This window comes from Ruegeria sp. CDSA020 (genome assembly GCF_059612345.1).
Genome location: NZ_JBXWQK010000003.1, coordinates 169,278 through 223,532, shown reverse-complemented (window position 1 = coordinate 223,532; position 54,255 = coordinate 169,278). Strand labels below are relative to the sequence as shown.

General features: G+C 56.7%; 64 protein-coding genes (2 of these 64 running past the window's edge). 22 read left to right on the top strand and 42 right to left on the bottom strand.

Translation table 11 applies throughout. The features are described 5' to 3' along the window. From AC2FJW_RS06570 to AC2FJW_RS06500, 15 genes are all read right to left on the bottom strand, one after another. A protein-coding gene (locus AC2FJW_RS06570) for a baseplate multidomain protein megatron (RefSeq protein WP_496749550.1) crosses the window boundary here: on the bottom strand, positions 1–1,934 show its 5' end (the start). The gene continues 2,029 nt to the left of window position 1, outside the view; 1,934 of the gene's 3,963 nt are visible here — the first part of the coding sequence; it begins with the start codon at positions 1,932–1,934; its stop codon lies beyond the left edge, outside the window. Next, positions 1,935–2,381: a C40 family peptidase gene (locus tag AC2FJW_RS06565; RefSeq protein WP_496700530.1), complete on the bottom strand. Its 447-nt coding sequence runs from the start codon at positions 2,379–2,381 to the stop codon at positions 1,935–1,937. Next, positions 2,378–3,265, bottom strand: a complete 888-nt coding sequence (locus AC2FJW_RS06560; RefSeq protein ID WP_496749549.1) for a phage/gene transfer agent baseplate hub protein — start codon at positions 3,263–3,265, stop codon at positions 2,378–2,380. Before AC2FJW_RS06560 ends, AC2FJW_RS06565 begins: the two co-directional genes overlap by 4 nt. After that, positions 3,265–3,897, bottom strand: coding sequence for a phage distal tail protein, Rcc01695 family (locus AC2FJW_RS06555; RefSeq protein ID WP_496749548.1), 633 nt, complete (start codon positions 3,895–3,897; stop codon positions 3,265–3,267). The genes AC2FJW_RS06560 and AC2FJW_RS06555 overlap by 1 nt, the downstream gene beginning before the upstream one ends. A 15-nt stretch (positions 3,898–3,912) precedes the next feature. Next, the gene (locus AC2FJW_RS06550) at positions 3,913–4,575 is read right to left on the bottom strand and encodes an RcGTA-type gene transfer agent tail tape measure protein (protein ID WP_496749547.1); all 663 of its coding nucleotides are present in this window, start codon (positions 4,573–4,575) and stop codon (positions 3,913–3,915) included. Next, on the bottom strand, positions 4,562–4,771 hold the full coding sequence (locus AC2FJW_RS06545) for a rcc01693 family protein (protein ID WP_496695809.1): 210 nt from the start codon (positions 4,769–4,771) through the stop codon (positions 4,562–4,564). Before AC2FJW_RS06545 ends, AC2FJW_RS06550 begins: the two co-directional genes overlap by 14 nt. Next, a complete protein-coding gene (locus AC2FJW_RS06540; RefSeq protein WP_496749545.1) occupies positions 4,768–5,088 on the bottom strand; it encodes a gene transfer agent family protein in 321 nt (106 codons plus the stop codon). Before AC2FJW_RS06540 ends, AC2FJW_RS06545 begins: the two co-directional genes overlap by 4 nt. 2 nt (positions 5,089–5,090) lie before the next feature. After that, positions 5,091–5,504, bottom strand: a complete 414-nt coding sequence (locus tag AC2FJW_RS06535) for a phage major tail protein, TP901-1 family (RefSeq protein ID WP_496749544.1) — start codon at positions 5,502–5,504, stop codon at positions 5,091–5,093. Between the two features lie 20 nt (positions 5,505–5,524). After that, entirely contained in the window at positions 5,525–5,938 is a 414-nt protein-coding gene (locus AC2FJW_RS06530; protein ID WP_142633186.1) for a DUF3168 domain-containing protein, read from the bottom strand. Beyond that, a complete protein-coding gene (locus tag AC2FJW_RS06525; RefSeq protein ID WP_142633184.1) occupies positions 5,935–6,273 on the bottom strand; it encodes a phage head closure protein in 339 nt (112 codons plus the stop codon). Before AC2FJW_RS06525 ends, AC2FJW_RS06530 begins: the two co-directional genes overlap by 4 nt. Beyond that, positions 6,270–6,869, bottom strand: coding sequence for a head-tail connector protein (locus AC2FJW_RS06520; RefSeq protein ID WP_496691059.1), 600 nt, complete (start codon positions 6,867–6,869; stop codon positions 6,270–6,272). The genes AC2FJW_RS06525 and AC2FJW_RS06520 overlap by 4 nt, the downstream gene beginning before the upstream one ends. A gap of 171 nt (positions 6,870–7,040) precedes the next feature. Next, positions 7,041–8,219 carry a phage major capsid protein gene (locus AC2FJW_RS06515; protein ID WP_496749542.1) on the bottom strand — a complete coding sequence of 393 codons (1,179 nt, stop codon included), beginning with the start codon at positions 8,217–8,219 and terminating at the stop codon, positions 7,041–7,043. A 35-nt stretch (positions 8,220–8,254) separates the two neighbouring features. Continuing rightward, a complete protein-coding gene (locus AC2FJW_RS06510; protein WP_496749694.1) occupies positions 8,255–8,800 on the bottom strand; it encodes an HK97 family phage prohead protease in 546 nt (181 codons plus the stop codon). A gap of 26 nt (positions 8,801–8,826) precedes the next feature. Further along, on the bottom strand, positions 8,827–9,045 hold the full coding sequence (locus tag AC2FJW_RS06505) for a GTA head formation protein, RCAP_rcc01685 family (protein ID WP_496749541.1): 219 nt from the start codon (positions 9,043–9,045) through the stop codon (positions 8,827–8,829). Further along, positions 9,038–10,201, bottom strand: coding sequence for a phage portal protein (locus tag AC2FJW_RS06500; RefSeq protein WP_496749539.1), 1,164 nt, complete (start codon positions 10,199–10,201; stop codon positions 9,038–9,040). The genes AC2FJW_RS06505 and AC2FJW_RS06500 overlap by 8 nt, the downstream gene beginning before the upstream one ends. A gap of 404 nt (positions 10,202–10,605) precedes the next feature. Here AC2FJW_RS06500 and AC2FJW_RS06495 point away from each other — a divergent pair, with 404 nt between their 5' ends. Then, on the top strand, positions 10,606–10,971 hold the full coding sequence (locus tag AC2FJW_RS06495; protein WP_496749538.1) for a hypothetical protein: 366 nt from the start codon (positions 10,606–10,608) through the stop codon (positions 10,969–10,971). A 143-nt stretch (positions 10,972–11,114) separates the two neighbouring features. On the opposite strand, the gene AC2FJW_RS06490 is transcribed toward AC2FJW_RS06495, so the two are convergent. From AC2FJW_RS06490 to AC2FJW_RS06480, 3 genes are all read right to left on the bottom strand, one after another. Beyond that, complete coding sequence (locus tag AC2FJW_RS06490) at positions 11,115–12,485, bottom strand: DNA-packaging protein (protein WP_496749537.1); 1,371 nt, start codon at positions 12,483–12,485, stop codon at positions 11,115–11,117. After that, positions 12,394–12,738, bottom strand: coding sequence for a hypothetical protein (locus AC2FJW_RS06485; protein WP_496749535.1), 345 nt, complete (start codon positions 12,736–12,738; stop codon positions 12,394–12,396). The genes AC2FJW_RS06490 and AC2FJW_RS06485 overlap by 92 nt, the downstream gene beginning before the upstream one ends. A 206-nt stretch (positions 12,739–12,944) precedes the next feature. Continuing rightward, entirely contained in the window at positions 12,945–13,322 is a 378-nt protein-coding gene (locus AC2FJW_RS06480) for a VOC family protein (RefSeq protein WP_496749534.1), read from the bottom strand. A gap of 40 nt (positions 13,323–13,362) precedes the next feature. On the opposite strand from AC2FJW_RS06480, the gene AC2FJW_RS06475 reads away from it, so the two are divergent. Together AC2FJW_RS06475 and AC2FJW_RS06470 are read left to right on the top strand one after the other, a co-directional pair. Next, a complete protein-coding gene (locus AC2FJW_RS06475) occupies positions 13,363–13,899 on the top strand; it encodes a winged helix-turn-helix transcriptional regulator (RefSeq protein ID WP_496749533.1) in 537 nt (178 codons plus the stop codon). 317 nt (positions 13,900–14,216) lie between these two features. Continuing rightward, positions 14,217–15,479 (top strand): DEAD/DEAH box helicase, encoded by a 1,263-nt coding sequence (locus tag AC2FJW_RS06470; protein WP_496749532.1) that lies wholly within the window; start codon positions 14,217–14,219, stop codon positions 15,477–15,479. Between the two features lie 34 nt (positions 15,480–15,513). Here the strand turns inward: AC2FJW_RS06470 and mltG are convergent, their stop codons facing one another. The 7 genes from mltG to fabD all read right to left on the bottom strand — a co-directional run bounded on the left by mltG (position 15,514) and on the right by fabD (position 21,833). After that, positions 15,514–16,674, bottom strand: a complete 1,161-nt coding sequence (mltG, locus tag AC2FJW_RS06465) for an endolytic transglycosylase MltG (RefSeq protein ID WP_496749530.1) — start codon at positions 16,672–16,674, stop codon at positions 15,514–15,516. Further along, positions 16,675–17,940, bottom strand: coding sequence for a beta-ketoacyl-ACP synthase II (gene fabF, locus AC2FJW_RS06460; protein ID WP_496749529.1), 1,266 nt, complete (start codon positions 17,938–17,940; stop codon positions 16,675–16,677). Positions 17,941–18,144: 204 nt separating this feature from the next. Continuing rightward, positions 18,145–18,888 (bottom strand): 1-(5-phosphoribosyl)-5-[(5-phosphoribosylamino)methylideneamino]imidazole-4-carboxamide isomerase, encoded by a 744-nt coding sequence (locus tag AC2FJW_RS06455; RefSeq protein ID WP_496691050.1) that lies wholly within the window; start codon positions 18,886–18,888, stop codon positions 18,145–18,147. A gap of 120 nt (positions 18,889–19,008) precedes the next feature. Further along, positions 19,009–19,509, bottom strand: a complete 501-nt coding sequence (locus tag AC2FJW_RS06450; protein WP_496691339.1) for a GNAT family N-acetyltransferase — start codon at positions 19,507–19,509, stop codon at positions 19,009–19,011. 177 nt (positions 19,510–19,686) lie between these two features. Next, positions 19,687–19,920, bottom strand: a complete 234-nt coding sequence (locus AC2FJW_RS06445) for an acyl carrier protein (protein WP_005982462.1) — start codon at positions 19,918–19,920, stop codon at positions 19,687–19,689. Positions 19,921–20,129: 209 nt separating this feature from the next. Further along, the gene (fabG, locus tag AC2FJW_RS06440) at positions 20,130–20,867 is read right to left on the bottom strand and encodes a 3-oxoacyl-[acyl-carrier-protein] reductase (protein ID WP_496749528.1); all 738 of its coding nucleotides are present in this window, start codon (positions 20,865–20,867) and stop codon (positions 20,130–20,132) included. A 27-nt stretch (positions 20,868–20,894) separates the two neighbouring features. Beyond that, positions 20,895–21,833, bottom strand: a complete 939-nt coding sequence (gene fabD, locus AC2FJW_RS06435) for an ACP S-malonyltransferase (RefSeq protein ID WP_496705917.1) — start codon at positions 21,831–21,833, stop codon at positions 20,895–20,897. 171 nt (positions 21,834–22,004) lie between these two features. Between fabD and AC2FJW_RS06430 the strand changes: the two genes are divergently transcribed. Continuing rightward, complete coding sequence (locus AC2FJW_RS06430; RefSeq protein WP_496749527.1) at positions 22,005–23,231, top strand: cytochrome b/b6 domain-containing protein; 1,227 nt, start codon at positions 22,005–22,007, stop codon at positions 23,229–23,231. A 58-nt stretch (positions 23,232–23,289) separates the two neighbouring features. Here AC2FJW_RS06430 and AC2FJW_RS06425 read toward each other — a convergent pair whose 3' ends face one another. Both AC2FJW_RS06425 and AC2FJW_RS06420 read right to left on the bottom strand, forming a co-directional pair. Next, positions 23,290–23,862, bottom strand: a complete 573-nt coding sequence (locus AC2FJW_RS06425; protein ID WP_281971916.1) for a YceI family protein — start codon at positions 23,860–23,862, stop codon at positions 23,290–23,292. A 126-nt stretch (positions 23,863–23,988) separates the two neighbouring features. Further along, positions 23,989–24,507 (bottom strand): hypothetical protein, encoded by a 519-nt coding sequence (locus AC2FJW_RS06420; RefSeq protein ID WP_496695836.1) that lies wholly within the window; start codon positions 24,505–24,507, stop codon positions 23,989–23,991. Positions 24,508–24,792: 285 nt separating this feature from the next. On the opposite strand from AC2FJW_RS06420, the gene rpsF reads away from it, so the two are divergent. From rpsF to AC2FJW_RS06390, 6 genes are all read left to right on the top strand, one after another. Then, positions 24,793–25,146, top strand: coding sequence for a 30S ribosomal protein S6 (gene rpsF / locus AC2FJW_RS06415; protein WP_142633142.1), 354 nt, complete (start codon positions 24,793–24,795; stop codon positions 25,144–25,146). 28 nt (positions 25,147–25,174) lie between these two features. After that, a complete protein-coding gene (gene rpsR, locus AC2FJW_RS06410; protein ID WP_005608650.1) occupies positions 25,175–25,402 on the top strand; it encodes a 30S ribosomal protein S18 in 228 nt (75 codons plus the stop codon). Positions 25,403–25,414: 12 nt separating this feature from the next. Next, positions 25,415–26,035 carry a 50S ribosomal protein L9 gene (gene rplI, locus AC2FJW_RS06405; RefSeq protein ID WP_142633139.1) on the top strand — a complete coding sequence of 207 codons (621 nt, stop codon included), beginning with the start codon at positions 25,415–25,417 and terminating at the stop codon, positions 26,033–26,035. A 152-nt stretch (positions 26,036–26,187) separates the two neighbouring features. After that, positions 26,188–26,664, top strand: coding sequence for a transglycosylase SLT domain-containing protein (locus AC2FJW_RS06400; RefSeq protein ID WP_281994455.1), 477 nt, complete (start codon positions 26,188–26,190; stop codon positions 26,662–26,664). Between the two features lie 191 nt (positions 26,665–26,855). After that, positions 26,856–27,557 carry a helix-turn-helix transcriptional regulator gene (locus AC2FJW_RS06395; protein ID WP_185956601.1) on the top strand — a complete coding sequence of 234 codons (702 nt, stop codon included), beginning with the start codon at positions 26,856–26,858 and terminating at the stop codon, positions 27,555–27,557. A 97-nt stretch (positions 27,558–27,654) separates the two neighbouring features. After that, positions 27,655–28,512, top strand: a complete 858-nt coding sequence (locus AC2FJW_RS06390) for an acyl-homoserine-lactone synthase (RefSeq protein ID WP_496692344.1) — start codon at positions 27,655–27,657, stop codon at positions 28,510–28,512. Between the two features lie 97 nt (positions 28,513–28,609). Here the strand turns inward: AC2FJW_RS06390 and tig are convergent, their stop codons facing one another. The 3 genes from tig to AC2FJW_RS06375 form a co-directional block, all read right to left on the bottom strand. Then, positions 28,610–29,941: a trigger factor gene (tig, locus tag AC2FJW_RS06385; protein ID WP_271948081.1), complete on the bottom strand. Its 1,332-nt coding sequence runs from the start codon at positions 29,939–29,941 to the stop codon at positions 28,610–28,612. A 183-nt stretch (positions 29,942–30,124) separates the two neighbouring features. Next, positions 30,125–31,249, bottom strand: a complete 1,125-nt coding sequence (locus AC2FJW_RS06380) for a porin (RefSeq protein ID WP_496749526.1) — start codon at positions 31,247–31,249, stop codon at positions 30,125–30,127. A 271-nt stretch (positions 31,250–31,520) separates the two neighbouring features. Next, positions 31,521–33,308, bottom strand: a complete 1,788-nt coding sequence (locus tag AC2FJW_RS06375; protein WP_496695844.1) for an NAD(P)H-hydrate dehydratase — start codon at positions 33,306–33,308, stop codon at positions 31,521–31,523. Between the two features lie 169 nt (positions 33,309–33,477). On the opposite strand from AC2FJW_RS06375, the gene AC2FJW_RS06370 reads away from it, so the two are divergent. The 5 genes from AC2FJW_RS06370 (at position 33,478) to AC2FJW_RS06350 (ending at position 37,974) form a co-directional block, all read left to right on the top strand. Next, entirely contained in the window at positions 33,478–33,816 is a 339-nt protein-coding gene (locus AC2FJW_RS06370; protein WP_142633129.1) for a P-II family nitrogen regulator, read from the top strand. A gap of 35 nt (positions 33,817–33,851) precedes the next feature. Then, entirely contained in the window at positions 33,852–35,258 is a 1,407-nt protein-coding gene (gene glnA, locus AC2FJW_RS06365) for a type I glutamate--ammonia ligase (protein ID WP_142633127.1), read from the top strand. Positions 35,259–35,363: 105 nt separating this feature from the next. Continuing rightward, positions 35,364–36,008, top strand: coding sequence for an MSMEG_1061 family FMN-dependent PPOX-type flavoprotein (locus AC2FJW_RS06360; protein ID WP_496749525.1), 645 nt, complete (start codon positions 35,364–35,366; stop codon positions 36,006–36,008). A 65-nt stretch (positions 36,009–36,073) separates the two neighbouring features. Beyond that, the gene (locus tag AC2FJW_RS06355) at positions 36,074–36,862 is read left to right on the top strand and encodes a lytic murein transglycosylase (RefSeq protein ID WP_496749524.1); all 789 of its coding nucleotides are present in this window, start codon (positions 36,074–36,076) and stop codon (positions 36,860–36,862) included. A 197-nt stretch (positions 36,863–37,059) separates the two neighbouring features. After that, the gene (locus tag AC2FJW_RS06350) at positions 37,060–37,974 is read left to right on the top strand and encodes a hypothetical protein (protein ID WP_496695849.1); all 915 of its coding nucleotides are present in this window, start codon (positions 37,060–37,062) and stop codon (positions 37,972–37,974) included. Positions 37,975–38,011: 37 nt separating this feature from the next. Here AC2FJW_RS06350 and AC2FJW_RS06345 read toward each other — a convergent pair whose 3' ends face one another. Next, positions 38,012–38,755 (bottom strand): heme-dependent oxidative N-demethylase family protein, encoded by a 744-nt coding sequence (locus tag AC2FJW_RS06345; RefSeq protein ID WP_496749523.1) that lies wholly within the window; start codon positions 38,753–38,755, stop codon positions 38,012–38,014. 122 nt (positions 38,756–38,877) lie between these two features. On the opposite strand from AC2FJW_RS06345, the gene dddP reads away from it, so the two are divergent. Then, positions 38,878–40,221: a dimethylsulfonioproprionate lyase DddP gene (gene dddP, locus AC2FJW_RS06340; protein WP_496749522.1), complete on the top strand. Its 1,344-nt coding sequence runs from the start codon at positions 38,878–38,880 to the stop codon at positions 40,219–40,221. Positions 40,222–40,225: 4 nt separating this feature from the next. Here the strand turns inward: dddP and AC2FJW_RS06335 are convergent, their stop codons facing one another. Continuing rightward, complete coding sequence (locus AC2FJW_RS06335) at positions 40,226–40,408, bottom strand: hypothetical protein (protein WP_142633116.1); 183 nt, start codon at positions 40,406–40,408, stop codon at positions 40,226–40,228. Between the two features lie 232 nt (positions 40,409–40,640). Between AC2FJW_RS06335 and AC2FJW_RS06330 the strand changes: the two genes are divergently transcribed. Beyond that, a complete protein-coding gene (locus tag AC2FJW_RS06330) occupies positions 40,641–41,855 on the top strand; it encodes a bifunctional alpha/beta hydrolase/OsmC family protein (protein ID WP_496688463.1) in 1,215 nt (404 codons plus the stop codon). A gap of 6 nt (positions 41,856–41,861) precedes the next feature. Here AC2FJW_RS06330 and AC2FJW_RS06325 read toward each other — a convergent pair whose 3' ends face one another. The 5 genes from AC2FJW_RS06325 to AC2FJW_RS06305 form a co-directional block, all read right to left on the bottom strand. Further along, the gene (locus AC2FJW_RS06325) at positions 41,862–42,200 is read right to left on the bottom strand and encodes a hypothetical protein (RefSeq protein ID WP_496688465.1); all 339 of its coding nucleotides are present in this window, start codon (positions 42,198–42,200) and stop codon (positions 41,862–41,864) included. A 10-nt stretch (positions 42,201–42,210) separates the two neighbouring features. Continuing rightward, positions 42,211–42,768, bottom strand: a complete 558-nt coding sequence (locus AC2FJW_RS06320) for a hypothetical protein (protein WP_496688467.1) — start codon at positions 42,766–42,768, stop codon at positions 42,211–42,213. Between the two features lie 136 nt (positions 42,769–42,904). Further along, positions 42,905–43,492, bottom strand: coding sequence for a biotin transporter BioY (locus AC2FJW_RS06315; protein WP_142633110.1), 588 nt, complete (start codon positions 43,490–43,492; stop codon positions 42,905–42,907). A 75-nt stretch (positions 43,493–43,567) separates the two neighbouring features. Then, on the bottom strand, positions 43,568–43,990 hold the full coding sequence (locus AC2FJW_RS06310) for a DUF6314 family protein (RefSeq protein WP_496749521.1): 423 nt from the start codon (positions 43,988–43,990) through the stop codon (positions 43,568–43,570). Then, positions 43,987–44,319: a hypothetical protein gene (locus tag AC2FJW_RS06305; RefSeq protein WP_281994446.1), complete on the bottom strand. Its 333-nt coding sequence runs from the start codon at positions 44,317–44,319 to the stop codon at positions 43,987–43,989. The genes AC2FJW_RS06310 and AC2FJW_RS06305 overlap by 4 nt, the downstream gene beginning before the upstream one ends. An 89-nt stretch (positions 44,320–44,408) precedes the next feature. Between AC2FJW_RS06305 and purB the strand changes: the two genes are divergently transcribed. The 4 genes from purB (at position 44,409) to AC2FJW_RS06285 (ending at position 48,632) form a co-directional block, all read left to right on the top strand. Then, positions 44,409–45,713, top strand: coding sequence for an adenylosuccinate lyase (gene purB, locus AC2FJW_RS06300; RefSeq protein WP_496749520.1), 1,305 nt, complete (start codon positions 44,409–44,411; stop codon positions 45,711–45,713). Positions 45,714–45,895: 182 nt separating this feature from the next. After that, positions 45,896–46,441: a tetratricopeptide repeat protein gene (locus AC2FJW_RS06295; RefSeq protein ID WP_496749519.1), complete on the top strand. Its 546-nt coding sequence runs from the start codon at positions 45,896–45,898 to the stop codon at positions 46,439–46,441. 69 nt (positions 46,442–46,510) lie between these two features. Next, positions 46,511–47,602, top strand: coding sequence for a flagellar motor switch protein FliG (locus AC2FJW_RS06290; protein WP_496749518.1), 1,092 nt, complete (start codon positions 46,511–46,513; stop codon positions 47,600–47,602). Positions 47,603–47,708: 106 nt separating this feature from the next. Next, on the top strand, positions 47,709–48,632 hold the full coding sequence (locus tag AC2FJW_RS06285; RefSeq protein WP_496701348.1) for a lysophospholipid acyltransferase family protein: 924 nt from the start codon (positions 47,709–47,711) through the stop codon (positions 48,630–48,632). Here the strand turns inward: AC2FJW_RS06285 and AC2FJW_RS06280 are convergent, their stop codons facing one another. Next, a complete protein-coding gene (locus AC2FJW_RS06280) occupies positions 48,633–49,334 on the bottom strand; it encodes a DUF1223 domain-containing protein (RefSeq protein WP_281971901.1) in 702 nt (233 codons plus the stop codon). A gap of 227 nt (positions 49,335–49,561) precedes the next feature. Between AC2FJW_RS06280 and acnA the strand changes: the two genes are divergently transcribed. Next, on the top strand, positions 49,562–52,252 hold the full coding sequence (gene acnA, locus AC2FJW_RS06275) for an aconitate hydratase AcnA (RefSeq protein ID WP_281971900.1): 2,691 nt from the start codon (positions 49,562–49,564) through the stop codon (positions 52,250–52,252). Positions 52,253–52,451: 199 nt separating this feature from the next. Here acnA and AC2FJW_RS06270 read toward each other — a convergent pair whose 3' ends face one another. The 4 genes from AC2FJW_RS06270 to ccmB all read right to left on the bottom strand — a co-directional run. Next, positions 52,452–52,991: a DsbE family thiol:disulfide interchange protein gene (locus AC2FJW_RS06270; protein WP_142633094.1), complete on the bottom strand. Its 540-nt coding sequence runs from the start codon at positions 52,989–52,991 to the stop codon at positions 52,452–52,454. Then, on the bottom strand, positions 52,984–53,142 hold the full coding sequence (gene ccmD, locus AC2FJW_RS06265; RefSeq protein WP_185956600.1) for a heme exporter protein CcmD: 159 nt from the start codon (positions 53,140–53,142) through the stop codon (positions 52,984–52,986). Before ccmD ends, AC2FJW_RS06270 begins: the two co-directional genes overlap by 8 nt. After that, the gene (locus AC2FJW_RS06260; RefSeq protein ID WP_142633092.1) at positions 53,139–53,912 is read right to left on the bottom strand and encodes a heme ABC transporter permease; all 774 of its coding nucleotides are present in this window, start codon (positions 53,910–53,912) and stop codon (positions 53,139–53,141) included. The genes ccmD and AC2FJW_RS06260 overlap by 4 nt, the downstream gene beginning before the upstream one ends. Before the next feature lie 61 nt (positions 53,913–53,973). Continuing rightward, positions 53,974–54,255: the 3' portion of a heme exporter protein CcmB gene (ccmB, locus tag AC2FJW_RS06255; RefSeq protein ID WP_282021834.1), read on the bottom strand. 375 nt of this gene lie beyond the right edge of the window; only the last 282 of its 657 coding nucleotides appear in the window; the start codon falls outside the window, past its right edge; its stop codon occupies positions 53,974–53,976.

The following is a 54,255-nucleotide window of genomic DNA, read 5'->3' as shown; positions in this document are numbered from 1 at the left end:
TCGTGATGCGGTTGTGACCACCAGTTGCGAACGTCCTTATAACGCCAGATCCACGGCTCGTTATGTGAACCATCTCCGATCGGCGTACGGATTTGTGCCGCCTCTTCTTCGGGCGAGGCATAATACCAGTCATAGCCTTCGCCACCTTCGATGTTCCCACGCAGATAGGAAAGATCGTAGATGGATTTTGCGCCGGCATCCGCATCCACGTGATCTTCACCGTCCCGCCAGTCGGACAGAGGCATGTAGTTGTCGATACCGACGAAATCTATGTTGTCATCCGCCCAAAGCGGATCGAGGTGGAAGTAGCGATCCCCACTGCCATCATTTGGCTGGTAGCCGAAATACTCGCTCCAGTCCGCCGCATAACCGATCTTTGTGTCTGGCCCCAGAATACTACGCACTTGCCCTGCCAAAACGCGCAGCTGCTCAACGGCCGGAAATCCGTTTAGGCCACGAATCTGGGTAAGACCACGCATTTCCGAACTGATACAGAAGGAGTCCACCCCACCTGCCGCCTTACACAAGGCAGCGTAGTGAAGAATAAATCGACACAACCCCCATTCCTGCGGGCCAGAGTAGGAAACCGTGCCGTTTCCGATAACAAAATCATCCGCTCGCGCCTGACCAAAGAAATCGGACACCTGAACATCGGCCTCTGCCATCTGGTCCGGAGACCCGTCCCGCCCAGGCGCAACGCTCAGGGTGATGCGACCGCGCCAGGGAAGGTGCGGCTGATCGCTGGCGTCTGACCAAGGGTCGGGCAATCCGTTTCCACCGATCTGATCCATCAGGATAAACGGGTAGAACATGATCCGCTTCCCCTCTTGCTTAAGGTGTTGGATCGCTTGAATGACCGACGCGTCCGCTGGTGTCGCGCCATAGACGGGCTCGTTATTTTCCTGACGAACGATCTGGGCGGTTGCCCTTGTCAGCCCCGCGACACCCCAGGGCATATTTTTGCCTTCGATACCATTTTGCAGAACCTTTGGTTGTATCTTGCATTGACCGCATCGCAGATCACTTCCGAACCAGGACACAACCAAAGAGGCGGCTTCACAGCCCGGAAGTTCACTTTTCAAGGCTTGTGTGGACGTCACGAGATCAGGCAAACCAGAGGTTGAATTCACATTGGCCGCCCAACTGCGGCCGCGGCCTTTTGTGTAATTCACCTGCTGGGACGCCAGTGCATATTCACCGGTCCCAGGCATTAGCGCCACGCCTCGTACAATACTTGACAGGGAATTTTCGGTATCAGGCAAACCAGGCTGCTCTTGCCGCACGACCTCGAACGAGAACTGCGGGACACGGTTTCCAAAAGCGCCCAGCTTCAAATTCTCGATCACAATATAGGCGGTGCCACGATAGGCCGGGACATTTCCAGTACCTTCGATTGCTTCGATCAACGGATCGGGCAGCTGATCGTCGGTGCCAGGATAGACGCGCATATTCAAACTGCTGCGCTCAATCTCTTCGCCATCCGCCCAGACACGCGGCACGTCAGATATTTGCCCCGCGCCCAACGCGACCGCTAATGAAACTGAATAGCTGTAGCTGTTGGTGGTCGTTGTAACCTCGGGCTGCTTGGGGGATCCCTTGCCACCCCCAACCGATTGCGTGGTAGAGCTGGTGCTGCGGGTTTCCAGAAAATCCGAAGCCCAGATAACCTGCCCCCCGACACGCATCCGACCAAAGATGTTGGCGACAGCGGCGCCCTCGCCCGTCTGAGTAAGGCGAAAACGGTCCAATCGGCCCGTTTCTACAACTTCGCTGCCGCTGCCCATGACCGACTGGCTCATCAAACGCTGGTCGATGACACGCCCAAGAGTGGCACCAATGGCACGGCCGATAACTGCCGTGGACAGCCCCGCAACCGTCCCGCCAATGGCCCCGCCAACAGCGGCACCCGCCGCAGACAGTAATATCGTCGCCATCTAGATATCCTCCGTGGGGAACTCAAAACAAGAAACAACCCGCCGTCGCCACGGGTCGCTTAGGGCGCTTTCAACAACGCCATGTCCGGAATAAGCGTGAATGAACCGAGGGATGTCTCGACAGGTGCTGACAATTCCCAAATGCTTGGCAACGCCACTTTCCCGCATACGAAACAGCAACACGTCTCCGACCGAAAACCATGCCGGATCTTTCTCGATGAGATGGCGGCGTGCTGCGGCCCACATACGCTCTTCGCCCTGTGGTTCAGACCAATCCATGCTATAGATTGGGACGGCCTCAGGTTCGTGCCCGAGCACAGCGCGCCATACGCCACGCAGTAGTCCCAGACAGTCCGTTCCGGTGCCTCTTACAGACGCCTGATGGACATAGGGGGTGCCTAGCCAGCTTCTGGCCTCATCAACAATGCTTTGCTTTGTCGGGATCATCGTCTGCTGCCCCCCCTGTTTGCCCCGTTTTTCTTGGGAACCGCCATCACCCAATCTTCGGAAGGCGGGTCAGGAAAGCCCTGAAAATTCGTGATATTATTGAACTTCAAGCGGCAAGTCGTCATGCGCTTGTCGCAACCTGCGGTCAGCCTCACCCTGTCGCCCTCGGCCAATCCTCCGCTGATTGCAGACCACAGAACGACCGATCGACCTGTGTCGGTCTTTTGGTCCTTCTTGACCGCCCCCCACAGCCCAGCCGCACGGCCTGTCAGCACATCAAGCCGACCACGTTCGAACCATGTCTCAAGGTGAGTTTCCGCCCCTCGCAGCTGCAAAATACTGCCACCCGTCAAACCGACGATTTCGGCTTCGTCAGAATATCCCGGGGTATCGGTGTTGAACCCGCACGCCTTGTCGCCCAGCACGGCTGTGCAGGGCTTTTGGTAAATCCGGCCCAAAGGTCGGTTCAACTTATCTGTCAGACCCCGCAGTTCGGCGTGAAAAGCCCCACCTACCCGTCGCAATTCACCAATTGATCCGCGGAACTGCAACATTCGCTGCGATGGATCGGCCCAGTTCACAAGCCATGCCCGCACCTCGGCCCCGTCGAAACGACCGGATTCGATATCTTCTTCGGTTACCGCGACATCCGATAACGCCCCCATTGCTTCCGAGTTATCAATGGACAGCCCCGTTGCCTGCTCGATCGCGGCCGCCGTCAGACCCGAACTTGCATTGAAGTCCAGGCCTTCAAAGCTCAGCTTCAGGTCATGGTCGGTAAAGCCAAACTGAACACCGTCTGTGCGCGTAATCACCCAACACCGACAGGTCGTTGTCAGACCACTCTGCAGATGGGCCTGCAGTGCCTGTTTGTCACCCGCCATCAGACACGCACCTCGACCACTGGCACGTTCGGAACGTCCCCTGCCTGAAAACTCGCGACACTTGTCTGGATCTTGTCGGTGTCAAACCTCACTGGCACATCGAATTCAAAGCCGGCGGTGATATCAACCCGTTCAGGCGGAGGCGAATAGAACGTGACCAACCCCGAGTTCAGATCCACCTCGAAGTCGACACCTTCACGCATCTCATCCTGCTCGACGCCCACGCGGACGGTTCCCAATACGGGTTTGACGACCGGCCTTACATAACAGAATCCACCCGAGGAATAGGTCTTTACCAGCTGGAATTCTGTCGCTACGCCATCACCTTGCGCAATGATCTGGTCGCCTTGGGCAACTTCGCCCGTAGCCGCACCAGATTTGAAATCGGACCAGTCTTTCCAGCGAAATCCAAACATCTGCCCCTGCCTCGCCTCGAAGAACGAGATCAACGTTTCGATGTCATCCAAGGATCGCATACCCAGACCGGCATCATAGCGACGCCGCGAATGCGCCCAGGGGGTATTGCGCTCTTCGAACCCGTTCGCCAGCGTCACAATATCCGTGCGCCTCTCGGGCCCACCGACCGAACCAAAACTCAGGCTGGCCGGAAATCTCACCTCGTGGAAATTCATGGTCTGCTCCCTGATCTACCTATTGCGATTGCCACGGCCCAGCGCGCGGCTCATCTGGGCCGCGATCTGGCTTTGGCTTCGACGGAAACCCTGCACGTCCGGGGTCGTGATGTTCATCACCACGTTCACCGCAGAGCCTCCGCCAGACATGCGCACGCCCAACTTCCCATCGGTACCGCGGGCCAGCGGCATGATGGCCTCGGGGCCAGCCTCGCCCATCAGCCCGGTGCCGCCACGCATTGGAAACGTGGTTGGACTGCTGATCACTCCGCCGTTGGCAAAGGGCATCACCCGTCCTTGGCTGAAGCTGCCGCCGTCAGCAAAAGGAAGAATGCCCTTCACAAAACCTCCGATCCCATTGGCTAGAAGGCCGCCGAAATGATCCGTGACCGGTTTGATCGCAGCAGAATAAGCGGTACGGATCATCGAGTTCTTCAACACGTCCAGCGCATCGGACAGGTTCATTCCGTCCATCACGACGCCATCGAACGCCCGTCGCAGGCCACCGGACATGCCACGCTCCAGCGTTGCAACATCCTTGCCCGTTTCCTCAAAGGCTGCTTTGATGCGCTTCATCTGCCCATCAAATGCCGCAGCCATCGATGCCGCATCACCCAACGAGTCGCCAAGCGCCTCGCCCCGCTCCTGCAGGTCTTCCAACCCGTTACGATCCGTCATCACGCTCTCCTTTTGTCTTGTCCGGATAGGCCGCCAGCAACGCATCCAAACCCATTCTGTTCATCGAAGGCATGCCCGCGCCATGCCCCAGCATCAGCCGCAACTCGGCCGGGGTAAGGCTCCAGAATTGATCCGGTGTCAGGCGTAGGCTGAGGTATCCGGCCCGCATCAATGCGGGCCAGTCGAACCCGCTCATGCCTGCCCCGGCACCATGAAGGCCCTTGCCAACAACTCGGCCGCAGCACACGCGCCGTGCATTGGCCCCCCCTCAATCTCGGCACTTAGCAGATCGGTGCGGGTGACATTGGCCCCGCCCCCCCGCAGTCCGGCGACGATAAGCGCCAGAACATCACCGCTGGAATAGGCGCCGCCTTCGAACCTTTGCACCAGTTCAACCAGTGTCCCTGTGCCCAATTCCCGTTCCAGTTCCGCCAAAGCGCCCAACGTCAGCTTCAGAACTCGTTGCTCTCCATCGATGGTCAGTGCCACCTCACCTGTCCACGGATTGGCCATCGTTACAGCGCCGTAAAGGCCAGAGCACCGGCGCTTGCCATGCTCATTTCATAGGTCGCTTCGCCATTGTGAGAGCCCGCATATTCGATGCCGGTCACCTGGAACGCACCCTCAACAATCCCGAAATCCGGGATGATGATCTGGAAACCCGGTGTCTCACCGTCAAAGAACAGCTGTCGCGCGCGCTCATCCGTTCCCGCGTCCTTGAATACGCCCGAGCCCGAAATCGAGGCCGACTTGACCCCCGCGCCCGACAAAAGCTCGCGCCAACCACCCTGGCTTTCCAGGCTGGTCACATCGACACTTTCCGCGTTGAAACTGACCCGCGTGGCACGCAGCCCCGCAATGGTCTCGAACAGACCTGAGCCGTTCATATCCACTTTGACCAACAGGTCTTTTCCGTTCTGGGCAGTCATTTGCTCTCTCCGTTGATTGCTTAATCGTCTTCCACGCGGGCGCGGAATTTCAGGTCGATCTGGCGGATCGCGCCGCCCGTTCCGGTCCGACGGGCGGAGGCACGTTCGAACCACAGCCCGACCAATCGGCCTCGATCCAGGGTCAGCCCCGCACTGTCCAGGGCGTCACAAACTGCCCCCGCCAGCGTTTTTGCTGCACCGAACCCGGCAGCTTCGGACACGACGGACACCGTGAAACGATGGACGGCACCGGTCCCCGATCGGTCCGAGGCATCGCGCACCTCTTCCGGGCCCAGCGTCACATAGGTTTGCGGAACTGAACCCGCTGGAACGGCGTCATAGATCGCTCCACCTGAAAGAGTGCTGATCTGTGTGTCTTCCGACAATTTCTGGTAAATTGCCGCCTGCAACGCGGCTGAAACGCCATAGCTCATACCGCCACCTCCTCATCCGCAAAGCAGATCAAGTACTGGCCGCGCAGGTCCCGCTCGGCGACGGCGCGGATAACGAAACGGCGTGTGCCTTCCGCAAACCGCTGATCCGGCGAGGGGCGCATGGTCGATCCTTCGGGCGCGCCACGAACCACAATCCGGTAGCCGACACGCGAAACCGGCAACCCTGCAACATTTCGCTCTGACCCGCTGCGCGCAGTGACTTCGGCCCAAACCGAGCCCAAGGCGACCCATGTTTCCAGATACCCACCGGCGCCATCAGCGGTGCGCACGGAGGATTCAAGCAACAGTTTTCTATTCAGCCGGGGCGCCTTCATTGGGCCACCCCTGCACCAAAACGAACCACACGATAGCGTTGGATCAGGCTGGTCACGCCAAAGGGCATACAGCCGGCACCCAACGTGGTCTCATCCCGGTATTCATAGTAATGCGCGGCCAACAGCAGAACCGCCTGCCCAAGATCTGCCGGTAAGCTTGACCATTCCCCGGCAATACCGGCGATAAACGCGATCTTCACGGATCCGCCGGTCGAAATAGCGGGCAAGACAGCCCCGGCAGGGCGTATCCGCGGGCGCTGGCTATCGCGATCCAATCTGTATCTGTCAGACGAAACGGCGGTTTCAGTACCCGCTGCATCCGTCAAACTGACCGTATTGATGGTCGAGACCGGCGCCACAGGCAGCACTTCTCCCGCAGGGTCACGCCAACTGTTAAGGCTCCAGGAAAACTCACGCGTGATAAGTACCTTCCCGGTACGCGCCTCAATCGCAGCAATCGCCGCCCTTAAGAAGCCCTTGAGCACTTCATCCTGCACGCTGGCACCAGTAAAGCCTGTTCCCAGCCTCAAATGCGCCTTGAACTGATCCACCGGCAGCGCCGCATCCGCGATGGCGGTTTCTTCGATCAACATCATCCATTCACTCCGCAATCTCGGACCCCTCCGGGGCCGTAACTTCAGGAATTGACGGGCACGCGCCGCCCCACGTTGCTCGGACGGAGGGGAGCAGCTAGACAACGCAGGGGTCTCACCCCGACCCGCGCCCGCCGCCCCGAGGGGCGAAGGCCCCCCGGGATTCAGCCCGCTTTAGGCGGTGCCGAATTTCACGAGTTTGATCGCAGCAAAGTCGCTGACATCACCGCCGACGCGCTTGGTCGCATAGAACAGGACATGCGGTTTGGCGCTGAAGGGATCGCGCAATACGCGCAGGTCCGGGCGCTCGGCGATGGTATAGCCCGCCTGGAAGTCACCGAAAGCAATCGAAAAGCTGTCGGTTCCCGCATCCGGCATATCTTCGGCGATCAGCACCGGATACCCCATCAGCCGCGCCGGCTCACCGGCCGCCAGACCGTCCGACCACAAGAAGCGGCCATCGCTGTCTTTCAGCTTGCGGATCAGACCAGCAGTTTTCGAGTTCATGACGAAGGTACCGTTGACCCGGTACTGCGCACCCAGCGCATAGACCACGTCCACAATGGCATCCGCTTCGACACCGCCATCGATACCGGTGGGGACATAGCCAATGTTACCCCAAGCCCAGACATCGTTGTCGACCTTGGCGTGATTCAGAATACCCTTGGGTTTGTCCGCGCCGTCGCCGTTGATAAAGGCCGAGGCCTCAGCACGTGCAAACTTGTCCGCGATACGACCGGCCAGCCAACCCTCGACATCGAACGCGCTGTCATCCAGCAGTCGCTGCGAGGCTTTGGGCAGTGCGCTCAGCTCGTGCAGCGGGATCGAGATCCGGTCAATCGACGGGGTGCTGGTTTCGCTCGCCGCAGCATTTTCATCTGCCCAGCCCGCACCGACATCCGTGTGGTCGATCAAAACATCGAACGAGTTCGCCTCGACATTTACGATCGAAGCAATCGAGCGGATAGAGGCCGTAGATTTCAGCACCGATTTGATGATCTCGGCGGTTTGCGGGTCAATCAGGTACCCACCGTCACTGTTCACAGCGCTCGAGAGGGATTTCACCTCCATCTCAAGCCCACGCAGGCCGTCATCCTCACCCGAACGCACATAGGCATCAAAGGCCTTCTGATGCGGTGCGCCGTCCTCGATTGAGGCCGCAAGATGCGGACGTGCCGCGATGGTTGATTTACGATCCAGCATGGTCAGTCGCTCTTCTGTCTGTTGCAATTTGGTCTTAACTTCAGCCTTGAGGCCCTTGAATTCGTTCACGAAGCCAGTCATCGCCTGCTTCACCTCCTGAACCAGGGGCACACCCTCTCCGGTCAAGGCCGGGGTTTCGGTCTTGCTCATCAGCACTTCCTTTTTGGGGGTGAGGTTTCGGCGCGCTAGGTTCGCGCCAGCTCCTGCCGGGCGTGATCAAACACCTCGGCAATACTGCGCCAGGTGTTCTCGGCCTCGGGGTCCACTCCCTTTGCCGCCACCCGCGCACTGGGCAACATCGGGAAGGTCACCAAAGACACTTCCCACAGCTCCAGTTCGGTCAGGACCCGCTGGCCCTTGTCATTCTTCACGGCGCGCTTGGTACGATAGCCAATCGACAGGCCATCCATTGCGCCCGCCCGGATCAACTCGGCCGCCTCGCGACCTTTCTGAGTGCTTTCCAGCAGACGTCCCTTGACCCATAAGCCCCGGTCATCCTCGTGCACCTCATTCCAGACACCAATGGGCTGCGCCGGGTCATGCTGCCAGAGCATCTTGACCCGTTGACCCGCTATGGCCAGCCCCTCAAGCGAACCGCGATACGCACCTTTCTGCACTACGTCACTGCCCTGATCTATCTGTCCAAACAGGCTGGCATAACCTTCGATCACCGCGTCCTCGGTCACCGAAAGACCCTCTCCGAACCGTGCGAACTTATGCTCCAATTCCATAAACTTCTCCATGTAACTTGCTGAATTCATGGCGTTACTGAAAGGAATGACTGAAACGCCTGCGCCAGGATCACCGCTGCCACGCCATACACCGTCAACCACAACCGCCTCTCCAGCCGCTTCATCATCTCTTCGATCTGATCCAGCCGCTGGCACAAATGCGCATGCTGAATCTCGGCCACCCGCTCATGCGCGGCCAGCCGCAAGCCTGGCGCGCAATCGAATGGCGGATATCCTTCAGCCATCCGCACGCTCCGGCAGCCCCAGCAAAGCACGCTTTTCTGCGTCAGTCAGGAACTCAGCCCCATTGACCCGCGACCAAAGCGCATCCCGCTCGGCGGACAACGCTGGAACCTGATCCAGATCGGGCTTCAGCATAAGCTCATCGCCGGTAAAGCCGGCCAACCACGCCGACACCGCCGCCGCCACCCGCGTCACCAGGGGCAGCACGGTCAGGCGGTAAAACGCCCGGTTGGCCTCCTGATAGTTCGAATAGGTCGCATCGCCCTGGATCCCCAGCAACATCGGCGGGACCCCAAAGGCCAGCGCGATCTCGCGGGCGGCGGCTTCTTTAGTCTTCTGAAACTCCATGTCCGAGGGCGAAAAGCCCATCGGCTTCCAATCCAGGCCCCCCTCCAGAACCATCGGACGGCCAGCATTCCGCGCCCCGCGATAGTTCTGCTCGATCTCATCGGACAATCGCCGGAACTGATCCTCGGCCATCACCCCATGGCCATCACCGCCCTTCCAGACCAGCGCCCCCGAAGGCCGCGCCGCATTGTCCAACAAGGATTTCGACCACCGCGACGCGCTGTTATGCACATCAATCGCCATCGCCGCCGCCTGCATCGGCGAAAACCCATAATGATCATCCTGCGGGTGGAACGATTTGATATGACAGATGTTTTCCGCTGTAAACCGATGCTTTTTGCCACCCACTGCATAATCATACGCCTTGGGCCACCCATCCGCGCCCGGCACCACACTCATCCGGTCCGAACGCAAGACGTGCAGCTCAACCGGCAGGCCTTCATCAGCCTGAACCGCCTCGACATAGGCATTGCCCGACAGCAGCAACTGCCCGAACAAAGCTTCCATCAACTCCGCCCGCCCCTGCGCAGCATTCGGACGGCGCATGAGGCTCAGGATCGGATGCACGTCATAACGCTGCGCCTGATCCTGCAGCACCAAAGGCAACGCCGCCGCCGCCTCAGCAATCAACTTGACCGAGCGAAACCCCACCGGGTTCCCCGAAAACCCCGTCCGCGTCAGCGACACCGCATCCCGAGGGCTCCACGCCACGCGCCCGCCCGTCTGCCATGCCACCACAGGCCCCGCCGCGCTCGCCTTCGCCTCGGGCGCTTCATCAGCCGATCCACGACGCAAGAAATCGAATACCATCTGTGCTCCTTTCTGCCGCCGCTCTGCCCGGCTTGTTGAAAGGAGTTATGAGGGAAAGAAGTTTAAGGCTTGGGAATGAGGCGTACGGGGGGTGGGCAACGGGATAGCTGTAGCTGCATTGACATGGGGCTACGCAGCCGAAACGAGTTCAAATCCTATGCTGATGACACTCCTGTCGAATCCGCAACTTCATGCAAGCAAGATCGGATCATTATGAGTAGTTTCTCAGCCTCCGGAACATAGTCCAACAGTATAGGATAGTATGTCCTGCCTAAGAGCATCGGATGGCCGGGATGGGATAGTCCAAGCCCGAATGGTTGCACCTGCTGTTCCGAAAGAAGAATGCCAACTTCAAGTGATGGATAAGGGCGGCTATCGACTATTGAATACGGAAACGTCGGTGAATGTTCACACGAAACGACATAGAGCCGGACACCAAGCCTCCAGTTTCTACCCCGCCGGCAAACAATTACCCGCCTGTTCGTAACAAAATAGGCCAAATTATACAGGACGTAGTGCCGCTGACTCGCGATGCTAAACGAAAAGACAACGAAAGCGAACGTTACTGCTCCGTATATCCAATACGCCTCAAAACGGCCAAACTCGGCATCGGCATTGATGAATGGAATAGTAGCCCACATGACGACCGAAGCGACCAACAGGAAAACATGAATCTTCCGCTCCTCACCTACCGCCTGAAAGAACTTGCGTCCGTATCCGGGTTCACCCGACCAGAGCAACTTTTCGCCGGGGGCGAGAATATCTTTTAAATCAAATCTGTTGGTACTGGTTACTGTGACTTTTTGCATAGCTTAGCCTTTAAACTGTCAAATCTGCAGAAACCAGCCGCAAACAGTTGATAGCAAAGCTTGGTTAAAGCTCTGTTGTCGTCATTCCTTCCTGATCGCTAAGCTCACAAACTCCTCACCCTCGGCCGTCGAAACGCCCTCGCAGGCCCGACAACCAACTCATGCAACGCCCAGACCAGTGCGTCGACCCGGTCGGGTGAGCCCTGACCCCCGAACCCCCGCGCGGTCATCTGGCACATCTGCTCCTCCAGCGCGCCCAGCCCAGCCACATGGCTTATCCGCCCCTGTTCGTACAAAGCCGCCACAGGCTCGGCCCGCGCAACCTTGCCGCGTGACGCTCGCACCGCGCGGTACGGGACCAAAGGGTCCACCTGCCGCACGACCTCTTCCACCAGTTGCCCACCCTGATTGACCTCGGCAACCAACCGCTCGGCCCCAAACTCATCCATCGCGTCAATCGCCGCCTGCGCCCAGCCCGCCGGGCCAACGCCTTGCACCGTCCGGTCAGCCAAGACATAGCACCGCCAGTCCTCGGGCTGCCCTTTCAAGCACGCCCCAACGACGACGATCCCACAAGCATCCGCATCCGATCCCGCCGTCACCGCCGGGTCCAGCGCCACCACGATGCGGTCCAGCTCGGGCACCTGCGCGCAGCGCGCTGCCTCTAGCATAGAACCCGTCCACAGCGCCCCCTCGGCATCCGACAGCAGCACCCCGTCCAACTCCTGCCGCCCCAGCCGTGTACCGGCATAGCGCGCGCGCACCTCGGCTAGAAACGACCCCGCTAAATTGGCCCGGTTCGCCTCGGTCGGCGCATGGGTCTGCACCGTGGACGGCGACGCCAGCAGATCCTTCAAAACCTTCACATTGCGCGGCGTGGTCGTCACACAGACCCGGGGCTGGTCCCCCAACCGCAGCGCAAATTGCAACATGTCCCAGGTCTCGCCCCCCTTTTTCCACTTAGCCAGCTCATCCACCCAGGCCGCATCGAATTGCGGCCCGCGCAACCCCTCAGGATCATGGGCCGAGAACGCCTGCGCCTCGGCCCCATTTGGCCAGACTAGTTTTCGCTCTGACGCCCTCCAAATAGGTCGACGATCCGGTGGTGAGCATTGCAATATCCCACTATCGCCAAAGATCATCACGTCGCGCACCTGATCAAACGTCTCGCCAAGCAGAGCCACCCGGCGCGCCTTACCCGTGTCCAACGGCAAAGACCCCTCAACCATCGACCGAACCCACTCGGCCCCGGCCCGCGTCTTACCAGCGCCACGCCCCCCAATGATCACCCATGACCGCCAATCGCCCTCGGGCGGCAACTGATGCGGCAGAGCCCAGAACTCAAACAGGAAAGGGAGGGCACACAGCCCCCCCTCCCCGATCTCACTCAGAAATCTGTCCTGCACCGCAACAGGCGCGGAGGCGAGCCAGCCTGCACCCGATCTCAGATCGTGCCCGATCAAGGTCGAGCGCATAGCCCCCTTGGGCAATTCCGGCTTGTCTGTGATGTTGTTCGACAAAGCTTGTCTCCACTTTTTGGCAACTTCGGATCAGCCCCTCAAGCTGTCCCAGTTGCTTGCCTGTACCAGCAAGATCTGCATCCTCCCCGGCACCGATCTGCTTGCGCAGTTCTTCCGCTGCTTTGCGCAGATCGCGAATGGATGTCTCGAGCGACCGCAACAAGTCAGCCGTCTGGGAAATCCGCTCTTCCGGGGTAATTAAAGTCATGTTTGCGTATTGACCTCATGCGTGAGTTTTCTCCGCACGAGAGAAACGAAAAACGGCCGCCGGGTGTTACCCCGGGGCCGTTGCCCACTTCTTCTAGCATGACACAGTTCGTACCAAATTAAGTTCGAAAAGTCAATGAATTGCGCAACACCCACGCAACAGGGAACGTGCGGTGCAGGTTAATATTTTCTTCCCTGCCGGAGTCTTTAGCTGCTGCCAGTCAAATCCTGCGCCAGCATCAGCGCATTCATATCCGGATCATAAAACGTGGCCGTGCTGACCATCCCTTCGATCGTTTCCGTCGCACCATCGAAGGCCACCCCTGCGGCCTCTAACGCACTGCGGGCAGTGGTGATATCGGCGACCTCAAACACTGGAACGCAGTTCCCCGGCGAAGGCTCGGCCTGCTCTCCTAACCCCAATGTGACACCGTCCACATTGGTGTGCATCTCACTCCAACCCGCTTCATCTATGTGGTGGGCAAGTTCAAACCCCAGTTTGTCATTGAACCATTCAGCGCTGGCATGGCGATCCCGAACCGAAATCGCAAGGGTGATCGTGTTTTTCAAAGAAACAAGGGGCATCAATCTTTCCTTTTGAGCTAAATTATATTAACTATACTTTATGGACATTAATTTGCTTGTCAAGCTGACCTCCCGAGCTTGGTCGCTGAATATTCTGGCACTCATGCATTCCGGCACTCCTGGCAGGCAGGCCGCTCTGCTTGCTGCCACCAGCGCAGGAAGAACTGCCTTCTCAGCAAGCCTGGACCATCTCATACGCCTTGACCTGATCGAAAGGAATCCGGGTCACGGGCACCCATTGCGCCCTGAATTCCGATTAACCCTGCCGGGGATCGAAGCCGCCAGTATGGCCAGCGCAATCGTAAACGCCGTTCCGGATGACACCAAGTTCAAGTTCGTCCGCAAATCCTGGACCGTTCCAATCCTGGCGCTCACCGGCACTCCGCATCGCTTTTCCGCCATCAAATCAGATCTGGCAACAATCACGGATCGGGCGCTGTCCTCCTCCCTTCAACAACTAGAGGCGCTGAACTGGATCCGAAGGGACATTGAAACTGCCGCACGGATGCCCTTCCCGACATATCGAGCTGTGAGAACCGGGTCTGCGATCAACCAGGCGGTCAATCTAACCGCTTAAAGGTTGCAAACAGCCCACAACGATCCTTTTCGCCGGATGCGATCCCTAACGCACAGCTTGACATTCCGCCCCGCAACCTGCATGAGCCCCCTAACAAAGCGCTGACGCGTGAGCATTGGCAGGTCCGACCTGCTCCACAGCGCTCGATTCACCCTATAGTTCCCCTTCACGCAGGGTTCTGAATGCGACGGCCGGATGCCGCGGGAAACGCCTGTGCATCCAGAGTCTTAGCGTAACCCTGTTGGCATCGCATATTGCGCTGCTGATTTATGTCGTCCGTGGTGATCCAGTCACCAGGGGCAAAAAAGGAATGATATTTGTTCGACTTTGATATGCTGGGCCTGGCCCCGGCCCTGAACGACGCTTTGAAACGCGCCAATTTTTCACAACCCACTCCGATTCAGAACCAGGCTATCCCCATGGCATTGCAGGGGCACGATATTCTGGGCCTTGCCCAGACCGGCACCGGCAAGACGCTGGCTTTTGGCCTACCTCTGATCGACCACCTGCTGGCTCAGACCGGCAAGCCAGCGCCGAAAACCGCCAAGGCTCTGATCCTTGCCCCGACCCGTGAACTGGTCAACCAAATCGCAGATAGCCTGCGCAATTTGACCACGAATACGAAGCTGCGTGTGGCGACAGTTGTTGGCGGTCAGTCCATCAGTAGGCAGATTTCGTTTCTGGCACGCGGCACAGACATTCTGGTTGCCACCCCTGGTCGTTTGATCGACCTGATGGAACGAAGAGCGGTCGACCTCGGCTCGGTACGTCATCTGGTACTGGACGAAGCCGATCAGATGCTGGACATGGGCTTTATTCATGCTCTGCGCCGGATTGCACCGCAGTTGGGCACGCCCCGCCAAACGATGCTGTTCTCTGCCACTATGCCCAAGCAGATGGAAGAACTCAGCCAGGCCTACCTGACAAACCCGCAACGCATTCAAGTGTCCCCTCCGGGTAAAGCCGCCGACAAGATCACCCAATCGGTTCATTTCCTGAGCCGCGCGGAAAAACCGAGCAAACTGCGGGAGATTTTATCTGCGGATAAAGAAGCTCTGACGCTGGTGTTTTCGCGTACAAAACATGGCGCCGAGAAACTGATGAAGGGCCTAGTGGCCGACGGCTTCAACGCCGCCTCGATCCATGGCAACAAAAGTCAGGGACAGCGTGACCGGGCGATCAAAGCTTTCCGCGCAGGCGAAATAAATGTCTTGGTGGCGACAGACGTGGCCGCTCGCGGCATCGACATCCCGGGCGTTGCCTATGTCATCAACTACGACCTACCCGAAGTGCCGGATAACTACGTCCACCGCATTGGCCGAACCGCCCGTGCCGGCCGCGAAGGCGAGGCGATCGCTTTCTGTGCACCGGATGAACTGGATCAACTGAAGCAGATTCAGAAACTGATGAAAATTGAGGTTCCGGTCGCCAGCGGCACAATGCCCGAGTTCGCCGAACCCGGAAAATCGCGGAAAGGCGGAGGGTTCCGTCGCCGTGGTCCAAAGCCGCAAGCAGCTAACAAGTCGGGCAATCCCGGAGGCCCAAAACGTCGGCGACCGCGTCGATCCTCCGCCGCCTAAATCTAAAAGGCGCCGCTATTCGCGGCGCCTTTTTTTAGTTTCCGGTGCTTTGGCGCTCGGCCTCAATCTCACGCCATTTGGCGACGTTTCGATTGTGCTCATCCAGTGTCTCGGCAAAAGCATGTCCGCCGGTGCCATCTGCAACAAAGAAAACAAAATCAGTCGCTTCGGGCGAAACTGCGGCTTCAAGACTTGCAAGACCAGGATTTGCGATAGGTGTTGGCGGGAGCCCATCAATCACATAAGTGTTCCAAGGCGTTGCACGGCGCAGTTCGCTGCGGCGCAGGCCTCGGCCCAACGCGCCCTGCCCCTTGGTGACACCATAGATTACAGTCGGGTCCGTCTGCAGCTTCATGCCTCGCTCAAGCCGGTTTACAAATACGCTAGCGACCTGTCCACGCTCATGCGGAACACCAGTTTCCTTTTCGATGATTGACGCCAAAATCAGCATCTCTTCGGGGGTTTTGATTGGCAAATCATCCTGCCGCCCTTCCCAGGCGGCGTTAATGCGCAGTTGCTGCTTATCCTGCATCGACTGCAGGATTGCCGCCCGATCGGCACCTCGCACAATGTCATAGCTGTCCGGTGCCAGCGCCCCTTCGGCCGGTATTTCAGGGATATCTCCCGTCAACGCGTCGATCTGCTTAAGACCCTCGACCACTTGCCAGGATGTAACACCTTCAGCAATCGAGACCCGGTACCGTGTGTCCGAGTCTTCGCGCTTTTGGGTATAAGCCGCGGGCTCTTCTTCTTCCGTCACATCGAACGATGCGATTTCATCGAAGTCCAATGTTGCGGGGTTCAATTCGCGTACACGGGTTTGTATGCGGGTTACACCGATCCGGTACTCAATCTCGGATCCGCAGGTGCTGGCACCGCTGCGCGTAATCTCATCAATGATCTGCTCCATCGAAGCACCCTCGCGGACCAGAAAGCTGCCTGCCTTCAGCTGAGGTGCCTTGTCGGTATAATCCGCCGCCATACGGAATATCGTAGCGCTGCTGATCGCGCCCTGATCCTCCAGCTGTCGACTGACCTGCGTCATGTTCGAGCCACGTTCGACCTGCAAACACATCGCAGTTTCCAGAGGGCCCGCATTCTTGTATCGCGCCTGCCCCCATAAAATCAGTCCACCGGCAAGAAACAAGCCGACCACCAGGATGGTCAGCATGTTGGAGGCCAAAGCGCGCCACATTTAGATGGCCTTTCCGAAGATCACACTTGCATTGGTGCCGCCAAATCCAAACGAGTTTGACAATGCGACATCAATCTTGCGCTCACGCTTAGCATTCGGAGCCAGATCAATCTGCGTCTCGACCGCTGGGTTGTCCAAATTGATCGTCGGTGGCGCAACCTGATCGCGGATTGCGAGGATCGAGAAAATGGCTTCGATCGCGCCTGCAGCGCCCAAAAGATGGCCCGTGGCCGATTTGGTCGAACTCATCGTTACATTCGCCGAATGCTCGCCCAGGAGACGCTCGACCGCACCCAATTCAATGGTATCGGCCATGGTCGATGTGCCATGCGCGTTAATATAGTCTAGGTCCTTCGGCTCCAGCCCCGCGCTGCGTAGCGCTGCGTTCATAGAACGCTCTGCGCCATCGCCGTCCTCACTGGGTGCGGTGATATGATAGGCATCACCGGACATGCCATAGCCCAGAACTTCGGCATAGATTTTCGCGCCACGCGCTTTTGCGTGCTCGTACTCTTCCAGAACAACGATGCCCGAACCTTCACCCATGACAAAACCGTCTCGGTCGACGTCATAGGGGCGGCTGGCTGCTTTGGGGTTATCCGCGTATTTGGTCGACAGCGCCTTGCAAGCGTTGAATCCAGCGATACCGATTTCGCAAATGCACCCTTCGCCACCACCGGCAACCATTACGTCAGCGTCACCGGCACGGATAATGCGGCTTGCGTCACCAATAGCGTGAGCACCGGTCGAACATGCAGTCACAACCGAATGGTTCGGGCCTTTGAATCCATGGCGGATCGACACCTGACCCGAGGCCAGGTTAATCAGCGCGCCTGGAATAAAGAATGGCGACACCCGTCGAGGGCCCTTGTCGCGGATCAGGTTAGCCGTTGCTGCAATGGAGCCCAGCCCACCGATACCTGAACCGATAAGAACGCCGGTGCGCAAGCGCGCCTCTTCATCCTCGGGCAGCCAGTCGGAATCCTTGCAGGCCATTTCAGCAGCTGCAATCGAGTACAGAATGAAGTCTTCGATCTTGCGCTGCTCTTTCGGCGGCATCCAGTCGTCAGGATTGAATGTCCCGTCGGTGCCGTCGCCTCGCGGAACTTCGCAGGCATACGTTGTGGTGACCCCACTTGCCTCAGCATCAAATTGCGTGATCGGGCCTGCACCGGATTCCCCATCCAGCAACCGCGACCATGTTTCCTCGACCCCGCTGGCCAATGGAGTGACCAACCCAAGACCGGTTACAACGACTCTGCGCATAAAATGCCTCTTGCCTGCTTCCTGTTTGAGAAACGCTCATACCCCGGGCCGGGGTGCGGGGGCAAGAGCAAGGCGCAATCATCACACAAGCAGATTGAGCGGAACACCTACAGTATACACTCTTGCAATGCGGCTCCTGGCCAGATGAAAGCCCGCCCTTTCACTGGACATGAAAGGGCGGAACCTGTTGTTTTGGAAGAAATCTTACTGAAACGCCGCAACCGGTTCGTGCGCTGTGCTGGCAACATTCAGCGCATCTGAAAGCTCGAGCGTCTTTCTGAACAGCGCGCGGCCAACCAAGGCGCCCGAAATATTCGGGATATAAGCCAACCGCGAGATATCATCTGTCGTGCGGACCACACCGCTTGCGATGATCGGTGTGCGAGATGTCTCTGCCAGCCCCGAGATCAGGCCCAGCTGTGCCTCAACGTCTTCCATGTCGCTATCGATATCAGTGACCAGAATTGCCGCAAATGGCGTCTCTGAAAACGCTTCGATAAAGGCCTCTGGTGTAAACGCACTTTGACTACGCCAACCGTCGGTCATCACTAAGCCTTGCCAAACGTCTACGGCCAGAACGATTTGGTCCGGATAAAGTTTGGCCAATTCTTTCACCAGATTTGGATCCCACGCAGCCATAGTGCCGATAACAATCCGGCCTGCGCCCTTGTCGATCCAGTGCTCGACTTGCTCGCGCGTTCTCATACCACCTGCCAACTGCACAGGAATTTCGGCAGAACGGATGATCTCTTCAACCATCTCCGAATTGGTATCGCGCCCTTCAATCGCGTCAAAATCGGTCAAGTGCATCCACTCGGCTCCAGCATCGGCCCAACTGCGTGCCGTTTCTGCGGGATTCACGTGCCAAATCATGGCCTCATCCAGACGACCCTTGTCCAGTGTGACACAGCGGCCGTTCTGCAGTTCCATCGTAGGGTAAATCCTCATGAGCTTGCTCCTCCGCTCAATCGCAACGTCAATAGAGGATACCATACCCTCAACTCTATCGGCGAGAATTTCCAGTTTCGGCAAACCAAAGGCAATTTGCGGCACGATCAAGGAGAAAGGTTAAGCCAGTTTGGGCGGCCCGTTTCTTTTCAGAAGGTTCACCTGACTTCCCATATAGTCGCGCTCGGCCATGAGCTCATAACCCAGCTTTGCCGCCAGATTCTGCGACGCGTGGTTTTCAGCATCAATCAGGGAAACCAGTGGTCCAGGCATTATTCTGTCAAACCAATCATGTGCGGCCTGTGCCGCTTCAAAACCAAATCCCTGCCCCTGGGCTTCTGGTGCCAATAGCCATCCGGCCTCGGGAAAGCTGTCGAAGTCGTCGCCTAACCCTCGGTTACGATAGAAAAAGCCAGCTTGACCTATCATCTGACGATTCGACTGTCGAAAGACGGCCCATTGGCCAAAACCGGCCATCTGCCAGTGGCCGGCATTCCTCAGAAAGGATTCCCACGCTTCGCCCCGCGATAGCGGTTCCCGGCCAAGATGGCGCACAACACAAGGGTTCCGCCAAATCTCAGCGTAACGACTAAAGTCGTCGGGACGCATAGCGCAAAGCATCAGACGTGCCGTATTTATCATCGGGGTGGATCGTAGCATGCCCTGCCCGCTCAGAATTTCCTGCCTCGCGTAAATGGTTGCGGGTCAATAGCTATCTGGCAAGCGCGAATTCCGGCTGGGCAAAAAAAACGGCGCCTCCGTTGCCCGGAAGCGCCGTTTTAGCGGATAAAGAAGGTCTTAAGACGCTTCAGAGATGAATTTGACGGCGTCGCCAAAAGTTTGGATGGTTTCGGCTGCGTCATCAGGAATCTCGATGCCGAACTCTTCTTCGAAGGCCATAACCAGCTCAACAGTGTCCAGGCTGTCTGCACCCAGATCGTCGATGAAGGACGCGTTTTCGGTCACTTTATCTTCTTCAACACCCAAGTGCTCAACAACGATCTTTTTAACGCGATCTGCGACGTCGCTCATGTCTATTCCTCATTTCATTTCAGGGCATAGTGCCCGGTTCTGCCCTTGCCCGCTCAGGCTGGCCTTGATGTGCCCGTTCTGGGCGGTTTAGGTCCCCGATTACCGGGTAAGTAGAAGGTTGACCATCCGGCCAGCCCCTGCATATGTGCGCCGCCTATAACACAGACAACGCCCGAGGCAAACGCTTTCGCGCCCACCTCGATCCGCGCTCACAACATGGCCATACCGCCGTTCACATGCAAGGTGGTTCCGGTAACATATCCGGCTTCGGCACTTGCAAGATACAGCACAGCCGCAGCAATTTCCGAGGGGTCACCCATACGACCGGCAGGAACCTGCGTCAAAATCCCAGATTTCTGATCCTCGGTCAGTTTGTCGGTCATCGCAGTCGTAATGAAACCGGGTGCCACCGCATTGGCGGTGATTCCACGGCTGGCAACCTCATAGGCCAACGATTTGGTCATGCCCACCATGCCTGCTTTGGATGCAGCATAGTTGGCCTGACCCGGGTTCCCTGTCGCACCCACCACCGATGAGATATTAATGATCCGGCCCCAGCGCGCTTTCATCATGCCCCTCAAAACACCTTTGCACAGCCGGGCAGTAGATGTCAGGTTGACGTCGATCACGCTCTGCCATTCTTCATCGGACATACGCATGAACAGATTGTCTCGCGTGATCCCGGCATTATTCACCAGGATATCAACCGATCCCATTGCCTCAGCAGCCTGCTTCGGAAGGGCTTTCACCGCCTCGGCATCACTCAGGTTGCAGGGCAGAACATGGGCGCGTTCACCCAATTCGTCGGCCAGAGCCTGTAGCGGCTCAACTCGCGTTCCAGACAAAGCCACAGTTGCGCCGGCTGCATGCAAACTTCGCGCAATTTCTCCACCGATCCCGCCCGATGCACCGGTGATCAGTGCGTTCTTACCTGTCAAATCAAACATTCGGTTTTCCTCTTGATGCTCGGTGTCTCACGATTCGGCCTGTGTCACATTCTGCACGTCATCAGGCGTACCGACAGCTTTACCAACGATCGCACGGTCAATTTTGCGAATCATACCGGACAGAGCTTTGCCCGCCCCGATTTCCCAAGTTTCACTCACGCCTTGCGCAACCATGTACAGTACGCTTTCGCGCCAGCGAACCGAACCTGTGACCTGCTCGATCAGCAACCCACGGATCAGATCGGGATCTGTGACAGCCTCGGCCCGCACATTGGCAACCAATGGCACGGCAGGAGCTTTGATTTCGACATTTGCCAGGGCTTCGGCCATGACATCAGCGGCAGGTTGCATCAATGCACAGTGGAAAGGTGCGCTGACGGGCAACATGACCGCGCGCTTGGCGCCTTTTTCTTTGGCGATTTCTGCGGCGCGTTCCACAGCAGCCTTTGCGCCTGATACCACGACTTGTGTGGGATCATTGTCATTGGCAGCCTGACAAACTTGACCCTGCGCAGCTTGGTCTGCAACAGTGCGCACAGCATCAAGATCCAATCCAAGAATAGCGGCCATTGCGCCCTCTCCAACGGGAACCGCACTCTGCATCGCTTGCCCGCGGGTGCGCAAAAGGCGTGCCGTATCAGCGACCGACAATGCCCCTGCCGCAGCGAGCGCGGAGTACTCCCCCAGCGAATGCCCAGCGACAAAACCAGCATCCGCAATCGAAATCCCATTGGCCTCCAGGGCTCGCATCGCAGCCATCGAGGTCGCCATTAGCGCTGGCTGCGCGTTCTGGGTTAGGGTCAGGTCCGCAATATCACCTTCCCAGATCAGATCGCTCAGCTTTTCCCCAAGCGCCTCGTCCACCTCGTCGAATACAGCCTGTGCAGCCGGATAGGCCTCGGCCAGAGCCTTGCCCATACCGATAGTCTGGGCACCTTGCCCCGGGAAAACAAATGCGCGTGTCATTGCAACCTCTTGGATGACGTTAGGTTGCCGCGGGGTGTAAACCGACAGACCGCGCGGCACAAGCTTTGCCTGATCTCTGCACTTTGGCACCGGCTCTGTGCATCCCTTGCTATTGTGTCCTAGGCTTGTAGCGGTAGGTTGTTGCATACGATCCACCTTCCGGAGCCTCAGATGCCTTCGTCAAACACCTTCTCAAGCTATGGAAGCGTAACCAAGACTTTTCACTGGCTGACAGCGTTACTTATCTTCACCGCATTCCCTCTGGGGTGGGTCGCCAACGGATTGGCCCATGCGATTTATGATCCGGCCATAGCCACAACCGAAGATGACATTGCACGCGCCGCCAGCCTTTTTTCTCTCCATAAAACCGTCGGGGTCACTGTTTTCTTTGTCGCGCTCGCGCGTATCATGTGGGCGATAGCGCAGACCAAACCCGGTCTATTGAACGCCGAGAACAAGCCCGAGGCCTTTGCAGCTGAAACCGTGCATTGGCTGCTTTACGCATCTTTGGTTCTGGCCCCACTAACCGGGTGGACCCATCACGCTGCCGCCGAAGGTTTCGCTCCGATTTTGTGGCCCTTCGGGCAGGGCCTACCCCTTGTACCAAAATCCGAGTATCTGGCAGAGCTGACCGGAAGCCTGCATTGGCTGTTCGTCTGGACACTGGCCGGTTCAGTCGCGCTGCACGTCGCCGGGGCGCTAAAACACCACATTATCGATAAAGACAGCACGCTGCGCCGAATGATGCCGGGCGCCTCGGATGCACCGGAACCGCCAGAGCAAAGCCATTCAATGACCCCCGCATTGGCCTCTTTGGCCATTTGGGGTGCCGTTCTGGTCGGAGGATGGTCAATCGGCGCGTTTGACCACCAATCTACAGCTGGCACAGAGGTCGCAGAACTGACCCAGGTACAGTCCGACTGGAACGTCCAGGAAGGCAATCTAAGCATTACCATCACCCAGCTGGGCAGCCCGGTAACCGGCAGCTTTTCCGATTGGACCGCTGCAATCGCTTTCGAAGATCCGCCCATGCCGGGCCTAGCAGGATCAGCAGATGTCACAATCGCGATAACATCGCTCAAGCTCGGGACAGTCACAGATCAGGCAATGGGTGTTGATTTCTTCGACAGTGCGCAATTTCCAACCGCTCAATTCAAAGCTGATCTCTTCAAAACTGAGGACGGGTACGAAGCGCGCGGCGCGTTGACCATTCGCGACAAGAGTGTGGACGTAGTGTTGCCATTTACCCTCGACCTTCAGGGTGACAGCGCAGCTATTTCAGGACAGCTTGAACTGAACCGGCTGGATTTCGACATCGGCACTTCGCAGTCGACCGAGGATTCGCTGGGTTTTGTTGTTACAGTATCAGTTGATCTTACAGCAAAACGTGGCAACTAAGAAAATGGGCCGCCGAAGGGTTACTCCGGCGGCCTCGTTTCAACTCGTTGTAATGGTATTAGTCGGCCTTCTGGGCTTCGACTGAAATCTGAAGTTCAACTTCGTCGCTTACGAATGGCGCAAACTGACCAAGGTCGAACTCACTACGCACTAAGGTGGTGGTTGCGTCGAAACCGGCCCAGGGCTTTCCTGCCATAGGATGTTCACCCACCTGGTTCAGCTTGGCATCAAGAACAACCGATTTGGTCACGCCGTTCATAGTCAGATCGCCAGTGATGTTGGCAGTGTTTTCGCCCGTGACTTCGATACCAGTAGAGGTAAAGGTCACCATTTCTCCTTCGGTCACACCAAAGAAATCCTCGGACATAAAGTGGTCTTCACGTGGCTTCCAACCGGTAATCATCTCGACCACTGGCATGGATACTGTAACACTGGATGCAGCCGGGTTTTCCTGATCGAACATGATCTCGCCTTCAAACCCCGAGAACATGCCATGGGTGGTCGAGAAGCCAAGGTGGTTATAGCTGAAAAGAACTTGGCTGTGGCTGGAGTCCAGAACGTATTTTTCGGCGCCGGCAAATGCCGTTGTGGCCGAAACCGCGAGCGCTGCTGCAAGAAGGGTGGATTTCATGATAATCTCCGCAATTTTGTAGATGCAAACCTCTTGGGTTGCTCGACAACGAAAATGTGCTGCCCTAGGGCAGCACACAAGTAATATTATTTCACAATATCTGTTCTTAATTGAACAGAATAAAACTCAGGCGAAAATTGTTACACTTCCGCTAAGTTGACCTTTGAGCGCTCGGCTGACATCCGCCGATTCAAGCGGCAATTTCATCAACAAGCTGCCGTCCACATCGAACAACTCGATCTGGTCTTCAATGAAACGGGCACCACCCAGGCTGTCATAGCTCCGGCGCAAAACTGTCTGCGGGCGGCCATTTTCATTCTTTTGCAATACCCGGACCTCGCGGCGGATCGGGTCAAAATACGCATCAGGACGCGCGTCCAGAACTTCGATGGTCAGAAGGCTGACACCTACCAGAAGGAACATCAGCGAGGCCGCCAATTTGATCGGCCAGACTTCGGTGGCCATTGCCGTGCTGGGCATCAACCACATGGAAAAGGCAGAAACTATCAGTAGCGCACCGGCCAGACGGGCCAGAACCATCCGAGCTTTCCAATTTGGTGCAAAGCTAATGAGCACCGGCACTGACTTTTCAAAACTTACGCCTGTGGCGGATTTCTCGAAGGTATTTGTGTTAATCGCGGTCATTTTCAGTACCCTGTTTCTCAGGTTGCCGTTCCAACTTTTGTCAGTCCGGTTAATTTCCGGTATACAAAACAACTTTGAGCCGAAAAGCGTCAGGAATTGGGCAGCGCAGAGGAAATAGCGCGACTTCACAAAGGCATCTGTGGCAGGCCTTGCCCCCAGCGTACAAACGTGTATATCGGGCCATCCTTCGCAAACGACATGAATCGCGCAGCCTCTCGTGGCAGGGTCGCGAAGGACGAAACGGCCCCGCCTATGAAATGCGCCTTGATAGAAACAGGAGTGCACATGCCACTATATGAGCATGTAATGATCGCGCGTCAGGATTTGTCCAACGCGCAGGCAGAAAGCCTCGTCGAACATTTCGGCACCGTTCTGGCTGACAATGGCGGCAACGTCATCGACAGCGAGTACTGGGGCGTCAAGACGATGGCCTACAAGATCAACAAGAACCGCAAGGGTCACTATTCCTTCCTCAAGACCGACGCTCCCGCTGGCGCCGTTCAGGAAATGGAACGCCTGATGCGCCTGCACGACGACGTTATGCGCGTTCTGACCATCAAGGTCGACGAGCACAACGAGGGCCCTTCGGTCCAGATGCAGAAGCGCGACGAGCGCGAAGGCCGCCGCGAGCGCCGTTGATTAACGCCTGAAGAAAGGACACTAAACCATGGCCGCAAAACCATTTTTCCGCCGCCGCAAGGTCTGCCCGTTCTCGGGTGAGAACGCGCCGAAGATCGACTATAAAGACACTCGTCTGCTGCAGCGTTACATCTCTGAGCGTGGCAAGATTGTACCTTCGCGCATCACCGCCGTTTCGGCGAAAAAGCAGCGTGAACTGGCCCGTGCTATCAAGCGCGCCCGCTTCCTCGCCCTGCTGCCCTACGCCGTTAAGTAAGGAGATACTGACATGCAAGTTATCCTGCTGGAACGCGTTGCGAAACTGGGTCAGATGGGCGACGTCGTTGACGTCAAGTCCGGTTATGCCCGCAACTTCCTGTTGCCTCAGGGCAAAGCGCTGAGCGCATCGGACGCCAACATCGCGTCGTTCGAAGCCCAGAAAGCGCAGCTTGAAGCCCGCAACCTGGAATCCAAGAAAGAATCTGAAGCGCTGGCTGAGAAGCTGGACGGACAGCAATTCATCGTGATTCGCTCGGCCTCGGATGCCGGCGCACTGTACGGATCGGTCACCCCGCGTGACGCCGCAGACGCCGCAACCGAAGCAGGTTTCACTGTCGACAAGAAGCAGATTGCCTTGATTGCACCGATCAAGGACCTGGGTCTGCACACAGTCGCAGTTAAACTGCACCCCGAGGTTGAAGTGAAAATCGAAATGAACGTTGCTCGTTCGCAAGAAGAAGCCGAACTACAGGCATCGGGCAAATCGATTCAGGAACTGGCCGCCGAAGAAGAAGCCGCCGCAGAATTCGAAATCGCCGAGCTGTTCGACGATATCGGTTCCGCCGCTTCCGACGACGACGATCTGGTTGCTCAGGATGCTTCGGCCGAAGAAGACGAAGCCAAAGCCTGATCCTCGGGTTTCGAATTGAACAAGAAAGGCCGCACGATCTGTGCGGCCTTTTTTATGCCTCCGCCCGGCGAAATCCAGCTTGGGCCCCGGCCTTTGCTTGCGGTCATCAATAGGTTTCCTATCATCGCATAATAATTATTCGGAGACGATCAATGACATTTCTTCTGCGCCGCAGTGTATTGGCATTATTGATAATTGCACCCTTTGCGGCGTGCGGAGGGCCCGATACCCCAACCCAGAACACGTTTGATCCTCCGCTCTATCCCAACGAAACACCGGAACTGCGGGCCTCCATAAACAAATGGGCCGACCACTACGAAGTGCCGCGCGAACTGGTGCACAAGCTAGCAATTCGCGAAAGCACTCACCGACCTTGGGCTGTGAATCGGCCTTATTATGGCTTGCTGCAAATCCTGCCGGCCACAGCTCGTTCAATGGGATATACTGGAAACGCCAAAGGCCTTTTGGATGCAGACACAAATCTCGAATTTGCCGGGAAATATCTACGGGGCGCTTGGCTATTGTCCGACGGGGACCAGCAACGCGCCATATTCCTTTACGCAAAAGGGTTCTATCCCGAAGCAAAGGCGCGTGGGATGCTGGTCGAAACAGGGTTACGTCCAGAATAACCGGATTTACCCCCAAACGAATCATCTGAGACATGCTGTTTCGGACCATTCTGTTGCCATTACATCGCAATATGACTACACAAGGCGAACAATTTGCTTGCACAATGCCCTGTGGTTGACGCAACGTATACCCCTAAGGACAAGTCTGGCATGTCTTGGGGGAGAGATATGCCGCCACAAGGGTTGGACAGGTGAAACTTATAGATTTGGCCGCGGTCGACCACACAGAGAAGTCGGCCGCTGACGTTATAAACGCCGTCTGCGAAGAGCTTGGCTTCGACTATGCGTCTTATGCCACCTTTAACCCTGTGAAAGGTGATGTGCAGGGCTATGCAAACTATCCAGATGAGTGGAAAATCCACTATGGCAGCCAAGGCTTTCATCACTTCGATCCGACGCTTTATCAATCTGTCCTAAGCATTGCACCCGTTGATTGGGGACGCTTTGATCAGGACGAGAAGTTCAACGCGGTATTCCGTGACGCCCATGATTTTGGCATTAGTTCCAGGGGGTTAACAGTTCCCGTTCGTGGACCTTATGGTGAATGCGGACTGTTAAACGTTACCCGGGACTGTTCGGATTCCGAATGGGATAAGCTAAAGAAACATGTCATGGGTGATCTGCAACTTGCTGCCGTTCAAGCCCACGATACTGTTATGCAATCCGGCTTGCTGGCCAAAGCTCTTTACCTGCCCACACTGTCCACACGCGAACAGGAAATCCTCCAATGGGTAGCTGATGGAAAGTCGCAACAAGATATCGGTGATATTTTGTCTATTTCACACCGTACCGTCGAAGTTCATATGCGGTCCGGGCGTGAAAAGTTGGGCGCACTGACCACCTCACAGGCTATTGGTCGTGCGATCGGCCTGGGCCTAATTGCCCCTGGTTAATCAAAAAAAAAGCACTTCTACGGGAAATCCCTAATAGTCTGCGCTTATTTCTTGGTTAACCTAAACCCTACGGTAACCAGACTGTAGGGGGATGGAAATGATCATCGTTATTGATGGTATTAATCAACATAAGTTCAAAGATGTCTTGGATGACATGTTCAAACTGCGCGCTCGTGTTTTCGGCGATCGCCTTGGTTGGGAGGTCAATATTGAGGATGGGCGCGAGCGCGACCACTTCGATGATCTGCATCCAGCACATGTAGTCAGCATCGACGACGAGGGGGACGTTGTCGGGTGCATGAGACTACTGCAAACCAAAGGACCGCATATGCTGTCCGATGTTTTCCATTCGATCCTGGATGGAGAACCTCCAATTCGGAGCGCGCAAGTCTGGGAAGCCACCCGGTTCTGTGTCGATACTAAAAAACTGGGCCGAGGGCGCGGTGAAAATTCTGTATCCTATGTGACCAGCGAAGTTATGATTGGCTCTTTCGAATATGCCAAAGCGGCTGGCGTTCTTGACTCGATCGCGGTGATTGATCCAGTTATGAACCGCGTTCTGCAAAGGTCCGGTAACGCGCCTTATGACTACCTCGGCAGTGCTAAGCCCATGGGTAAAGTCGTCGCCATGGCCGCTTTGATGGACTGCTCAGATGAGAGAATTTCCGGAATTCGGGAATATGCGAACATCGCTCACGATGTATTCCTGACGGACGAGCAGGCAATAGATCTGTATGCCAGAAACAAAACACCGGCAGATACAGGTGTGGCGAACTACGACCACCAACCACTAAGCCAGATGGAAAAGTACTTTGTCGAACAGATGAATTCGGCAACCACAAAAGCCGAAGTCGAAGCTGTATTGAACCTGATCGAAGCAGTTTCGGATCGGTTCACCCCAGAGCAGAAAACTGCTCTGCTAAGGACCCCCCGTGCTTTTGCTCATGAGGCCTGACCCCCTCACCTCATAGCATAAAGCCACCCACACGGAGCCGTCTTTTTCAGACGGCTCCGTTTTTTGTGCCCATAAGAATTCTATGGGCAGAAGAGGATTACTCCTCTTCCAATGCCTCTACGGCTTTCTGCAGGTCGTCTTTGCTGACTTCTTTATCCGCAACCTGGGCAAGCTCGACGATATAGTCGATGACTTTGTCTTCGAAGATCGGCGCGCGCAGTTGCTGCTGCATCTGAGCGTTCTGCTGCACGAACTCAAAGAACTGGCGTTCCTGACCAGGGTATTGGCGCGCCTGGTTCATGATCGCTTGGGTCATCTCTGCATCGGTGACTTCAACTTCGGCCTTCTGGCCCAGTTCGGCCAGCAACAGGCCCAGACGCACGCGGCGTTCGGCCAGCTTGTTGTGCTCGTCGGTCGGCTCGATCTCATCGTGGTCGTGGCCTTCCACTTCCGGGTTTTCTTCGTGCCACAGCTGGTGTGCGATCTGCTTGGCCTCGGCATCTACCAGCGACGGTGGCAGATCAAACGAAACCTTCACGTCCAATGCGTCCAACAGAGCACGCTTCATAACCGCCCGCGAAGCACCGCTATATTCCGCTTCCAGACGTTCTGAAATCTGGCCTTTCAGCGCTTCCAAGTCTTCTGCACCAAATTTGGTGGCCAGCTCGTCGTTGATCTCGGCGGCGACGGGTTCTTTCACATCCTTGACGGTGCAGGTAAACACAGCGTCTTTGCCGGCCAGATGCTCGGCACCGTACTCTTCGGGGAAGGTGACGTTTACGTCTTTTTCTTCCTCGGCCTTTACGCCAACCAGCTGCTCTTCGAAACCGGGGATGAAGCTGTTGGAACCCAGAACCAGCGGATAGTCTTCAGCGGATCCGCCCTCGAACTCTTCGCCATCAACCTTGCCGACAAAATCGAACACAATCTGGTCGCCGTCCTTGGCTTTCGAGCCTTTGCGGCGAGATTTGAAATCCTGCGCGGTTTCGGCCAGGTTGCCCAGCGCTTCTTCAACGGCCGCGTCATCGGCTTTGACAACCAGCTTTTCCAATTCAACCGATTTCAAGTCGACCTCAGGGATGGCAGGCAGGGCCTCATAAGACATCTCGACATGTACGTCGTCGCCTTCTTTCCAATCCTCATTGGTCATCTTCACCTGAGGCTGAAGTGCCGGACGCTCACCGCTGTCTTCGAAATGCTGGTTCATTGCACCGTCGATGCTTTCTTGCATCGCCTCGCCAAGCAGACGCTGACCGAACTGCTTTTTCAGCAGTGCCATCGGTACCTTGCCTTTGCGAAAGCCCTTCATCTCGACTTCAGGCTGTGCTTCGACCAGTTTCTCGTTAACTTTGTCATCCAGCTCAGCTGCGGATACGACAATGTTATAGCCGCGTTTCAGACCTTCGTTCAGCGTCTCGGTAACCTGCATTATGGTAGTCCCCATAGGATTCGGGGCGCGCAAAACGGCGCGCCGGGCAAATTTGAGGCCTTCTATTTGCCCAGCCGCCCGCGTGCAAGGGGCAAAGCCCGGATCAGCCTTGTTTTGCCGCCGATTTGACCAAAAAAACGCCCCGGACCTGGCCGGAGCGTTCTTGAGGAATTGTTCGCGGGATCAGAACTTCCAGCGCGCACCCAGCACCCAAGCCTCGTTGTCATCGAAACTCGTGGTGTCATCGAAATCATGGTTACGGTATTTCAAATAGGCATCGGTATTGATACTGTCGATGCGCTGTACGACAGCAATACCCCAGGCCTTCGTACTTGAGCCGTCGATCGAGAAATCAGATCCGTCGAAATAGTCGATGCCGATACCAGTCTTACCCCATGACACCCAATCGTCTTCATACGCAAGCTTCGCATACCAATAATTCGGGTCACTGGCACCGCTGGAAGTGTCATCTCTTGTACCCAAAGCTGCGGTTACGCTGAAACCACTGGGCAGCAGAACCGAGGCGGACCCGATTGTGTCTTTTCTCTCCCCGGATCCGCTATCGTAATCGCGCACGGCGTAGGCGAGGGATGCAGCAATCTCCACCCCGTTGGATAAGGTATTTCCATAGGACACCGACACATCGTAGTAATCATCGTCATCGCTGCTGGACAGGATGTTCTGACCATAGGCTATCGCTGCCGAAAACCCGTTGAAATCTGGTGTGTCATAGCGAATGCGCCCGCGCCTTGAACCATCGAAGTTATCAGATGTGTCACCAACGGTAATGCCGCTTAGCATTCCATCAGACTCACGATAAAAGAAGGCGCCATTCTCATCATTGGTGAACGAATAGAGCGCCGTGCCAACATAGGATAGATCGGATTCGGCCGCTCCATCCGAGGCCATGCTGCCCTGCCCGGCAGAAAATTTACCATAGCCACCCTTCAACGCAAAATCGACGTGCCGAATATCTTCACGGTTCCAACCATCGGCATTTGTCCCATCCTGGTTGGCGCTCCCCGTGCTCGGCAGGCCCAGACCGGATTCGAAACGGAAGGTAAACTCATTGCTACCGTAGGGTTGCATCAAAAACAGCCCTACCCGGCTGTTGGACAGATCATTGTCCAGCAAACGGGTTTCCGTCTCATCCCCGTCGTCAACTGAGACAATTACGGGGTTAAACTGGCCATACAGCTCAACATAACCGCCGCTGTTGTTGTCATATCTAAGCTCCGCCGCTGCTGGGATGGCCGATGCAGCGGTCAGACAAGTCGCAATCGTGCTTATCGATACTTTCTGGGTCATAGTCATTCACCATAATGGATCCATTTACGGGCACTGCTCGCTTGTGCGCGATTTCTCTATGATCCCCTGTCTCGGGCCCATTCAGCTCGCGCATCTTGTGCGAATATAACCGCAGCTGAAGGGTGTTAATTTGATCTACTTCAAAACGATAGAATATATGTCATCCAAGTCACCCAGACCGCTTGCCGCAATACTGACGCCTGACCTGAATTTCACCATACGCTCATTTCGGGACATCGAATACTGCAGCGGCGGATTTTCGCCGAGGCGATTAAGGACCTACTTCCCGCAAAACCCGTGGCAACTGTTCGGGCAAATCTTCAGCGATCAACCCCGGCCCGAAAGATCGCGCACATTCCACATGCAGCCATGCCGCAGTTTCCGCGGCCTGCAAAGGCGAGAACCGCCGTGCCAGCAACCCGGTGATAAACCCCGCCAACACATCGCCGGCCCCGGCTGTCGCCAACCAGGGCGCCGCACGTTCATAAACGGCCGAATTCACTGAGCATCGGCCGTTCGGATCCGCAATCACGGTATCGGGTCCCTTGAACAGAACCACGCACCCTGCCCGCCTGGCAGCCTCTCGGGTGGCGTCAACCTTAGAGTAGGCCGGGCCTTTGGTGGGAACCGCCTTCAACTTTTCCGAGATATCCGGGAACAGCCGCGCGAACTCGCCCCCGTGCGGGGTCAACACGCAACCGTCATGCAGCATGTCGAACAACGTCAGCGGGTCGTCTGCAAACGCCGTCAGTGCGCCCGCATCCAAAACTGTCGCTCGTTTTGAGGCCAAGGCAACAGGCACCAAATGCCGTGCTCGCTCCAGACCTAAACCGGGGCCAAGACACAAAGCATTCAAGCGCTCATCTTCAAGGGTTTCCGACAGTGCATTATCATCTTCAACCCGCCGCAACATGATCGCGGTTACCTGCGCCGCAACTTCCATCTGTGCCGCCGGAGGAACACCCAATGTCACCAACCCGGCCCCAATCCGCAAAGCACCCCGCGCCGCCAATCGCGCCGCGCCGGTCTTGCCAGAACCACCGGACAGGATCAGCGCATGTCCATGGGAATACTTGTGTTGTTGTTTGAATTTGGGCAAGCGATAAAGCGGCAACCCAACCCATGTTCGCTCGTCCTTCACGCGGCCAGGTGCTTCGGCAAGGGTTAGAAAAGCAGGTCGGCTCGCCCTGCGAAAAGGCTTGGGACCTAATGTGAACGCACTGTCGTATGGTTCACCGTTAAAGCGGCAACGCTGCGTGGAAATACCGATGTCTTTCACAACAAGCTTGCCGCACAAATCCGGTCCTTGCGCCAGAAAATGCCCAGGCTTTGGGCTGTCGAAACACACTGTCAACCAAGCAAAACGGTCATGCAAAGCACGCGCGCCGCCCGCAGGAGCTACCTTGTTTCGCATCTCTGCGGGTACACCGTCCAAAAATTCGCGAGGCCATAGGTTCAATGGCTCTTGATGCAACACCCGCCCGCTGTCCAAACACAAGCCGGATGGGGCATCTATGCTGACCAGGCGGTCGGTATAGTGGTCCCCGTTCACACCAGAAAGATGCCGAACGACCTTGAACAATTCTCCGTCCAAGCCGCGCTTCAGCCCCGTCCCAAACAGAGCATCAACGTAAAGATCGGCAGAACCACCCTTGCGCATGTCCTTTTCAGTCAGCGGTATAACTTCCCCCAACTCCTGCCACCGCTCATAATTCACCCGCGCATCCGGCGGCAGCTTCTCTAGGTCGCCATACAGAAACACCGCGACTTCCCACCCTTGCTCCCGCAAAAGCCTGGCCACGACGAACCCGTCCCCGCCGTTGTTTCCTGGCCCACACAAGACAACTGCCCGCAACGGATCCTCTTCATCTGGCCCCGGATACCTCAGAGAACGCGAGGGGCGGGCCCCTCGCCTGTTCAACTCTGGCCACTCCTCGAAAATCGCCTCGACAACACCCTGCCCAGCCCGTTCCATCAGCTCAAGACCGGTCACTTCACCGGACTCAATGGCCGCTTGTTCGATCGCCCGCATCTGTGCTGCAGTCAGTAAATCTGTCATGCTGAACCCTCGTGCGATTCAATTTTGACTATTTTTTGTGCAAACTGTTCAAAATTTCACCGGCCATCCAATTTCCATGCAACCCGGCATCGCCATTTTCTCATTCACATTGCCGCCCGATCTTAGACGTGGTCAGTGCCATCCTGACAAGAGTTAAAGGGAGCCCGGTATGAAGAAGATCGAAGCGATCATCAAGCCGTTCAAACTGGACGAAGTGAAAGAGGCGCTGCAGGACGTCGGTGTCCAGGGCCTCAGCGTGATCGAGGTCAAGGGGTTTGGCCGTCAGAAAGGTCACACTGAACTTTACCGCGGCGCGGAATATGTGGTCGACTTTCTGCCCAAGGTGAAGGTCGAGGTTGTGCTGGACGACGATCTGGTCGATGCCGCCATCGAAGCCATCGTTTCCGCCGCCAAAACCGACAAGATCGGCGACGGCAAGATCTTTGTCTCACCCGTCGAACAAGCAATTCGCATCCGTACCGGCGAAACCGGTTCGGACGCACTGTAACAAGACCAAATCTTCAATTCAGAGGAATCAAGAGAATGAGCAAGGACGCAGTTCTTCAGCTAATCAAGGACGAAGGCGCCGAATATGTCGACGTCCGCTTCACTGACCCGCGCGGCAAACTGCAGCACGTCACCCTGGTGGCCGATCAGGTAGATGAAGACTTCCTTGAAGAAGGCTTCATGTTCGATGGCTCTTCCATCGCTGGCTGGAAGTCCATCGAAGCCTCGGACATGAAACTGATGGTCGATACCAACAGCGCCTATGTCGATCCGTTCTACGCAGAGAAAACCATCTGCGTGCATTGCTCAGTTGTCGAGCCCGACACCGGCGAAGCTTATGAGCGTGACCCGCGCGGCACCGCCCAGAAAGCTGAAGCCTACTTGAAAGCAACCGGTATCGGCGACGTGGCCTATATGGGTCCTGAAGCCGAGTTCTTCCTGTTCGACGACGTTCGTTTTTCCAACAGCATCAACAAAGTATCCTACGAAGTTGATGCAACTGATGCATCCTGGAACACCGACACCGAATACGAAATGGGCAACATGGGCCACCGCCCGGGGGTTAAGGGCGGTTACTTCCCGGTCAACCCGATCGACGAAGCCCAGGATCTGCGTTCGGAAATGCTGTCGACCATGAAGCGTCTGGGCATGAAGGTCGACAAGCATCACCACGAGGTTGCGTCGTGCCAGCACGAGCTTGGCCTGATCTTTGACAGCCTGACCAAACAGGCAGATGAGCTGCAGAAGTTCAAATACATCATCCACAACGTGGCGCATGCATACGGCAAATCGGCGACCTTCATGCCGAAGCCAATCGCAGGCGACAACGGTACCGGCATGCATGTGAACATGTCGATCTGGAAGGACGGCAAGCCTCTGTTTGCTGGCGACAAGTATGCTGATCTGTCGGACGAGGCACTGTTCTTCATCGGTGGTATCCTGAAGCACGCCAAGACACTGAATGCCTTCACCAACCCGGCGACCAACAGCTACAAGCGTCTGATCCCCGGATTTGAAGCCCCCGTCCTGCGTGCTTACTCGGCTCGTAACCGTTCGGGTTGTGTCCGTATTCCATGGACCGAAAGCCCGAAAGCCAAGCGCGTCGAAGCCCGCTTCCCTGATCCGGCCGCAAACCCCTACCTGGCGTTTGCCGCGCTGCTGATGGCTGGTCTGGACGGCATCAAGAACAAGATCGATCCGGGCGAAGCCATGGACAAGAACCTGTACGATCTGCCGGCCGAAGAGCTGGCCGACATCCCGACGGTTTGCGGTTCACTGCGTGAAGCTCTGGAAGCCCTGGCATCGGATCACGACTTCCTGCTGCAGGGCGACGTGTTCACTAAAGACCAGATCGACGGCTACATCGCACTGAAGATGGACGAAGTCGAAACCTACGAACACACGCCGCATCCGGTTGAATACGGCATGTATTACAGCTGCTAATCCAGCATTTTCGACGATAACTCTATAGGGGCGTCCATCGGGCGCCCCTTGTTTCGTTTGGCCCGATCTTTCACACTTGCCATTACCCCGGTTAGGAGAGATCGCATGTCAGCCGAAACCGCATTCGCCCCGTTCTCGGATTTCGTCGCTTCGAAAGAGGGACTGGAGCGCATCACCGGCGCGCCCCTTCCCCAGATCATCGCCAAGGAACAAGCCGCGCTGGACGGCATGTGCCGCGACTTTATCGCCAAGTCGACCTTCTGCCTGATAGCTTCGGCCAATCCGGGTGGTTATCTGGATATCTCTCCTCGTGGGGATCCCGAAGGGTTTGTTCGGGTGATCTCAGACACTCTGATCGCCATTCCCGACCGCCCAGGCAACAAGCGGACTGACACGTTTCACAATATAATACAGGACCCGCGTGTCAGTGTGATCTTCCTAGTGCCTGGCAAGTTGGAGACTTTGCGCATCCGAGGAACCGCGCGCATATGTATTGACCCGGACTTGCTGAACAGTATGGCAGTGAATAATCGCGCGCCTAAGCTAGCCCTTATGATTCATATCGAGACCGCTTTTGCACATTGCCCTAAATGCGTCATCCGGTCGGATCTGTGGCAACCTGAAAACTGGCCAGATTCATCAGGGCTTCCCAATATGAACGTCATGATGGTCAAGCACGCCAAAATCGACAAAACGCCGGATGAATGGTTTGATAGCCTGAAGGGCACCGGGGAACTCGACCTTTATTAACCCCTTTTCGTGTGCGGCTTCCCTGCCTAGGCTGCCCCTGTCATTTCATTGGATCGGATTACAAGATGCTTCGGCTTGCTCTTATTTTGGCAATTTCTCTACCTGGCTTTGCGGCAGCGGCCCCCTGTGGCAACACCGGAAATGGATTTGAGACCTGGAAGCGGGATTTCGCGAAGCAGGCCCAGCGCGCGGGAGTAAAAAAGAAGGGATTGCAGGCGCTGAGCCAAAGCCAATACGCCACCCGAACCATTGCCGCGGACCGAAACCAAAAGAGTTTTAAATACTCGCTGGACAAATTCATGCAGATCCGCGGCGCGGATACCATCGTAGCGCAGGGCCGTAAGCGCAAAGCCAGGAACCCTCAGTTCTATGCGACGCTCGAGCGCCAGTATGGGGTGCCAGCGGGCGTTCTGATCGCTATTCACGGAATGGAAACAGGATTTGGAAATTTCATGGGTGACAGCCAGGTTGTTTCAGCAATAACCACTTTGGCCTATGATTGTCGCCGATCCGAGTTCTTCATCCCCCACGCTATCGGAGCACTGAAGCTGGTCGATCAAGGCAGCATTACGACCAACACTGTTGGTGCCAAGCATGGTGAGCTGGGACATACACAGTTTCTGCCGGGCAATGCCCTGGAATACGGTGTGGATGCCACGGGTGACGGTCAGGTCGATTTCTACAATATGACCGATGCGCTGGCCTCGACCGCTAATTTCCTGCGTAAAAAGGGCTGGAAGCCCGGACGCGGATATCAACCGGGCCAACCGAATTTTGCGGTCATTCAACAGTGGAATGCCGCGACGGTGTACCAAGAATCCATCGCAATCATGGCTGCTCGAATCGACGGATGATTGTGTCGGTCTGTCATGTAGGGCGACCGCAATTCAGACACATTGTCGCCACAGACGCTAAATAGCCCTTAAAATGCCTAGGTTTCCAATGCGTAATCAATCTTGCCGATTTCTCATTTTTTTCCATTTCCGCCCAATTCTTTCCCTTATCTGTTGATAATTTGAGTCATCTGACGGAATGCACAAAGGAATGCGCAGTGACTCCGAAGCACAGCTATCACGGCGGCCTGCAGTTCACAGGCAAGACCAATGGCGCGATCGAGCGGTTTGGTGCCATCGTGGCGGCGACCCTGGAAGATTACGGCCATCTTGTTGAGCGCAAAACGATCCTGAACACGACCGAGGCTAGCATCGTCTCAAGTCAGTACCTTGTGCGCCTTACGCTGGATACCCAACTGGCTGAAACAGAAGACCGGTTTGAACGGCGGGACCGTGCGGCCGGTCTGAGAACCGTCTCGAAACCCCGGGTGACCCTGCCCGAAAACCGGTTGACGGTCACAATTACCCCTGTATCCGCCTTGCTGGACGACAGCGAGATCTCGGAGCTTATGCTTGTTGTGATCCTGTATCGCATGGTTGATATCTGTGCGACTCAGCGCGTGGAATGGCTGTCTCCGAATACAGTCCTGACCATGGAACAATTCATGAGTGCTTTTGACACTCTGGCGCCCGTTAAACAGCGGGACAGAAAACAAATTTTCGAATCCGTTTCCGGGCCGTTTGCAGGTCTTGAATTAACGGAGACAGAAGATCTGGATGAGCTAAGAAACAAAACGCAGACCTCACATGCGCGGCCAATCCAGCTGTCAGACGAGCAGTTGCTTAGCATTGCTTTTCGGACAGAACCGATCGAGCAGAAACCGGATGATCGGACCGACACTCCCCCCCTCGACCACGAGAAACCCAGTGATATCCTGCGACTTACCAGTTGGGGACTTACGGGTGCCGTGGCCAGCGTGTCGGTCCCGATCGCGGCCTCGATGGCTGCCGTCAACCTGATCCGAGGTGAAGATTTCCGCCTGAATACTCAGGTACTAGCCTATTCGGTTGCAATATCAGCGCTCAGCACCAGCGGTGCCTTTGCGGGTGTGGCAACTGCTTTAGGCATGTAGACCAATTCCAATAAGACCCTCCTAGGAAGCCCCGCCGTCAGGTGGGGTTTTCTTTTTGGCGAAGGCTTCCAGCCTCAAGAACATAGGTGTGGATCGAAAAAACCACAGCCCGCGTTTTCGGCAGCCGCAACAATGTTTGCCTCTCGCTGCGCAAATAGCACGCGGCTCGGGGTGAACTGACCTCGCGCGGTTCTGTAGCGCTTCGAGGCTGATGCAGATCGGCATCCTCATACCACAGCGCATTAAACCGCCAGAGCGGCTTATCGGGCTGAATTCCATCAAACAACCGCTGGACACGGCGCGCGATGCTTTCGTCGTAGCTGTTGACCGGTACATGGATGTCGATCAGGGGGCGCATGAATTTTTCTGACAGTCGCCAACTGGCTGGAAAACACAAAACCGCGCCAGTCAAAACATGTTCGTCCCCTTGCTTTTGCAAGATACAGATATCCTCCTGCACCAGTCTGCAAAGGGTTTCCATTGGGGCCTGCCGATCAATCTGGACCTTCTGCCCATCGGCTCTCGTGACGAGGTCTGAGCATCCGGGGTACGCATATTGCAACACCAGGTCCAAGACTTCTTGTGCGGCTGGTTCGGCTTCGGGCGCCAGCGCAAGAACATCAGCGTGACGCTCTTTCAGCAACGCTTCCCGATATTCCATCTGGGCCGCGAACGCTTCGTCCTGATGCAACCAAGTTTCCATACTGGCGGGCTGAATACCCGGCAGCGGGCGGGGTTTCAAAGGATCATAGGGAGTAGAGGTCTGCAAAATGGTCGTCATGAGCCCGACCTAACATCGACACTTCGACTTGTCGGTCAAAAAGCGACGGATGGCGGTCGCAAATTATCAAGACGCTGAAAGAATGCTTCTTCACGCTCGATAGACAGGCAGGGAGGGCTACTTTGAACCGTCACCATAGAGATATCCGCAAGATCGACCCCACCAAAGGCACAGCGCTTGGGGACGGCACTCCCAATGATTTGGACCGGATCGAGATCGGCCCCACACAGCTGGCCTTCGCCGAATGGGAAGCCGCCGGCCTGTCCTTGCCGAACCTTGAGAGGATGCGTGAGTATCGGTGGAAACGTCTGACCAAGGCCATCGTTGATCGTGGCTATGGTGGCTTGTTGATGTTTGATCCTCTGAACATTCGATACGCCACAGACAGCACCAACATGCAGCTCTGGAACACGCATAACCCCTTCCGCGCAGTGCTGTTATGTGCCGACGGGTATATGGTGATCTGGGACTATAAAAACTCACCTTTTCTAAGCCAATTCAACCCATTAGTGAAGGAACAGCGGTCGGGCGCCGACCTGTTCTATTTCGATCGCGGCGACAAGGTCGATGTTGCCGCGGATGTACTCTCGAACGAAGTGCGGGCGCTGATTGATGCGCATGGCGGCGGTAACAAGCGGCTGGCTGTGGACAAGATCATGCTGCACGGTTTGCGCGCCCTTGAGGCCCAGGGGTTCGAGATCATGGAAGGCGAGGAAGTCACTGAAAAGTCCCGCGCCGTGAAAGGCCCGGACGAAATTCTGGCGATGCGATGTGCCAACCACGCCTGCGAGACCGCGGTGGCCGAGATGGAGGCATTTGCCCGCGCTAATGTCGGAGACGGAAGAACCTCGGAAGACGACATCTGGGCCATTCTGCATGCCGAAAACATCCGGCGCGGCGGGGAATGGATCGAAACCCGCCTGCTGGCCTCGGGCCAACGCACCAACCCGTGGTTTCAGGAATGTGGTCCCCGGATCACGCAAAAGAATGAAATCATCGCCTTCGATACCGATTTGATCGGGTCTTACGGCATCTGCATCGATATCTCGCGCACTTGGTGGATCGGGGACGAGAAACCCCGCCCGGATATGGTCTATGCCATGCAGCACGCGCATGAGCATATCATGACAAATATGGAGATGCTGAAACCCGGCGTTATGATCCCTGAACTGACCGCCAACAGCCATAGGTTGGATAGCAAGTTTCAGGACCAGAAATACGGCTGCCTGATGCACGGCGTTGGCCTGTGTGACGAGTGGCCTCTGGTCGCCTATCCGGACAAGGCCGTCGCCGGCGCTTATGATTATCCGCTGGAACCGGGCATGGTTCTATGCGTCGAAGCTGCGGTTGGCGAGGTAGGTGGAGATTTCTCAATCAAACTCGAAGATCAGGTTCTGATCACTGAGGATGGGTATGAAAACCTGTCCACCTATCCCTTTGATCCACGGCTTATGGGTTTCGCCTGATCCGTCAGTTCGGCCAGTTTGATCGTTTGACGTTCCCATGCCAGTCCTCGATTTCGGTGCTGGCAAAAGATGTCGGCTGTGTCCAGTTCTGACCCGCGGCAAAACTGATGACCGCAGTTACGGCGATAGCGATCAGTAAATCTACGCGAAGATTTGTGCCATGTGGCTGAGAAGTGAGATGTACCATTGTTGCCTCCGTGGCTGGTTGTGTTCGACAGGCTCAAGATGAGGGTGGCGTTCGCTTTATTAAAGTGAATGTTTGATTGGGAATGCATCACAAAAGTTGATGCAATCTATCGCACCAGAACTCCGCCGGCCCCTGACCCAGTCTCACCTTCCCGTGACGCTTCTTACATAGGGGTTGAGACCCCTCGCTGGCGGCCACAATATTGAGGCACCTCATGACGTAAGGAACTGCCATGCCCACCGAACGCATCACCTTTGCCGGTCACGACGGCCACCAACTGGCTGCACGCCTCGACCTGCCGGACGGGCCTGTCCTTGCTACGGCATTGTTTGCCCATTGCTTTACCTGTTCAAAAGATATCCCGGCCGCGCGCAGGATCGCAGCCCGTCTGGCAGCGATGGGTATCGCGGTGTTACGGTTTGATTTCACAGGCTTGGGTCATTCAGACGGCGAATTTGCAAACACCACCTTCACCTCGAATGTTGAGGATCTGATCGCCGCCTCACGGTATCTGGCTGGACGGAACATGTCCCCGTCTCTGCTGATCGGGCATTCTCTCGGAGGGGCAGCGGTTCTGCGCGCCCGAGCTGGTATTTCGAGTGTTAAGGCCGTTGTGACGCTGGGCGCGCCTGCCGATCCAGGGCATGTCTCGCACCATTTCGACGCCGCACTGTCGGAAATCCAACAAGAGGGATCGGCCGAGGTCACTTTGGGTGGTCGCCCGTTCCGTATTGGCAAAGCGTTCGTCGAAGATATCGCCCAATCCGCGCTAACCCCTGCGATTGCGGATTTGAAGGCCGCGCTGCTGATACTTCATGCGCCACGCGACGAAACGGTTAGTATCGACAATGCAAGCGCGATCTTTCTGGCAGCCAAACATCCCAAAAGCTTCGTGACGCTGGACGACGCTGATCACCTGATTACACGCGCGGCGGATGCGGAATATGCTGCAGATGTAATAGCGGCTTGGGTTACGCGCTATGTGGTGCTGCGCCCGCCTGCCCCACCACCGGGTGCTCCCGAAGGCGTAGTGCGGGTGACTGAGGCCGATCCCAACGGATTCCAGCAAGACATTCAGTCCGGCCCCAAGCATCATGTTGTAGCAGACGAACCGGCCTCATATGGAGGCACCGACCGCGGTATGTCGCCCTATGGCTTTGTGTCATCGGGTCTTGGAGCCTGTACTTCGATGACAATCCGGATGTATGCGCGGCGCAAGGGCTGGCCACTAACAGGCATCACTGTCGATGTTTGCCATAACAAGGTCCACGCACAGGATGCGGGTCTGATCACTGACAACAAGGTCGATCTGTTCCGCCGCAAAATCCGGCTCGAGGGCCCCTTGGATCAGGATCAGCGCGCACGTCTGCTTGAAATCGCCGACAAGTGCCCTGTTCACAGAACACTTGAAGGAACAGCGAAAATCACGACGGAATTGCTGTCGTGATCCGCATCAGCGCCGCCGCGGTGACGGGCGGTGAATAGGCGGCCGGGCAACTGGCGGCCGGGCAACCGGTGGACGTGCCGGGGGCTTGGCGACAGGGGGGCGTGGGCGCGCCGGGGGCTTGGCGACCGGAGGTTTGGGTTTGACCGGAGGCTTACCCTGCGGTGGACGATTTACATCAATGTCCACATCAACGTCGTGATAGTAGTCGTTCCAAAGCATCGAGTCATAGAACGGATCATATCCGTATCCCACACCAACCGTCACGCCGTCGCAGGCAGACAAGGTGATACTGGTCAAACCGAATACCAGCGCGGCGATCGACCGTTTCATCAGCTTACGAGTCATCCAAACCTCCTCACTGAAGCGACCGGAATGACGCGAATACGGCATTCAGGTCGTCCACATAGCCAGGATCGGCGCCGTCTCTTAATACGGCCACTGCGACAGCCACGCGATCACGCGGCAAGTCAATCACTGTGGCCGTGAAATTTATCCCCCGCCGATCACGGGTGCCGGTACCGCGGATAACCCGCGCTGGCAGACCTCCGATCTGGGTTGCGACTGTTTCCGAAACGATCGGATCTTTGACCAGAAACTTGTCGATATCCTGAAGGTATCGCAGGCCACCGTCGATGGATGACACACCAGATGGCGAGACAAATCCAATCCATACGCTGTCATCCGTTACCGGTTTGATCCCCATGACCCGGGCAACCGCGCGGGGATCGTTCAGCTCGGTGTCATCGACCTCACGCGGGCCGCCAGTACGAACCGACCAAAAATCTGGTACCGCAAAGCTGAACAAGGCGCGCCCTTCATCAGTATAGGTGATCGGTGTTTCGGCTTTTGCACTCCCTGCCCCGGCGCAAACAACCGCGCAGGAAAGGGTTACAGCCCTCAATAGATTAGGCATATCTGAATAACCTGTTGTTTCTATTGCTACAGCTTGAACTGTGTCGACCGGTTTTGTCCAGCCTCTTGTTGGCGCAACAAAAAACCGCGCCGGGATCGCTCCGGGCGCGGTTCATGTCAACTAGGTTGACTGTGGTTTAGGTGCGGGCGTCGCCCACCAGCTTCCACAGGCCGGGGATCAGCAGCGCGGCCAGCGCGAGCTTGATCGCATCACCCACCAGGAATGGTGTCAGGCCCCATGCCAGGATCGGCTGGTCCCAGCCATAGAGCTGGCCCAGCCACAGCAGGCCGGGGACATAGATCAGAACGTTGGCCAGTACCAGCGCCAGCGCCATTTTCACGACCGAACGGTCCCAGCCGCGCGCGGCCAGCGTACCCAGCATCAGGGTTGCCAGCACATATCCGACCAGGTAGCCGCCAGTGCCACCCATCATGTAAGTCAGGCCGAATTTTTCAGCCGAAGAGCCCGCGAATACGTCAAAGCCCAGCGCTCCGATCAGCAGATAGCCCATCATGGTTACCAGACCCAGCCTTGCGCCATAGGCGGTGCCGATGGTCAGAACCGCAAATGTACCCATGGTGATTGGAACTGGCCACATCGGCACTTTAATCTTGGCGGCGACTGCCAAGGCAACGATGCCCAAAGCAACCAAAACCACCTGTTTGACGCGCAGCGCCGTCCCTTCACGAGGGCCAAATGCATTGGCCAATACGTTCGCATTCATGTTGTTTCTCCCTAAACGGACCGAGATTCTGCAACAGGAATGCCCTGTCAGCGCCGCATCTGCAAGATGATTACGCTACCGCAGCATGTATTCCGTATTCATTTCGTATGATTTCCGGGGGCCGGACACGGTCCAACGGACCCTCCAGCAGGGCCAGCCCGAGAAATCATAGACTGCGTCATAGCTGTCCGGCGGGCAATTATGGTGATCCGCAGCCTGCGCCTGGCCCAGCTTGAGAGCGTGGAAATAACGCCCGTCATCTAAATACACCGCAACGCTTTCGCCCTTGTCGTGCCACAGGTATCGGCGCGTTCCCATCATCTCGGGCTGGCCCGGAATGCGCAGAGTTACCGTCTCGTCATAGATCAGACCGTCTTTGGACCTGGTGAATCGCGCAGAGCCATCGGCCAAAACCACCTGCCCGGCCCGCGCATCCCGAATGGTGCGTGACAGGCTCCAGTCCCCTTCGAAGTCGGTCAGTTCGTTTGGAAAGGTCATTCGGGATAATACCCGTCTGTGATCTCGCCTGCGCCGTCAATAAATCGAATGATGACACCGCTTTGCAGAACATCATAACACGCCCAGATATCCGAAGGCGGCCAAACCGAGCAATACTGATCGCCCTGCACGGCCCACTTTCCGGTGCTGGGACGACCCGAAAAATAATGGGTCACCCCGCTTTGGTCGAATGTTTGCCAGATGCCGTCGCCATAAGTTAGTTTTTTGCCCGACAAGGCTTCGGCAATTTCATCACCCGTCAGCGGCCAGAACTCTGTCGCTGCCGCAACACCAGGCCAAAGGGATAAAATCAGGGCAAACCGTCTCATCACCGCACTCGCGCCTTGTTCCGTAGGGCGGCTGGGTTTAAACCGCGCCGCAACGACCTCTGCCAAATCATAAAAAGGTGCCGCTGCCAATGATTCCACGTTATTCCCGCCCCGACATGGTCGCCATCTGGTCGCCCGAGACGAAGTTCCGCATCTGGTACGAGATCGAGGCCCATGCCTGTGACGCCATGGCCGATCTGGGCGTGATCCCGCGTGAAAACGCCGAGGCCGTGTGGAAGGCCAAGGATGTGGAATTCGATGTGGCCCGCATTGATGAGATTGAGGCCGTCACCAAACACGATGTCATCGCTTTTCTGACCCATTTGGCCGAGCATGTCGGCAGTGATGAGGCGCGTTTCGTGCATCAGGGCATGACCAGCTCGGACGTGCTGGATACCTGTTTCAACGTTCAGCTGACCCGTGCTGCCGACATCCTGATCGCCGACCTCGAAGGTTTGCTGGCCGCTCTGAAACGCCGCGCGATCGAACATAAGGACACTGTCCGCATCGGCCGCAGCCACGGCATCCACGCCGAGCCCACCACAATGGGCCTGACATTCGCGCGCTTCTATGCCGAGATGGATCGCAACCTGTCCCGCATACGCGACGCACGGGCCGAGATTGCAACAGGTGCGATCAGCGGCGCGGTCGGCACCTTTGCCAATATCGACCCTCAGGTCGAAGAGCATGTCTGCGACAAGCTGGGACTGGTGCCCGAACCGATCAGTACGCAGGTCATCCCTCGCGACCGCCATGCCGCGTTCTTTGCCACGTTGGGCGTGATCGCCAGCAGCATAGAAAACGTCGCAATTGAAATCCGTCACATGCAGCGGACCGAGGTTCTTGAGGGGGCCGAGTTCTTCTCGATGGGGCAGAAAGGGTCGTCGGCGATGCCGCACAAGAAGAACCCTGTACTGACCGAGAACCTGACCGGGCTGGCGCGCATGGTGCGCGCGGCGGTGATCCCGGCGATGGAGAATGTGGCGCTCTGGCACGAACGCGACATCTCACACTCCTCGGTGGAACGCATGATTGGGCCGGACGCCACGATCACACTGGATTTTGCTCTGGCTCGACTGACGGGCGTGATCGACAAAATGCTGATCTTCCCCGAGAACATGATGGAGAACATGAACAAGTTCCCCGGTCTAGTGATGAGCCAGCGGGTTCTGCTGGCGCTGACGCAGGCAGGGGTCAGCCGGGAAGAGGCTTATGCTATGGTTCAACGCAACGCGTTGAAGGTCTGGGAACACCGCACAGACTTCAAAGAAGAACTTCTGGCGGATACTGACGTGACCGCCGCGTTGAGCAAGGAGGAGATCGAAGAGAAATTCGATCTCGGCTATCACACCAAACATGTCGATACGATCTTTGCCCGGGTGTTTGGCGAGTAAAATTTCGTAAAGACTCTGCAATACTGACCCGCACAAAATTTTTGTGCGGGTTTTTCTTTGCTTGATCACGGCAGGATCATTCCCGCTTTCTAACTTGTGAATAAATTCGCGCGATCAGTTGTTAGCTTTTGTATAGAACGCGCTATGCTTATTCTGAGCAGCCCTACGAACGGAGACCAAATATGCGCCTCATCCTAGCTTCGGTTATTGCAATTCAGGCCCTTACATTTGCCCCCATGGTTCATGCCGCAGGTGGCGGCGGGGGATCGACGCCGCCAAAAACAACAAACACCACCAAGAAATGTCTGTTCGGACGGGTCTATGATGAGGCCGCGGGCAAATGCGTAAAGCCCAGCAACACCAATTTCACTCAGGATCAGCTGTACCACGCCGTGCGTGAACTGGCCTATGACGGGCAGTTCAAAAACGCCCAAGGCGTGCTGCGCGTGATGGACCAGAATGACGATCGCGTCATGACCTATTGGGGATTTACCTATCGGAAGATGGGCAAGCCGGAACTGGCGAACCTGTTTTATGAAGGTGCAATTAACGCAAATCCCAACAATATCCTGGCACGTTCCTATATGGCGCAAGGCTTTGTCGCCGAGGGCAAAACTGATCTGGCGATTGCGCAGTGGCGTGAAATCAAAGCACGTGGCGGCGAAGGAACGTGGGCAGAGGTTTCCCTGCGCGAGGCGATCCGCACCGGACTGACCTACAACTACTAAACTTCAGCCTTTCTTTACCCGACTCTCTGTAATCTGCCTGTGGAACAGGAACTTTGGCACCGCAGGCAGATGCAGAACACAAACACATTGGTACAGGTGGCCCCGGGGGCTTCTGCCCAGCTGGCTAAAGAAAACGATGACGACCTTCGCTTGGTGGCCCGCAGCCTCAGCAGCCGACAAAAGGCGGCGGTGGTTGTGCGTCTCTTGCTGAATGATGGGGCGGACATTCCGCTGGAAGAGCTCCCCGACGATTTACAGGAAACGCTAACCCACCAACTGGGCAAAATGGGCCTTGTCGACCGGGTTACCTTGGACGCTGTTGCCGGTGAATTTGCAGATGCGCTGGACAGTGTTGGCCTGTCCTTTCCACATGGTCTGGCGGGCGCTTTGGATGTGGTGAACGGCAAAATCGCCCCGGCAACTGCGGCGCGTTTGCGTAAAGTGGCCGGGATACGCCAGATCGGCGATCCTTGGCAGCGATTGCGAGAGATCCCTACAGAAGATCTGGCCGAAATGGCGCAGGCCGAAAGCACCGAGATTGCGGCCGTGATGCTATCGAAACTTGAAACCGCCAAAGCTGCGCAACTGCTAGGGCACCTTCCCGGCCCAGTTGCTCGGCGTATTACCTATGCGGTTTCGAAAACTGCAAATGTCAGCCCAGAGGCCGTCGAGCGGATCGGGTGGTCGCTGGCGGCTCAGATGGATCAGCGCCCTGCCACAGCGTTTGCCGACGGACCGGGTGCCCGCGTTGGCGCGATACTGAATCAGTCCGCTGCCTCGACCCGGGACGGCCTGCTGAGTGCATTAGAAGAAGAAGACGCCGATTTTGCCACCATAGTTCGCCAATCCATTTTCACCTTCGCCCATATCCCGTCCCGCATTCTGCCCCGTGATGTCCCGGCCATTCTACGCGGTGTGGAACAACCTGTCCTGGTTACAGCGCTCGCCGGTGCAGAAACGGAAGGAGACAGGGCATCGGTTGACTACCTGTTGTCCAACATGTCTTCGCGTATGGCCGAAAACCTGCGCGAAGAAATGGATGAGGTCGGAAAAATCAAACAACCCGATGCAGAGGAGGCGATGACCCAGATCATTGGCGCCATCCGGATACTTGTCGATGAGGGAACCATCACGCTCCGGGATGATGACGGCGACGAATAAAGAGAGTAAGCGCGCCTAAATCTCTGGCCGAGCAGAAAGCTTGTGGTTACCGCGATCGGCTTGTATGTCTGACCCGGCAATTCACAACAGACGCCGAGACCTTCTAATGCCCGTTGAAAAGTCTGAACTAAGCAGGTCCGAGCTTGGCAAATACTATGTATCCGGCATGTTCCTGAAAGGCGTTATCAAGGCGTTACGGTTGCTGCCCTATGAGACACGCATTGCCACAATGGGCGCCATAGCGAGAAACCTTGCGCCGTTGGTCGGGTTCTCGAAAAGAGTACGCAGCAATCTGAAACTCACCTGCCCGGACCTGACTGAATCCGAAGTGAAACGCATCTGCAAGGCCGTTCCTGACAACGCCGGGCGCGCGATCATGGAGCACTTCTCGCCCGAGGATTTCACAGAACGCCAACGCTTTGCCAAAGTCACGGGTACGGGTCTTGCCGCCTTTGATTTCGCCTTGGCAGAGGGGCGCCCTGTGATGATGATCACTGCGCATTTCGGCCATTACCTGGCCGCGCGTATTGCCCTTCAAGAACGCAGCGGTCAGCCTATTGGCTGCCTCTACCGTCGAATGGCGAACCCCTACTTCAACGACATGTATGTCGATGCGTTCTACAAAACCGGCGCCCCGATGTTCGAACAAGGCCGTCGCGGGATGGTCGAAATGGTGCGGACACTCAAAAAAGGCGGGATCATCGCTATTGTGTCAGACCTGCACGCACATGGCGGGGAAGAGCTGACTTTTTTCGGCAAACCGGCTGTGACGTCGGTTTTGAATGCGGAACTGGCCATGAAATACAAAGCCGTCCTGATTCCGTGCTATGCAGTGCGTCAGCCCAATGGGGTTGATTTCGAAATCATCCTGCACGAACCGGTCCCACATACGGATCCAAAGACGATGACCCAGTTCACCAATGATGACCTCGAGGCAGTTGTCCGACAGCATATGGGTCAGTGGTTCTGGATTCATCGTCGCTGGAAAACCTGGAACGGGCTAGGCGTCCAAGCCAAAGACATGCCTTGATCAGCGAACGCGTGCTGCCGCAATAATCGGCCCATGGCCAACCCCTTGCACCAACACAACGGCCGGTAAACCTGACGTCAAAGATACCTTATAGGTCTTAGGCGCTGTCCCGTCCCATTGCCCGGCTACTGTCCAGGCCTCGACCACATTGGCATAATCCAGTTCTTGTCCGGCCAACTCTCCGCGCCGGATCGAAGCATGGCGCATTGGCGTGTATTGCACCACCCGGATGTCATAGACCTGATCCGGTGGCAAACTGATCGAGGAAACGTCGACAGTTACGTTATCTCCTGTACGTGAGGCCGAAACCGACGCCAGCGGAGCGGCCTTGGAATGGTCGCCGATCAGGTAATCCAGCTTTGCCGTATCTGCCCCTACAATATCCTGCTGACCATTCACTACCATCTGAGGCGTATAGATCACCGTACGCCCGGAGTTTCCGGCATAGCTGCGCTGACGCTCAGTATGGGTGGGGTCGGCATATTCATCCTCCCATCCGATATAGTCCCAATAATCCACATGCAGCGCCAACCCGATGACGTCATCCCGATTGGCCAGATCGTGCATGATCCGGTCAGCCGGGGGGCAGGACGAACATCCCTGCGAGGTGAACAGCTCCACCACTACGGGTCCGCTTTCTGCAATGGCCGAAGTAGCCAGGAACAGGGACGCCAACGCGGTTGCGGTTGCAGATTTGAACATGTTTGCTCTCGGGTTTCATGGGGTGCATTACTGGTTTAGACGGAACGCTGATCAAGCACCAATCAAGGTTTCTTGAGACCGGTGACACAAGGTTTTCGCAAAAATGTGTGCAATGGTATACAAAAATTGCCGCACCTGGTCTGTTGGACCTTGAACCGCGCGCTTGGGTGATGCAGATAGCCCTCAGCGAATCCCATATTCCACGTCATTTGAGAGGGAGGCCACAGATGCCCATCAAAGTCGGACAGGATACCGCCAAGACACGCCGCAGCCTGAGCGTGAATGGCAAGTCCATCTCGTATTACTCGATCCCCGCCGCGCAAGAGGCCGGCCTGGGTGATTTCTCGAAACTGCCCGCCGCCCTGAAGGTGGTATTGGAAAACATGTTGCGGTTCGAAGATGACGGGTTCTCCGTCTCGGTCGACGACATCAAGGCCTTCGCCGAATGGGGTGCCAAAGGTGGCAAGAACCCGCGTGAGATCGCCTATCGCCCTGCCCGCGTGCTGATGCAGGATTTCACCGGCGTTCCGGCGGTGGTCGATCTGGCCGCTATGCGCGACGGGATCAAGGCTCTGGGCGGCGACGCTCAGAAGATCAACCCGCTGAACCCGGTTGATCTGGTCATCGACCACTCGGTCATGATTGACGAGTTTGGCAACCCGCGCGCGTTCCAGATGAATGTTGACCGCGAATACGAACGCAACATGGAGCGGTATCAGTTCCTGAAATGGGGTCAGGGTGCCTTCAACAACTTCCGCGTTGTGCCCCCCGGAACCGGCATCTGTCACCAGGTGAACCTGGAATATCTGGCGCAGACCGTTTGGACCGACACGGATCAGGATGGCAACGAGGTTGCCTATCCCGACACGCTGGTCGGCACTGACAGCCACACCACCATGGTCAACGGCATGGCCGTTCTGGGCTGGGGCGTTGGTGGGATCGAGGCCGAAGCCGCTATGCTGGGTCAGCCGATCTCGATGCTGATCCCCGAGGTTGTCGGCTTTGAGCTGACCGGAGATCTGGTTGAAGGCACCACCGGCACCGATCTGGTTCTGAAGGTCGTCGAAATGCTGCGCGCAAAGGGTGTTGTAGGCAAATTCGTCGAATTTTTCGGCGAAGGTCTGGACCGTCTGCCGCTGGCCGACCGGGCAACCATCGCCAACATGGCCCCGGAATATGGCGCGACATGTGGTTTCTTCCCGATTGACGGTGAAACGCTGCGCTATCTGCGTAACACCGGCCGTGACGAAGATCGCATCGCGCTGGTCGAAGCCTATGCCAAGGAAAACGGCTTCTGGCGCGACGCAGATTACGCGCCGATCTACACCGACACCCTGTCGCTCGACATGCGCACCATCGTTCCCGCGATCTCGGGCCCTAAGCGCCCCCAGGATTATGTTGCTCTGACCGGTGCCAAGGCGGCGTTCACCAGGGAAATGGCCGAGACGTTCAAGCGACCCATGGGCAAGGAAGTCGCCGTCAAAGGCGAAGACTACACCCTAGAATCCGGTAAAGTTGTGATCGCCTCGATCACCTCCTGCACCAACACCTCGAACCCGTATGTCATGATCGGCGCTGGTCTTGTGGCCCGCAAGGCCGCAGCCTTGGGTCTGAACCGTCAGCCTTGGGTCAAAACTTCACTGGCACCGGGATCGCAGGTTGTATCTGCTTATCTTGAGGCCGCTGGCCTGCAGGAAGATCTGGACAAGATCGGCTTCAACCTTGTCGGCTACGGCTGCACCACCTGTATCGGCAACTCGGGTCCAATCCAGAAAGAGCTCTCTGAGGCGATTGCCGAGGGCGATTTGGTAGCCACGTCGGTCTTGTCGGGGAACCGCAACTTCGAAGGCCGTATCAGCCCGGACGTCCGCGCCAACTATCTGGCCTCACCGCCGCTGGTCGTGGTCTATGCGCTGGCCGGTACGATGGATATCGACCTGACGTCCGAGCCGATTGGCCAGGACAAGGACGGCAACGATGTCTTCATGAAAGACATCTGGCCAACCCAGCAAGAAGTGGCGGAATTGGTCGAACAGACGGTCACCCGTGAGGCGTTCCTGTCGAAATATGCAGACGTCTTCAAAGGCGACGAGAAATGGCAAGCGGTCGATACCACCGATGCCGAAACCTATGACTGGCCACCGACCTCGACCTATATCCAGAACCCGCCCTACTTCCAGGGCATGGGGACCGAGCCGGGCACAATTTCGAACATCGAAGACGCTAAGGTTCTGGCCATTCTGGGCGATATGGTCACCACTGACCATATCTCGCCTGCAGGCTCGTTTGCCACGACAACACCGGCTGGCAAGTATCTGACCGACCGTCAGGTGCAACCGCGCGAGTTCAACTCTTACGGGTCGCGCCGTGGCAACCACGAGGTCATGATGCGCGGCACCTTTGCCAATATCCGCATCAAGAACGAGATGCTGGACAGCGTCGAAGGTGGTTACACCAAAGGCCCCGATGGCGAGCAGACTTCAATCTATGACGCGTCGATGGCCTATCAGGAACAGGGCACGCCGCTGGTTGTCTTCGGTGGTGAGCAGTACGGTGCGGGATCGTCGCGCGACTGGGCGGCCAAAGGCACGGCTCTGCTGGGTGTCAAAGCGGTGATCGCCGAAAGCTTTGAGCGTATCCACCGCTCGAACCTGGTTGGCATGGGCGTTGTACCGTTCGAATTCACCGGTGGCGACTCGCGCAAGACGCTGGGCTTGAAGGGTGATGAAACCGTCTCGATCCACGGTCTGGATACGATCCAGCCGCTGCAAGAGGTGCCCTGCACCATCACCTACGGTGACGGTTCTGAGAAAACCATAACCCTTAAGTGCCGCATCGATACCGCGCCCGAAATCGAATATATCGAAAACGGTGGCGTGCTGCATTACGTGCTGCGGAACCTGGCCAAGGCCGACTAAGATCTCTGAGCAAACTAAAAAGGGCGCCCGGTCGGGCGCCCTTTTTACGTTCCATTTGCGCCAGGATGCTGTGCCTGGCTTTTTCACCGACCTCCCACTTGGTTCTGCCCAACCAGAGGGGCTACGGTGACCGCACCAAGATGGATGATTGTGACCAGATCATTCAGAAGACTGGTGTTTCTTCCCTCACCCTGCCGCGTTAATCGGCCTTAGCCTTTTCCAAAGCGGGCCGAATAGTTCCTTCGATGACGCGCTGGGTAATCGGCCCAGCAAAGCGCAGGATAATGGTTCCGTCGCCGTCGACTACATAGGTTTCCGGTACGCCGTAAACGCCCCAGTCCAGCGCCATGCGTCCCTGTTCATCCCGGCCGATACCCGTATAGGGATCACCAAGTTCGTTCAGGAATGCCTCGGCATTTTCCAGCTTGTCCTTATAATTGATACCGTAGACAGGAATGCCTTCATCCGACAGAGCCTGCAGGTTCGGGTGTTCTACCCGGCAGGGCGCGCACCAACTGGCCCAATAATTCACAAGCTTGATCTGTCCATCGCGCAGCGTTGCGTCGTCAAATTGTGGCTTGCCTGCAAAATCTGTTAATACAACCGGTGGCGCGGTTTGGCCCTCACGGGCCGAGGGCAAAGCGTTTGGATCATCACGGAACATGCCAATACCGGCAAGTACAGCAAAGGCACCAAATATCAACGGAGGCGCAATCATCAGGGGCGAGATCTTAGCCATTGCGCTTTATCCTCTGTTCAACTTTTTCCAGTTCAGCCTGGCTCTTGCGGCCCCGCATCACGCTGACCAGAACCAGTGCCAGCAAAAGCCCGATGGAAACCACATAGGACCAGAGCACCGTATCGGCATATTTTCCAAGATCAGGGATCATCCGTTTGCCCTTTCCCGCGCCAGCAGAGTCTTGGTCCGACGCGTGCGAATTTCAGTACCCGTGCGGTAAAGTACCAAGGCGATGAACAACAACACGAACCCGACAATGCAGAGCAGCAGAGGATAGAAATAGATATTGCTGACCTTCTCTTCAGTATCCGCTCCAGTCACAGCACCAGCCCGCAGGACAGAAGCGCCCTGATGCAGCCCCTGATTCCAGAAATTCACCGCATAACGGCTGAGGATAGCAAAGACCGACCCCACCAGACACAGGATCGAGGTCAGATCGGCAGCCGTATCAGGGTCTTCGATCGCCTCCCACAAGGCGACATAGCCCAAATAGAAGAGGAACAGGATCAGGAATGAGGTCAGACGTGGATCCCAGGCCCACCAGGTGCCCCACATGGGCTGCCCCCAAATCGCCCCGGTTGCCAACGCAATCAATGTCATCACGATGCCCACAGGTGCGGCCGCGCGCGCAGCCAGCGCACTGACATGATGACGGCGAACCAGCCAAACCAGAGAGGTCGCCAGCATCATAAGCCAGCAGTTAATCGCCATCAGCGCGGCGGGTACATGCAGGTAAATGATCTTGACGGTCGATCCCTGCTTGTAATCATCGGGTGTGAAGAAAAATCCCCACACCAGACCAATGACGATGCAAACCAAAGCCGCGCCCCAGAAGAACGGCATCACCCGTTCACTGGTGGCAAGAAACTTGCGCGGATTGGCATATTCCCAGAGGGTATTGGCTTTGGCTGCGATAGACATGGGCCTTATCTAGTCCGAGTCGGGTTCATTCTCAATTGACATCCGTCAAAGTTACACTGTGTCACCGTAGGTTAATGCGCAACACAGCGGCGCTGGCAAAAGGTAACAGGGCAATCGTCGCCGCAGTGATCCCAGCCAGCATCAACAAGGGTGTCTGCGTTTCCATTCCGGTTGCGCCGCGGCGCGCGACTTCGGCCCCGAAGATCAATGTCGGTACATAAAGAGGCAGCACAAGAAGCGACAGCAGCAATCCGCCGCGTTTCAAGCCGACCGTAAGAGCAGCACCAAAGGTTCCGATGACGCTCATCGCGGGCGTGCCAATCAAAAGTGAGACGACAAGCCA

Bases quoted from the DNA above. Each gene is read 5' to 3' on its own strand.
- AC2FJW_RS06565 (WP_496700530.1), bottom strand. From the start codon at position 2,381: ATGATCCCGACAAAGCAAAGCATTGTTGATGAGGCCAGAAGCTGGCTA.
- AC2FJW_RS06560 (WP_496749549.1), bottom strand. From the start codon at position 3,265: ATGGCGGGTGACAAACAGGCACTGCAGGCCCATCTGCAGAGTGGTCTG.
- AC2FJW_RS06555 (WP_496749548.1), bottom strand. From the start codon at position 3,897: ATGAATTTCCACGAGGTGAGATTTCCGGCCAGCCTGAGTTTTGGTTCG.
- AC2FJW_RS06550 (WP_496749547.1), bottom strand. From the start codon at position 4,575: ATGACGGATCGTAACGGGTTGGAAGACCTGCAGGAGCGGGGCGAGGCG.
- AC2FJW_RS06545 (WP_496695809.1), bottom strand. From the start codon at position 4,771: ATGAGCGGGTTCGACTGGCCCGCATTGATGCGGGCCGGATACCTCAGC.
- AC2FJW_RS06540 (WP_496749545.1), bottom strand. From the start codon at position 5,088: ATGGCCAATCCGTGGACAGGTGAGGTGGCACTGACCATCGATGGAGAG.
- AC2FJW_RS06535 (WP_496749544.1), bottom strand. From the start codon at position 5,504: ATGACTGCCCAGAACGGAAAAGACCTGTTGGTCAAAGTGGATATGAAC.
- AC2FJW_RS06530 (WP_142633186.1), bottom strand. From the start codon at position 5,938: ATGAGCTATGGCGTTTCAGCCGCGTTGCAGGCGGCAATTTACCAGAAA.
- AC2FJW_RS06525 (WP_142633184.1), bottom strand. From the start codon at position 6,273: ATGAAGGCGCCCCGGCTGAATAGAAAACTGTTGCTTGAATCCTCCGTG.
- AC2FJW_RS06520 (WP_496691059.1), bottom strand. From the start codon at position 6,869: ATGATGTTGATCGAAGAAACCGCCATCGCGGATGCGGCGCTGCCGGTG.
- AC2FJW_RS06515 (WP_496749542.1), bottom strand. From the start codon at position 8,219: ATGAGCAAGACCGAAACCCCGGCCTTGACCGGAGAGGGTGTGCCCCTG.
- AC2FJW_RS06510 (WP_496749694.1), bottom strand. From the start codon at position 8,800: ATGGAATTGGAGCATAAGTTCGCACGGTTCGGAGAGGGTCTTTCGGTG.
- AC2FJW_RS06505 (WP_496749541.1), bottom strand. From the start codon at position 9,045: ATGGCTGAAGGATATCCGCCATTCGATTGCGCGCCAGGCTTGCGGCTG.
- AC2FJW_RS06500 (WP_496749539.1), bottom strand. From the start codon at position 10,201: ATGGTATTCGATTTCTTGCGTCGTGGATCGGCTGATGAAGCGCCCGAG.
- AC2FJW_RS06495 (WP_496749538.1), top strand. From the start codon at position 10,606: ATGTTCACACGAAACGACATAGAGCCGGACACCAAGCCTCCAGTTTCT.
- AC2FJW_RS06490 (WP_496749537.1), bottom strand. From the start codon at position 12,485: ATGCGCTCGACCTTGATCGGGCACGATCTGAGATCGGGTGCAGGCTGG.
- AC2FJW_RS06485 (WP_496749535.1), bottom strand. From the start codon at position 12,738: ATGACTTTAATTACCCCGGAAGAGCGGATTTCCCAGACGGCTGACTTG.
- AC2FJW_RS06480 (WP_496749534.1), bottom strand. From the start codon at position 13,322: ATGCCCCTTGTTTCTTTGAAAAACACGATCACCCTTGCGATTTCGGTT.
- AC2FJW_RS06475 (WP_496749533.1), top strand. From the start codon at position 13,363: ATGGACATTAATTTGCTTGTCAAGCTGACCTCCCGAGCTTGGTCGCTG.
- mltG (WP_496749530.1), bottom strand. From the start codon at position 16,674: ATGTGGCGCGCTTTGGCCTCCAACATGCTGACCATCCTGGTGGTCGGC.
- fabF (WP_496749529.1), bottom strand. From the start codon at position 17,940: ATGCGCAGAGTCGTTGTAACCGGTCTTGGGTTGGTCACTCCATTGGCC.
- AC2FJW_RS06455 (WP_496691050.1), bottom strand. From the start codon at position 18,888: ATGAGGATTTACCCTACGATGGAACTGCAGAACGGCCGCTGTGTCACA.
- AC2FJW_RS06450 (WP_496691339.1), bottom strand. From the start codon at position 19,509: ATGCTTTGCGCTATGCGTCCCGACGACTTTAGTCGTTACGCTGAGATT.
- AC2FJW_RS06445 (WP_005982462.1), bottom strand. From the start codon at position 19,920: ATGAGCGACGTCGCAGATCGCGTTAAAAAGATCGTTGTTGAGCACTTG.
- fabG (WP_496749528.1), bottom strand. From the start codon at position 20,867: ATGTTTGATTTGACAGGTAAGAACGCACTGATCACCGGTGCATCGGGC.
- fabD (WP_496705917.1), bottom strand. From the start codon at position 21,833: ATGACACGCGCATTTGTTTTCCCGGGGCAAGGTGCCCAGACTATCGGT.
- AC2FJW_RS06430 (WP_496749527.1), top strand. From the start codon at position 22,005: ATGCCTTCGTCAAACACCTTCTCAAGCTATGGAAGCGTAACCAAGACT.
- AC2FJW_RS06425 (WP_281971916.1), bottom strand. From the start codon at position 23,862: ATGAAATCCACCCTTCTTGCAGCAGCGCTCGCGGTTTCGGCCACAACG.
- AC2FJW_RS06420 (WP_496695836.1), bottom strand. From the start codon at position 24,507: ATGACCGCGATTAACACAAATACCTTCGAGAAATCCGCCACAGGCGTA.
- rpsF (WP_142633142.1), top strand. From the start codon at position 24,793: ATGCCACTATATGAGCATGTAATGATCGCGCGTCAGGATTTGTCCAAC.
- rpsR (WP_005608650.1), top strand. From the start codon at position 25,175: ATGGCCGCAAAACCATTTTTCCGCCGCCGCAAGGTCTGCCCGTTCTCG.
- rplI (WP_142633139.1), top strand. From the start codon at position 25,415: ATGCAAGTTATCCTGCTGGAACGCGTTGCGAAACTGGGTCAGATGGGC.
- AC2FJW_RS06400 (WP_281994455.1), top strand. From the start codon at position 26,188: ATGACATTTCTTCTGCGCCGCAGTGTATTGGCATTATTGATAATTGCA.
- AC2FJW_RS06390 (WP_496692344.1), top strand. From the start codon at position 27,655: ATGATCATCGTTATTGATGGTATTAATCAACATAAGTTCAAAGATGTC.
- tig (WP_271948081.1), bottom strand. From the start codon at position 29,941: ATGCAGGTTACCGAGACGCTGAACGAAGGTCTGAAACGCGGCTATAAC.
- AC2FJW_RS06380 (WP_496749526.1), bottom strand. From the start codon at position 31,249: ATGACCCAGAAAGTATCGATAAGCACGATTGCGACTTGTCTGACCGCT.
- AC2FJW_RS06375 (WP_496695844.1), bottom strand. From the start codon at position 33,308: ATGACAGATTTACTGACTGCAGCACAGATGCGGGCGATCGAACAAGCG.
- AC2FJW_RS06370 (WP_142633129.1), top strand. From the start codon at position 33,478: ATGAAGAAGATCGAAGCGATCATCAAGCCGTTCAAACTGGACGAAGTG.
- glnA (WP_142633127.1), top strand. From the start codon at position 33,852: ATGAGCAAGGACGCAGTTCTTCAGCTAATCAAGGACGAAGGCGCCGAA.
- AC2FJW_RS06360 (WP_496749525.1), top strand. From the start codon at position 35,364: ATGTCAGCCGAAACCGCATTCGCCCCGTTCTCGGATTTCGTCGCTTCG.
- AC2FJW_RS06355 (WP_496749524.1), top strand. From the start codon at position 36,074: ATGCTTCGGCTTGCTCTTATTTTGGCAATTTCTCTACCTGGCTTTGCG.
- AC2FJW_RS06345 (WP_496749523.1), bottom strand. From the start codon at position 38,755: ATGACGACCATTTTGCAGACCTCTACTCCCTATGATCCTTTGAAACCC.
- AC2FJW_RS06335 (WP_142633116.1), bottom strand. From the start codon at position 40,408: ATGGTACATCTCACTTCTCAGCCACATGGCACAAATCTTCGCGTAGAT.
- AC2FJW_RS06330 (WP_496688463.1), top strand. From the start codon at position 40,641: ATGCCCACCGAACGCATCACCTTTGCCGGTCACGACGGCCACCAACTG.
- AC2FJW_RS06325 (WP_496688465.1), bottom strand. From the start codon at position 42,200: ATGACTCGTAAGCTGATGAAACGGTCGATCGCCGCGCTGGTATTCGGT.
- AC2FJW_RS06320 (WP_496688467.1), bottom strand. From the start codon at position 42,768: ATGCCTAATCTATTGAGGGCTGTAACCCTTTCCTGCGCGGTTGTTTGC.
- AC2FJW_RS06315 (WP_142633110.1), bottom strand. From the start codon at position 43,492: ATGAATGCGAACGTATTGGCCAATGCATTTGGCCCTCGTGAAGGGACG.
- AC2FJW_RS06310 (WP_496749521.1), bottom strand. From the start codon at position 43,990: ATGACCTTTCCAAACGAACTGACCGACTTCGAAGGGGACTGGAGCCTG.
- AC2FJW_RS06305 (WP_281994446.1), bottom strand. From the start codon at position 44,319: ATGAGACGGTTTGCCCTGATTTTATCCCTTTGGCCTGGTGTTGCGGCA.
- purB (WP_496749520.1), top strand. From the start codon at position 44,409: ATGATTCCACGTTATTCCCGCCCCGACATGGTCGCCATCTGGTCGCCC.
- AC2FJW_RS06295 (WP_496749519.1), top strand. From the start codon at position 45,896: ATGCGCCTCATCCTAGCTTCGGTTATTGCAATTCAGGCCCTTACATTT.
- AC2FJW_RS06290 (WP_496749518.1), top strand. From the start codon at position 46,511: ATGCAGAACACAAACACATTGGTACAGGTGGCCCCGGGGGCTTCTGCC.
- AC2FJW_RS06285 (WP_496701348.1), top strand. From the start codon at position 47,709: ATGCCCGTTGAAAAGTCTGAACTAAGCAGGTCCGAGCTTGGCAAATAC.
- AC2FJW_RS06280 (WP_281971901.1), bottom strand. From the start codon at position 49,334: ATGTTCAAATCTGCAACCGCAACCGCGTTGGCGTCCCTGTTCCTGGCT.
- acnA (WP_281971900.1), top strand. From the start codon at position 49,562: ATGCCCATCAAAGTCGGACAGGATACCGCCAAGACACGCCGCAGCCTG.
- AC2FJW_RS06270 (WP_142633094.1), bottom strand. From the start codon at position 52,991: ATGGCTAAGATCTCGCCCCTGATGATTGCGCCTCCGTTGATATTTGGT.
- ccmD (WP_185956600.1), bottom strand. From the start codon at position 53,142: ATGATCCCTGATCTTGGAAAATATGCCGATACGGTGCTCTGGTCCTAT.
- AC2FJW_RS06260 (WP_142633092.1), bottom strand. From the start codon at position 53,912: ATGTCTATCGCAGCCAAAGCCAATACCCTCTGGGAATATGCCAATCCG.